Below are 57,671 nucleotides of genomic sequence, written 5' to 3'. Positions count from 1 at the left end.
AGCTCTGCCACTGCCGCTGGCTTTACGTCAATGTTCATGTTCTTCACCTCCCCATTCTTTTCCCCAATTAAACGAAAAAAAATCACCGAACCGGAAATACGGTTCGGTGACGCATTGTTTCTTATTCGCCAAGACCTTGCGTTTTGATTGTTTCGCCGACAGCTTCAATTGCTTGTGCTTCATCAGAACCAGCAGCTGTTACTTTAATAGACGCGCCCTTTGGAATACCAAGAGACATAACGCCCATGATTGATTTCAAGTTTACTGTTTTGCCATTGTACTCAAGATTTACATCTGAGCTGAATTTTGAAGCGGTTTGGACAAGTACTGTTGCCGGGCGAGCGTGGATACCTGTTTCATCTGTAATTGTAAATGTTTTTTCTGCCATGAAAGAAAAACTCCTTTATCGTTAAAATTAGACACTCTCCTCATTATAAAATAAAGCGCACACAAATTCCACAAAAGAGTTACGAGCCCCACTCAATCCAAAAAGACTGGTTCGGTCCGATATGAGATAAAAGCGCTAAATCCTCTTCTGCGACCCGGCCAATCACATTCACCTTTTCATCTGCCGGCAGGTCGCACAAGGTAATTTGCAGCTCGCCGGCATAGCGCAAATACCGCTCATTATCCACTGTAACCGACCCTTTAGGCCGGCTCACTGTGCGAAAAGGCTTGATAGAAGACTCGACAAGCTTTCGTGACTCAACTGACCGAATACAATCTCGTGCCGGATCCGGACGATTCGTCTGCACATGCTGATAAGGCGTGACATCTGTGAAAGCAGATGCTTTGAGCGGGATACAGCCTTTATTATAAAAGGCGAACTGCCAAAATGACCTGCTTGATAAGTCCGGATCTCCTATGAACACTTTTTGGACACAGAGATGTGACATTAATTCAAGCGCAGCAGGAAAAGGCGCTCCATGCCGGTGCTTTTCAAGCGTCGGCAATCCGCTGAACAACGGGCCTCGCTTGACACCGTCACCGGGTACAAACGCCATCACAGTCAGCCCCAGTGAATGAAGCCATTCGTTTTTCTCGCGAAAGAAGGCTTCACTAAGCCCCGTTTCTGGCCGCGGATAAAAATTATGCCAGGCCTCTACATTCGACACACGTATGCCACAGCGAAGAAGTTCTTCCCATTCCTCCTGTCGAACGGTGCTCGCATTCAGCGCCACCTTCATGCAGTGAGATAACCTGGCAATGTCCGCCGGCGCTACCCCGTCATCCATCCGCAGGCCGGACACGCCCCACCCCACCAGCTCTTCCGCCTGTTCAAAAGAAGACCCAATTTTCTCCAAGGAAGATGCGGCTACGTCCGCAACGAGCGATAATCCGAGACGCTTGCACAGATTTGCCAGTGACTGAAATCGTCCGCGCAGCCTGGATGCATCGTCTTCCGGAATATGAAGAGACGTGAACACAGATTGAAAGCCGTGCTTTTTTGCTTCTTTTAAATAGATGATCTGATCGTCTTTGATTTCTTTGTTTAAATAAACAGAAACACCGAGCATTTTTTCGCCTCCATGCCGAAAAACCGCAGAAACACAGTCCACGGTCAGGTTTTGTTAAATATGGTCAGCCATCTCTTCCGTAAAGCCGAATAAATAGGTCAATAAAAACCCCGCTGCATATGCAATCAGTACGCCGAGTAAATAGACGATATAGTTATTATCCACGATGAGCGGCGTTAAGGAAAGGCCCGATACCCCGATCCCGGAAGAAGCCGTTCGCACTGCCGCCTGATATGCACCGCCAAATGCGCCACCGATGCAGGCTGTAATTAACGGACGGCCAAGCGGCAGCGTAACCCCGTACAAAAGCGGCTCCCCGATGCCGAGAAAACCGACGGGAAGTGCCCCTTTAATGACGGTGCGCAGCCGTTCATTGTTTGTTTTGATAAAGATCGCCAGAGCGGCACCAACCTGCCCGGCGCCGGCCATCGCCAATATCGGCAGCAGCGGTGTGTACCCGAGCGAATGAATCAGCTCCATATGAAGCGGCGTCAGGCCGTGATGCAGGCCAACAAGAATAACCGGCAGAAAACAGCCTGCCAGCAACCCGCCGATCACAAAACCACCCGCATCTAGCATACCACTGACCAAACTAATGATCGTACCTGATAAGACTCTGGCAAACGGCTGAATGAAAAATAAAGTCATAAACCCGACAGAGAGAACAGTCAAGAGCGGTGTCAATAAAATATCGACTGACGCCGGAATCCCCTTTCGAATGGTCCGCTCAGTGACGACCATTAGCCAGGCTGCCAGCATAATCCCAAAAAATCCGCCCTGGCCCGGAACAAGCCTTTCACCATATATAGTTAAATCAGCCAGTGCCGGATTAATAATAAGGACACCGCCGATCGCTCCAAGAACAGGCGTCCCATTAAATTCTTTCGCGGTATTCCAGCCAACGAGCACACCGAGATACGTAAAAATGCTGCTGCCGATAAAAAGGAGCAGCTTAATCCAGAGCGTCTCGGGATCAACACCCGCATTTTTCGCAAAATTAGCGACACCGCCGATGATGCCGGATGCCACCACTCCCGGAATGAGCGGGATGTAAATATTCCCGATTTTTCGAAGCAGCCGCTTGATGGGTGTATCGTTTTTTAACCGGACGACGGCCTGTCGTTCTTCCGCGCTGACTGTGTTTTTTAAACCACCATCAGCCATGCTCCATAAGGCGGCAGCCACTTCATTCACCTGGCCGGGGCCAATGACGACATTCAGTGTTTCATCCTCATGAACACCCCTCACACCCGAAACCTTTTTGATTTCCCGAATGTCTGCTTTTTCCCAATCGAATAGATCAAGACGGAGCCGCGTCATGCAGTACGTCACACGACGAATATTTTCTGGTCCACCGGCATGTTCTAAGATGCTGACTGCCATTTGCTTTTCCTTGTTCATGCCGACCCACTCCACTTTAATATAATGCGCGTCTGACTACTCCGCCTGATGTCGCGAGTCTTTTTTCCGCTGACTGCAAATCGCATTGAAGCAGCGCCATAATAATGGCTTTTTTCACATCGCCATTTGCTTTTTTATAGTACTGTTCTGCTAATGATAGATCAATTTCTGCTGCTTCGGCAATGATTCTTTTCGAACGCTCGATTAATTTTTCATTCGTCGGCTGAACATCCACCATCAAATTTTTATACACTTTCCCAATGCCAATCATCGAAGCAGTGGAAATCATGTTTAAAATCATTTTTTGTGCCGTGCCTGCTTTTAAGCGTGTCGATCCTGTCAGCACTTCCGGTCCGACGTCGACTTCAATAGATAAATCCGCAAAGCGGCTCATTGCGGCCCGCTTGTTGCATGAAATGCTGGCTGTCATGGCGCCATGCTTCTTCGCATGCTTCAAGCCGCTGATCACATACGGGGTCCGTCCGCTCGCCGAAATGCCGACTACCATATCTCTCGGTCCAACCTTTAATCGGCTCAAGTCCAGCTTCGCCAGCAGCCCGTTGTCTTCCGCTCCTTCTACCGCCGACTGGATCGCCGCTTTCCCGCCGGCAATAACACCATTTACAAGGTCCGATGGTGTGCCGAAAGTCGGAATGCATTCAGCTGCATCCAGTACGCCAAGGCGCCCGCTCGTACCGGCTCCAATATAAATAAGCCGGCCTTTTTGCTGAAACGCACTGATGGCCGCGATGACGACTTTTCGGATCGCTGGCAGCTCCTGCTGAACCGCCGCTGCCACCTTTGCATCTTCCGCATTCATGACGGACAGAAGCTCATCAACCGACATATCATCTAGATGTGTTGTCGCATCATTTCTCGATTCTGTTGTCAGACTGCTTATGTTCAGCATATATCCCACTCTTTCCCCATTCATTCTTTAGCTTCAATTATACGCTGCTGAAATAAAAATACAATTTTTTTATTCATTTTATTGAAATTAAATTTCTTCCAAAAATAAAAAAACAACCCAATTACCGTTTTAATCGGGCTGCTGTTTCACTCGCTTTTTTATAAGGCTCTTCGACATTGGCGCCGACTTTATGGAACGTGCCAATGTAAAGCGCATCAATCATATTCATCTGCACCATTTTGGACGCAATGCTGCCAATCCGGTTTTCGTGCTCTACCATCGGCGTTCCGAGCGTAATGTCCGCTTCTTTGTAAAGCGGAGATTTGCCTAAATTCGTAATCGCGATGACCGTTGCCTCTCTTGATTTAGCGAAACGGGCAAGCTCCAGCACATCCTTCGTTTTTCCTGATGTACTGATGGCAATAAAAACGTCTCCTTTTTTCAAATGAGATGCAATCGACAGCATAAAATGAAAGTCCGGCGTCATCATCGCATGAAAGCCGAGCTTCGCGAATTTATAATGGCCATCCACCGCCGCTGCCGCCGAGCCGCCGACACCGTAAAACAAAATCGTTCCCGCTCCATGCAAGGCCTCGATCGCTTTATTCAGCTCTCTTTTATCAAGCGCGGATGCGGCTGCTTCCAGTGCGCCGCGGTTCACATGCGTCACTTTGTTAAATAGTTCATAAGGCGTATCCTTTGACTGCAGCAGGGAAAAGTCGTTGACGCCGATAGACGTATTGGACAGTTCTTTCACAAGCGTCAGCTTAAAGGATTTATAGCTTCCGATCCCGATCGTTTTGCAAAACCGGATGACGGTCGCTTCGCTGACATCTGCTTTTCTCGATAAATCACCCGTTGTCATATTCGGCACCAAATGCGCATTATCCAAAATAAAGGACGCGACTTTTTGTTCAGCCCCGCTCATGTCTGCGCGATCGCGCTCTATCTTTTTCAGAATCGATGTCTCCCTCATGCCATTTCCTCCTGAATCTGTCCTTACCATCTTAGCGGACCTCATCAAAGAGCGTCAATCGTCGATAGAACCATTATTTGAACGTTTCCATAGAAAAAGAACCGGAAAAAAATCCCGGTTCTTTATATTATACTTTGGCAGGCTCCATATGCAGCGGCGGCACAACCAGCCAGCCTTTTTCTTTTGACAGCTTGAGTGCGCTGTGGCCGAACTTTACTTTTGCCGCATGAAACTGAGCGAACATCGCCGCAATGTCTTCACGAATACACTGGCTCATCGCCTGGCTGAGCGCCGTTAATCCAAGACCAGCTTCTCTTGATAAGCTCGCTGAAATCTCAGGGTCCGTGAAGCGGGCGCCGGCGGGAATGTCTTCAATGTTCGCCTTTGGCCGTTCAGGAGGTGCCGGCGGGATCGCCACGCCATGCTCTTTTAACATTTCATCCAGCCCCAGCATTTCGGCCTGCTCCAGCATGATCGCTTCCTGAATGAGCTTCTTCAGATCTTCATCACCCGCATGATTCATTAATGTACTGTAAGCCGCCACCATGCTTTTAGCGGTCAGAGAAGCCGCCCATAGAACAGATACTTCGCCGTAATGAAGAGGCTCGTCTTTCGGATTGCCGTTTAAAATGCCCATCGTTTCCCTCCATTAAAAATAAATTTTGTGCTGTTGCTGCACGCAAGTAGTATTTTAAAATGAAGGGAATCCTATTCAAGAATGTTCATCCTTTTGTTCAGCACGAAGACGTTACAGCGTTACGCCCGTTTTAAAAATGGCCAGCTCCCGGAAATTGTTTTTTTCGTTGTTCACCCATTCCCCGCTCGCCACTCGGATGATGTACTGAATAAAGTCTTCGAGCACGATATCTTCTGAAATGTCTTCAATGAGCGTGCCGGCATTGTAATCAATCCAGTGCCGCTTTTTTTCATAAAGCGGCGTGTTGGTGGCGATTTTGACGGTTGGAACAAAAGAGCCGAACGGTGTGCCGCGTCCCGTTGTAAACAGGACCATCTGACAGCCGGCTGCAGCGAGCGCGGAGGAGGCAACCAGATCATTGCCGGGCGCGCTTAACAGATTCAAGCCTGGCTTTTTCAGCGTTCCCCCGTATGGCAGAACGTCGACAATCGTTGACGTTCCGGCTTTTTGAGTACAGCCGAGCGACTTATCTTCAAGCGTTGTGATCCCACCGTCTTTATTGCCAGGCGACGGGTTTTCGTAAACCGGCTGGTTGTGGTCCATGAAATATTGTTTGAACTCATTAATGAGCGCCACAATTTTTTGAAACACTTCTTCATTTTCCGCACGCTCCATTAAGATCGTTTCAGCACCGAACATTTCCGGCACTTCAGTCAGCACTGTTGTGCCACCCTGTGCAGTGAGAAAATCAGAAAAGCGTCCGAGAAGCGGATTGGCGGTGATCCCTGAAAAGCCGTCGGATCCTCCGCATTTCAAGCCGATATTCAGCTTCGAAAGCGGAGCCGCTTCCCGCTTATCTTCTTTTGCTGCTTCCCAGATCGCGTGCAAGCATTCGACACCTGCTTGTATTTCATCATCCGCCTCCTGAGACAGCAAAAACTTCACGCGCCCTGCATCGTAGTCACCGAGAGAATCACGCAATTCCTCTATATTGTTGTTCTCACAGCCAAGGCCCAGTACAAGCACACCGCCTGCATTCGGGTGATTTATGGCATCCGCCAGAATCTGCTTTGTCTGCTCGTGATCGTCACCGAGCTGAGAGCAGCCGTAATTATGCTTGAGCACAAGCACATTTTCAAAAGGAGATACATCGCCGCCCCGCTCGTTTTTAAACTGCTGAATAATCAAATCAGCGATGCCATTAACGCAGCCGACTGTTGGCACAATCCACAGTTCATTGCGGATGCCGACGTTTCCATTTGTCCGCTTGAAGCCGTTGAATGTCAGATTCTTTTGCTTGTAGGGACTTTTATTCAGCTTTTGATGAAAAGTGTAGGACTGAATATCGCGCAAATTGGTTTTCGCATTATGTGTATGAACGACGCTTCCCTGCTTGATCGGCGCGGTGGCATGTCCAATTGGAAACCCATATTTAACAACGTTGTTATTTTCATGTAAATCACGGAGCGCAATTTTATGCCCTCGGCTTACGTTTTCCTGCAGCTCCACACCTGACTGTACCTTTGTTCCCTTTTCCAAATCACGAAGCGCGACGGCTACGTTATCCTGCTCATGGATGATCAGCGTATCTTTCAACTTCTACACCCGCCTTTCTTATCATGTTCAGCACACCCTGTTGTTCAATCCCCTGTACAAATCCCACGACCGCTTCCGTCAAGCCCGGGATGTCATTTAAGTTTTGCTCCCAGAGCGGCTCGTAGGCAAGAACGTGTTCTGTCATCAGGCGAAGCGCTTCTTCTGTTCCGTCACATGACTCCCACTGCCCGCGGAAAAATGCCACAATCTGCTCATCATCTGTTGCGCTTTCCTTGTACACATGAATCCACGCTGCCAGTGCCAGGGCAATCCGCTCCGGCACTTCCCCGAACTGCTCCACATGCTTGACCAGCACCGGCACATTTCTCGTTTTAAACTTCGGCATGGCATTGAGCGCAATGCTTTTCACGTAATGATGAATGAATGGGTTCGCAAACCGGCTCAATACGTCATTCGCAAACGCCACCGTTTCCTCCTTTGGCAAATCCAGAGATGGAATAATCTCTTGAAACATCAGCTCTTCCACAAATGCTTTTGTTTCTTCGCTCGTAACGGTTTCTTTAACCGTTTCAATGCCGGCAAGCAGCGCCACCGGGGTTAACGCCGTATGAGCACCGTTTAACATGTACACCTTGCTCAGCCGGTAAGGAGCCAGATCCTCGACAACCTTCACATTCAGCCCGGCTTTGTGTGCCGGAAACACCTGCTCAAGCCATTCCGGTCCTTCAATCGCCCACAAGTGATAGTGCTCGCCGACTGTCATCAGCCGGTCGCTGAACCCGGCTTCGTTTTCTAATTCATTGACGTTATCTTTCGGAAATCCGGGCACGATCCGGTCAACGAGGCTGTTACAAAACGTATTCGCTTCCTCAACCCAGTGTTTAAAAACTGGACCGAGCTGCCATTCATCTGCGTATCGATGAACGATTTTCTTTAACGCCTCACCATTTTGATCAATCAATTCACATGGAATCATAATCAGCCCTTTGGATGGATCTCCTTCGAAATGCTTGAACCGCTTATATAACAACGCTGTTAATTTCCCAGGAAAACTATTTTGCGGCCGGCTGTCCAGCTCGTCTTTCGGATCAAAGGCGATGCCTGCTTCTGTTGTGTTGGACACGACAAATCGCAAATCCGCGCTTTCAGCGAGCGCCATATATTCATCCCACTCTTCATGAACATTCAGTGCACGGCTAATTGATTCAATAACCTCATGCTGCCGCACCGCGTTCCCGTCGAGCAGCCCCTGCAGGAACAGCGTGTACAGGCCGTCCTGTTCGTTGATGGTTTCTGCCGCCCCGCGTTTTGTTGATTGCACAACGACGACACTGCCGTTGAAATCTGTTTCCGCGTTCATGCGGTGAATCATCCAGTCCGTAAAAGCCCGGAGAAAATTCCCGGTGCCAAACTGAAGAACTTTTTCAGGCCGGCCTGTTTTTTTATGCACGGTTTTGTCCAGACGCTTCAACGAGACCGCCTCCTTCCTTTAGTCCAAAGTCAAAATAAGCGGCCGCATTTTCATAGCAAATGCCTTTCACAATTCCACCTAAAAGCGCCAGGTCGTTCGGCACCTCTCCCTGCTCTGCCCACGAGCCGACCAGGTCGCAAACGAGACGGCGGAAATACTCATGCCGCGTATAGGATAAGAAGCTGCGCGAATCCGTCAGCATGCCGATAAACTGGCTGAACAGGCCAAGGTTGGCAAGCGCCTTCATTTGATCGAGCATGCCGTCCTTCTGGTCATTAAACCACCACGCCGTGCCAAACTGGATTTTGCCCGGAATGCCGCCGCCCTGGAAGCTGCCCGTCACACTGGCAATCGTATAATTGTCTTTCGGATTTAATGAATACAGCACCGTTTTCGGCAGCTGCCCCGAGCGGTCCAGTGCACTTAACAGCCCGACAAGAGGCATGGCAAGCGGCTCATCATTCATGCTGTCATAGCCTGTATCCGGTCCAAGAGCGTCAAACATGCGCGTATTGTTGTTCCGGTGGGCATGCATGTGATACTGCATCACCCAGCCGCGCTTTGCGTACTCTTCGCCTAAAAACGTCAGCGTATACGTTTTATATTTCGCTTCTTCTTCTATTGATACTTTTTCACCGTTCAGTGCCTTCGCAAAAATACCAGCCGCTTCTTCTTTTGTCGTTTCGGCATACAGCACCCGGTCAAGGGCATGGTCTGATACACGTCCGCCTGTTTGATGGAAAAAGTCAATCCGCGCTTCAAGTGCCCGCAAGAAATCATCGTAGCTGCGGATGTCTATTTTCGCTGCTTCTCCGAGGGTACCCACCCATTCCGCAAACAGATCGCGGTTTAGCTCAAGCCCTTTATCCGGACGGAATCCCGGCACAACCTTCACGTTGAAATCCCCTTCATCTAGAAGCTTCTGGTGGTATTCCAGCGAATCCACCGGATCATCCGTTGTACAAACGACCTTCACGTTTGAATCGCGAATCAAGTCCCGTGCGTTCATTTTGCCGCTCGTCAACCGCTCGTTTACTTTTTCCCAAATAGCCGGAGCACTCTGTTCATTTAAAATATCGTGAATATCGAAGAACCGCTGCAGTTCCAGATGTGTCCAGTTGTAAAGCGGGTTGCCGATCGTCATCGGTACGGTTTTTGCCCACGCCATAAACTTTTCATAATCTGACGCATCGCCTGTTACATGTGATTCCGGCACTCCGTTTGCCCGCATAAGCCGCCACTTGTAGTGATCCCCGTAAAGCCATGCCTCTGTAATCGTTGCGAATTGCTTGTTTTCATATATTTCCTTCGGGCTCAAGTGGCAATGGTAATCAATAATCGGCATGTCCTTTGCATATTCTTCATACAATGTAACCGCTATCTTATTGGTCAATAAAAACTGGTCGTCCATGAATGATTTCAATGAATTCGCCTCCACCTCATAATAACAACGTTGTTATTATATTAATTTATTTTGTTATTTATTGCAACCATTCATTGATCCCCTTGTTTTTTTAAGATAAGATGAAGAAAAAGCAAATCAGGTGATCTTATGGCCATTACAATAAAAGATATCGCAAAAGCGGCCGGCGTCAGTTATTCAACCGTTTCAAAAGCGTTAAATGACAGCCCGCTCGTACAGCCGAAAACGAAAGAAAAAATTTTAACAGCTGCCCGCCAGATGGGCTATGAGCCAAACTTTGCCGCTAAGCAGCTCGTCACAAAGCAGTCCAAAACAATTGGCTTAATCTGGCCAACGCTGGAGCGGGCTGCCCACTCCACACTTGTCACCCAATTAAACAATGAAATTAAAAAGCGCGGTTTTTCGATGTTTTTATCTGTGAATCCAGTTGATTCTTCACTGGAGCTGTTTAAACGATTTCATGTGGATGGGGCCATTATTTTTGATGAAGAAAGCGTTGTTTCCACTCGTCTGACGGCCCCTTTCCCGGTCGTGTCCTACGGGGCAGGCCGGCAACACCCGTTTTCGCTCATTGATGTGAATTACCAGCAGGCAATGCTGCAGGCAGTAGACTACTTACAGCAGCTCGGGCACCGATCCATTTCGTTTATCGGAGACTTTTCGCCGATCGATTCCCGCCAGCAGGAAAAATACATGGGCTTCCAAAAAGCGATGAACCACTTTCAGCTGCCCGTTCATCCGCACTCTTTCATTAATTCAGCCGGCCTTGAATGGTTTGACGGCTACCAGGCAACAAAGCGGATGCTGCGTGCGGCTACCCGCCCTACCGCCATCATTGGCGCCAGCTACGATATTAGCGCTGGCGTCGTCCGGGCATTACGAGAAACGAACTTGATCATTCCAAAGGATATTTCGATTATTGGGTACGACAACATTCCCCAAATGGCGACCCTTGAAGTGCCTTTAACGAGTATCGGTGTCCCAGTGGAGCTTATTGCCGAACAAATCGTTTCACTTCTATTCGAGCAGCTTGACCACAAGTCTTCTGAGCCACTGACTCGAACGCTGGAGCCGGTTTTAACGGAGCGCAATTCGTGTGCGAGGGTGAATCCTGCATAAAAAAAAGCGAATTGAAAACATCAAAAATGGATCTTCACTTTTATCCCTGTTTTAACTAACTTCAGCACCCACTCCCTTTTACTATGGAAATGGGTGCTCTTTTAAAAAGAATTAAGACATATTCGCAGGCAGCCACATGGAGATGCCTGGAATGAACGCGATAATCAATGCGGCCACAACCATGACAACTAAAAACGGCCAGCTTTCCTTTACAAAGTCCTTCACCTTTGTACCTGTTATTGCACACGTAGTGAACATAAGTGTCCCCAGTGGCGGCGTTAATGTCCCAATGCTTAAACACTTCCTTATCTGCATCAAATCAGGCTAAGGAAACTCCTGAAGCGAAAAATTAATCGCTTACACACTTGTAATACAAGTATACAACATTTATAATAATAGTAGACTTTAATACAAGGAGGAATCAGGATGGCGAACGTAACGTTTATTAATAACCCTGTTACATTACTGGGAACCGAGCTGAAAGCAGGAGACAAAGCACCAGACTTCACTGTTTTATCCAACGATTTAAAAGAGGTTTCACTGGCTGATACAGCCGGAAAAGTACGTATCTTCAGTGCTGTTCCTTCGATTGACACTGGCGTATGTGATGCACAGACACGCCGGTTCAATGAAGAAGCTTCAAAGCTTGATCATGTAGAGGTTTTGACCATTTCAGCCGATCTGCCATTCGCTCAAAAAAGATGGTGTGCGGCTTCTGGGTTGGAGCATGCAAAAACGTTTTCTGACCACCGTGATTTTTCATTCGCAGAGAGCTACGGTGTCGGTATGAAAGAATTCAGACTTTTAGCTCGTGCCGTATTTATCGTCGATTCAAATGACATGATTACATATGTGGAGTATGTGCCCGAGGGAACCAACCACCCCAATTACGAATCAGCGATTGAGGCAGCCAAAAACAGTAAATAAACGAAAAAACAGCGGGCTGTTTTCCCGCTGTTTTTCTTTACTCCGGTGAGCGCTGTTCGATAAGCGAGACTTTGTTGACCCGCTGCTCATGCCGTCCGCCCCCATCAAAAGGCGTTTCCAGCCATATTTTCGCGATATCGCGTGCAAGGCCCGGACCGATGACGCGCTCTCCCATTGCCAGCACGTTGGAGTTATTATGCTCTCTTGTTGCTTTTGCACTGAATGTGTCGTGTACGAGCGCACACCGTACTCCTTTTACTTTATTTGCGGCAATGCTCATGCCGATACCTGTTCCGCAGATTAAAATGCCGCGGTCTGCTTCTCCGCCTGCTACTTTTTCAGCAACCGGCACGGCGTAGTCGGGATAATCAACAGATGATTCACATTCACAGCCTAGATCCACATAAGGGATCTTTAATTCATCCAATAAGCTGATAATTTCTTTGCGGATATGGATGCCGCCGTGGTCTGAGGCAATGGCTACTTTCATTTTTACCGCTCCTGTCTCTTTAGTTTGTTAAATTTTTTTGATTGCTTTGCCTTCAAAAAAAGAAAGATATATACTATTCATAAGTTAAAACCTGTTGAGAGAAGTGATTCCTATGAACTTTAACCCGGTTTCCAATAAAAAACTGTACATTCAAATTTACAATCAGATCCTTTCAGAAATCCAAGGAGGTTCATTGAAGATTGGTGATAAGCTTCCGTCTGAGCGCGAGCTTTGCAATCAGTTTGGCGTAAGCCGTGCACCGATTCGCCAGGCTCTATCTGCCCTGGAAATGAACGGCATTATTTACTCGCGCCAGGGCGAAGGAGCTTTTGTCAAAAACACGCAGGTTATGGGCAGTGAAACGCAATCTTCATTCATTCTTGAGTCTGTTTCTCCTGAAGATATCGTGGAGGCGCGTATGACGATTGAACCCATTATTGTCAAGCAAGCGGCGCTGCGTGCTACAGATGAAGATATTCAAGAACTTAGACAAACCATTAATCAAATGGAAGAAGAAACAGCGCAGGGCATTTATGTTCCCGAAACAGATGAACGGCTTCATAGAGGCATTGCAAAAGCCTCCCATAACGAATTGTTCATCACCTTCATGGGCACCATCATTGATGCCATGAAGCAGCAGGAGATGTGGAAGTTTATTCGGGACCGGACCGTTACGCGCCCTGACTACCGGGATGTCAATTTCCAGGAGCACAAAGCGCTTATTGATGCAATTGAAAAGCACGACGAAAAAGAAGCGGTTAAACAAATGAAGTACCATATGAAAAATTTGTTTAACCGCTACTGGAAAGTTTAATTCCTACCTGAACTCCTTCACTTTTTTCAGTGGAGGAGTATTTTTTCTATCGCACATCCTGCCACCAAAAAAATCAGCATGAGAATTTGTTTTTGATAGTTCTTCGCCTCAGCCAGTGGCTGCTTTCGCTGGATAGCCCCTTGTTTGCGGCGTGCGAGAATGCGCTGCTCCTTCGCCAGTTTTTGTTCAAGGGAACGGAAAAATGTCGGGTTTTTAAACACGGTGCCGTCAGACAAAATGGCAAAATCTTTGAGGCCGACATCTCCTCCCCCTAAGAAAACCACTTTGAGGAGGGGGTCTTCTCGCCAAAGATGATAAAAATGTTTTTTCATGTTTTCTCCCTGCCCATACAGCCCGTCCTTTATTTACGTCAGCAGCATACTTAACAGCTGTTCATTTGCTGCTTTGTCGGCTTTTTGCTGCTCCAGGTCATCCAGCGGAACATGAATCAGACGATTGTTTTTAATCCCTATTGCGGCGCCCGACTGTTCGCTTTTCAGAAATGACACTGCTTCCACACCCATCCGCGCTGCAAGAACCCGATCGAAGGCAGACGGCTCTCCGCCTCTTTGGACAAACCCGAGTACCGTCGTACGAATGCTGATCTGTAATTTTCCCTCGATATATTCTTGCAGCTTTTGCAGGTCATACATTCGTTCCGTCACGATAATGAGATGATTTGATTGCCCTGTTTGCTGCTTTTTTTGAAGCCTGCTGCTGATGTCTTCAAAAGAAAGTGTACATTCCGGTGTGGAAATAATATCTCCTTCTCCTGCAAGCGCGGCATGAACAGCCAAATCCCCGCAATACCGCCCCATCACCTCTACAATTGTTGTTTTGTCGTGAGAGCAGCCGCTATCCTTCACCTTCCGTACACAAGCAAGCACCGTGTTTAATGTCGTGTCGAAGCCAATCGAAAACTCCGTGTAATCTAAATCGTTGTCGATTGTTCCAGGGATCGCTGCTGTGCGCATGCCCAGCTGATGAAGCTTCTGCGCCCCTTTAAACGACCCTTCGCCGCCGATCACAATAACTGCTTCTATTTCATTGCTTTTTAACACGTGCATAGCCTGCTTCCTGCCTTCTTCTGTCATAAAGGCTGCCGACCTGGACGTTTTTAAAAAGGTCCCGCCTTTTGACGCAAGGCTCTCCACCTCTTGAACCGTCAGTTCTTGAAAATCCCCGTTGATCAATCCATCATAGCCAGACAGAACGCCAACTGTTCGAATGCCGAAATAATCAGCCGCTTTGACAACAGCACGGATCGCGGCGTTCATTCCTGGTGCGTCACCGCCGCTCGTTAAAACAGCCAATTTCTTCATTTCTTTCACCTCGCCATCTTTAAGTTGAAAGGTCCCAGAAGCAGCTGTGGTGCAGCACTTCTGGAACCTTGAGCAATCTCCTCTTTAATTTAGCAGCAGCAATGTCAGCTGCGGGAGCACGACTAAAACAAGCAGACTAAAAAGCATCACAAAGAAAAATGGTGTGACAGCCCGGACAAGCGTCGGCATGCCGATTCCTGAGATCCCGGAGCCAACGAATAAGTTAACACCGAGCGGAGGCGTGATAAAGCCGATTGACAGGGTAACAATCATGACAACACCGAAGTGAATCGGGTCCATTCCGACTTGAATGGCAACTGGAAATAATATCGGTGTAAAAATGATTACAGCAGCTGACGTATCAATAAAGCAGCCGATCACAAGCAGCAGGGCAATAATTAGAAGCATGATCATCGTTGGATTGCTCGACAGTGACAGGAAGGCTTCTGCAATCTGCTGTGGAATCTGTTCCATTGACAATATGGTACCGAATGCGTTTGCTGTGCCGATAATAATCAAAATCGCTACAGAGCTGACGGCTGCATCTGCTAAAATACCCCAGAATTCTTTCGGCTTAATTTCCCGATGCAGCACAAGGGCAACAAATGCAGCGTATACAACCGCAAAGACAGCTGCTTCTGTCGGTGTAAAAATTCCGCCGTAAATTCCGCCTAGAATAATCACGGGAATAAGCAAGGACCATTTCGCGCGATTAAGTGCACTGACCATTTTTTTAACCGTAAACGCTTCTTCTGTTCCTTTGTAGCCTTTTTTCTTTGAGTAAAAATAGGTCCAAACGATGATGCAAAGACCGATAAAAATACCAGGAATAATCCCGCCGATAAACAAGTCGCCTATAGACTGATTGGCCGAAATCCCAAACAGCACCATCGGAATACTTGGGGGAATAATGATGCCAAGTGATCCAGCCGTCACAATAATCGCTGTCGCGAACTTTTTGTCATAGCCCTGTGCCACCATCGCCGGGATCATAATCCCGCCAATTGCCGCAACGGTCGCCGGACCCGATCCGGATATGGCTGCAAAAAACATGCACGTCACAACCGCCGCAATCGCGAACCCTCCTGTCATTCGTCCGACAAATACGTTTGCGACATCGAATAACCGCTGTGAAATGCCGCCGCGCCCCATAATTTCCCCTGCCAGTATAAAGAAAGGAATGGCCATCAGCGCAAAATTATCGGTTGATGTAATAAATCCTTGCGCTAAAAAGGTAATGGAAATATTAGACGAATAAAGCGCGGTGACAAGCCCTGCCAAACCAAGTGAAATCGCGATTGGAACCGTAAGCGACATGAATAAAAAGAAACTGCCAAATAAAACGACTGGTGTCATATCACATCCTCCTTTACGCCACCTGAATTGACTGCTGCTTCATCGTTCTGGTTGTCCCTTTTTTTAAAAGCGTTGACCTGCTCTGTGATCTTTTGGATTAACCGAATGGATGTCAGCACCATTCCGACCACTGGAGCGGCATACACCCAAGCCAGCGGCAGCTGTAGTGCCGCCGATGTTCTGGTGACGCTTCCAACGATGTCAAATCCATACACCGCCATGACAACAGCGAAGATGAGGAAAAGTACATTCGCCATGATGCCGATGATCAGCTGCCCTTTGCGCTCAAACAGCATAGCAAATGCATCCACACCTAAATGACTGTTTCTTTTGATCCCGTAGCTGACGCCAATGTAAATCATCCAAATAAATGCGTATCTTGCCGCTTCCTCGGACCAAACGAGCGAGTCGCCGAGCACGTAACGCATGAACACCTGTGTAAAGACAATTCCGACTGTAAATAAACTTAAGATCACTAAAATATACTCTTCTAAATGGTCATCGAGCCATTTAATCGCTTTCATAACAGACCTCCATTACGAATTTCCTCTTCGTTTACTGCACTTCTTCCAAGATGCTGTTCACCATCTCTTCACCGAACTGCCGCTTAAATGATTCATAGACTTCTTCTGTCTCTGCTTGAAACGGCTCTAAATCCGGTTCAATGATTTGCATGCCATCCGCTTTCAATTCTGCTATCATACTTTCTTCATTTTCTCTTAGCAAATCCCGATGAAATTGTGCTGTTTCTAATGTGCTTTCTTTAATCAATTCTTGATCTGACTCCGAAAGCGTCTGCCAGAATTCTTCACTAATAGCTACTGGAAGCGGCATATACTGGTGCGCGGTTAAATTCAAATATTGCTGCACCTCCTGGAATTTACTGGAGTATGCGTTCGCTACCGGGTTTTCCTGCGCATCGACTGTCCCTTGTTGAAGCGCCATATAAAGTTCACCGAAGGCCATTGGTGTAGGGTTCGCCCCTAACGCTTGAAACGTACTGATAGACAATGGAAACTCCGGTGTCCGAATTTTAATTCCTTGCAAATCTTCCGGTTTTTCAATCGGTACATTAGATGTCACATGACGAAAGCCATTTTCAAAATAGCCGACAATACGCAAATTATCTTCTAAAAACGGTTCAGCTACCTTCTCGCCAATTTCTCCATCCAGCGTGCTCCATGCTTCTTCATAGGAATCAAATAAATAAGGAAGCTCGAATACGCTAATTCGCTGATCATACTGGCTGAACGCACTAGCCGCTACCATCTGCAAATCATTAAACGTAACACTTTCAATCATCTCCGCCTCTGACCCGAGCTGCTCAGCGGGATAGACCTGCACTTGAATGCTTCCATTCGATTTTTCTTCCACTAATTCTTTAAAATGCATCACCGCTAAATGCCGTTCATTTGTTTCCGCAGCGCCATGTCCGAAACGGATCAGCGTCACACCCTCCGTTTCAGCTAAATCATTCGTCGAGGCAAAAATCCATATTAAGCTTAGAGCCAGTGCTGAAATAGCTGTAATCATGATGTTTCGAATTAATTTCATTCACCTATCCTCCTATATCAGAGCGCATTATATACTAAAGAGACTTCAAATGTAAGCACTTTCATAATAAAACCGATGAACCCACTCTTTCTATCATTCATTTTGCTTCGTCTTTGCATCTTTCACACTTGCAATATATCGTGCTTACTTTTTCGTCTTCTACATACGCAACTGTTTTATTGCAGACAGAACAAACGATTGTACCCATTATGAAAACTCCTTTCATCACAGCACTTGTTCACTTGTCTAACAAGCATTAAGTTGATTTTAGTCAATGCGTGTGAAGCTGTCAATAGCGCGGTAGAGGAAGGTTTTAAGAACAAAAACCTTGCCTCCCATCGATTCATCTCGAATCCCGCATCTATCTATTAATCCATGTGCGATCCGCCGTTAATATCAATTTCTTCTCCAGTTATATAGGAGGCTTCCTTTGAAGCAAGAAAAGCAATCGTTGAAGCAATTTCACTTGTTTCACCAGGGCGGCCCATCGGAATGCTATCAATCACTTTTTTCGCATCTTCTTCAGGAAGCGACTTCCAAATATCTGTATTCACAAGGCCAGGTGCTACACTGTTGACTGTAATGCCGTCTGTTCCAATTTCACGCGCCAGATTTTTCGAAAAACCAAGCACTGCTGCTTTTGAAGCGGAGTAATGAGCACCGCCAAACACGCCGCCTCCGCGCTTTGCCGAAACAGAAGATAAGTTCACGATACGTCCGTATTGCTGATTTTTCATTGTAGCTAGAACCGCTTGTGTGCAAAGGAACAATCCGAACATATTGACATTAAAAACACGTGTGATGTCTTCAATCGTCATATCCTCCACTGTTACTTTTTGAGAAATACCTGCGTTATTCACCAATATATCAATACGTCCAAATTCATCCAGCGTTTTTTGAACCATGTTGTCTACGGACTCTTTGCTTGTTACATTCACCTCAACGCCGATTGCTTTGCCGCCCTGCTCCTGGATTGCTTCGACTGTATCCCAAATGCCGGCAGGATTCATATCTGCTACAACAATTGCTGCTCCTTGTTTTGCCAGTGTCATGGCGATCACTCGGCCAATTCCTTTTTCAGATCCACTGCCTGTCACGATTGCTACTTGATTTGTCAGTTCAAACATCTCTTTTATCTCCTGTCTTGTTTAAAATTAGCGAAGCAATTCTTTAGCTGATGCCACGATGTTTTCAACCGTAATACCGTTTAGCTCCATTAGCTTTTCGTATGACGCAGATTCGCCGAAGCGGTCCTGTACACCAATTCGTTTTATTTTTCCTTTTCCTTCTTCCGCAATGACCTCTGAAACCGCACTGCCCAGGCCGTTTAAAATATTATGGTCTTCTACTGTAACGATTTTTCCAATTTCCAAACACTCTACAACAGCTTCACGATCAAGCGGCTTGATCGTATGCATATCGAGAAGCTTAACTGAAATGCCTTCTTTTTCAAGCTCTTCGGCTGCTTGCAGGGCAAGGTAAACGGTGTCTCCATTCGCGATGATCGCGACATCCTTGCCTTCCTTGAGCTGCTTCGCTTTTCCAATTTCAAACTCTTCATTCTCGTCATAAATCATCGGCACTGCGTCGCGAGTGAAGCGAAGATACATTGGCCCATACGTATTGGCAGCTTGTTCGACGAGCTTGCGTGTGGAATGATAGTCAGCGCCCATAATAACGGTCATATTCGGTATCGTGCGATAAACGCCCATATCCTCAATTGCCTGATGGCTTCCGCCGTCATTTCCCGGCGTTAAGCCGCCATGCGAGCAGGCAATTTTCACGTTCAAGAATGGGTAGCAGGCTTCCTGGCGAATTTGTTCAGCCATTCGAAGCGATCCAAAGACTGCGTACGTACTAATGAATGGAATTTTACCCGTTGTCGCAAGACCTGCTGCAAGTCCGGCACCGTTTTGTTCCGCAATACCAACGTTTACGTGCTGGTTCGGAAGTTCCTTCATAAAAGCGGTTGTTTTGCACGACTTGCCGATATCGATATCGACAACGTAAATGTTTTTATTTTCTTTTCCCAATTTGACAATCTCATCACCAAAGCCTTCACGCGTCGCTTTTTTCGCAATCGGTGCATTTGTTGTGCTCATTATTTTAACCCTCCCGCTAATTCTTCCATTGCCTGTTCGTATTCCTGATCATTCGGCGCCACGCCATGCCAGTTCACGACATTCTCCATGTAGGAAACACCTTTTCCCTTGACCGTATTCGCTACAATGCATTTAGGCAGCTTGTTTTCTGACTCGCGGATTTCATCCAGCACTGCTGTAATTTCTTCCATTGAATGGCCATCAATGTTTTTTGTTTCAAAGCCAAATGCTTCGAATTTCTTTTCAATATCCTGCAGGGGCATAATTTCATCTGTTGTTCCATCAATTTGAAGTCGGTTGTAATCCACAAAAACGATCAAGTTGTCGAGCTCGTATTTCACCGCTGTTTGAGCTGCCTCCCAAATCTGGCCTTCCTGACACTCACCATCACCTACCATTGCAAACACGCGGTACTCTTTTTCATCCCGCTTGCCTGCAAGAGCCATCCCCACTGCACAGGATAAGCCTTGACCAAGCGAGCCGGTTGAAATATCGATGCCGGGACATTTTTTCATATCCGGGTGTCCTTGAAAGGGAGAACCATACTGACGAAGCGTGTTAACGGTTTCATAAGGAACAAACCCTTTTAATGCCAGTGCCGCATATTGAATCGGTGCGACATGTCCCTTTGACAGCACAAACCGGTCACGATCTTCCCACTTTGGATTTTCCGGATCAATGTCCATCTCTTTAAAGTAAAGAGCGGAGATAATATCAGCAGCGGATAACGAGCCCCCCGGATGTCCCGATTGCGCCTTGTAAACCATTGTGACGGCTGCTTGACGCAATTCAACGGCTTTATCCTTTAGTTCTTGAATACTTACTTCTTTCATATTAGCCACCTCGCCTTATTTAATATTGAACGCTTGCATTCTTGTATACTTGTATGACAACTATTTGTAATACAAGTATACATACGGGTGGGTTTATTGTCTACCGTTTTCATAATTTTTTTCTTTGTTGGCTGGCAAGCCACTGATGCACAAGAAGCGCACAAAAGATATTGGCCAACCAAAAAAAGAGCTGCAGCTGCAGCTCTTCATAGGTTAAAAACAGGATTTTTCACCTATTTTACAGTTTTGTATACAAATATTCTACCAGGCAAAGAATCGCCATCGACTGTCCGTACGGCATGCCTGTGACGGGAATCTGCTTGTAAAAATCGAGCGTGTCTCCCATGCCAGTGCCGGCTGAGACGTGCTGAAGCTCGCCTGTTTCATCAATGTTTTCAATGACTGCTTCCACTGCCCGAAGACCCATGTCCTTGTAGTCCTTGCTGACGTACCGCTTGCGGACGGCTTTTAAAGTGCCGAAGCCGAAGCCTGCTGTGCAGGAAGCTTCTACGTAAGACGTCGGGTCATCTAGAAGCGTATGCCACAGGCCGTTTTCGTTTTGAAGCGGCGTTAAGGCGTCCAGCTGCCGCTCAAGCGTGTCGATCAATACTTGACGGACCGGATCATTCGCTGGCAGATCGACTAAATCCAAAAATTCCGGAATGGCGATGGTAATCCAGGAATTGCCGCGTCCCCAGAGAGCGCCGGCGAAGTTATGATTGCCTTCAAACGTCCAGCCGTGGAACCAGAGGCCGGTCGTTTTGTCGTATAAATATTTAATATGCACGAGAAATTGCTTTTTCGCTTCCTGGATGTATTCCGGCTTATTCAATAAAAGCCCGATTTTTGTCAGTGGCAGGACACTCATCATCAATGTATCATCCCAAAGCTGCTGATTGTTCTGCCAGCCGAATGTGACGTGCTGAATGCCGCCGTCCTTTGTGCGCGGCATATCATGATACAGCCAGTCGCCCCATGCTTCCAAATACGGCACGTACGTCGGATCTTCTGTTTCTTCATATAAATAAGCCATCGTTAACAGCTGGACCATCGTGTTGACGTTTTTCTCGACCGGGTGCTCTTTAAACTGGTCGTCAAACCACTTCACGATGATATCGAGTACTTCCGGTTTTTTCGTCAGCTTGTAGTACTTCATCATGCCATATAAGCCGACGCCTGCTGTCCATTCCCAGTAGTTGAAGCTTTTATTGTCGATTTTCCGTCCGTCCTCAAGTGGAATGGCGTATTTCCCGTCCGGATCGTTTAAGTTCACTAAATTATGGATAAGCAGGTCAATCTGTTTTTCAATATCAAGACGATGCGTATGCGTTTTGATCATGGCTGAACCCTCCTCCAATCCATTCTTTCGTGTTGTCCATCATTTCATTAAACAGCTTTTCTGCCTGCTTCAGTCCGATTGGCTCGACAAGCGGATCGTTGATAAAGGCGTTAAGCGCAAGCTGTCTGTTTTCGTCCAGTGCCGCTCGTAAAATCGTTTCCTGATTGGCCACATGGCGGCTGACCAAGCCGTGCACGTCGGCGGGCAGGCTTCCGGCTAAAACCGGCTGCACACTGTTGAAGCGCAGAACCGCATTGGTTTCGACGACCGCACCCTTTGGCAAATTCGCAATTTGACCGTTGTTCGGCACGTTTACGTTTGTGACCAGCTCCTCCAGGCCGAGAAGTGCCGCAATAATGGCAACTCCTTCTTCACCGGACGGCGCAAGCTCAAAATGCTCTTCTCCGGCGGCTGCTTTTTGCGTGCGTTCCATTTTGCTCTGCTGATCATTAATGCGAAAATCAACCGGCGTCAGATGAAACTTCCACTCGGTCACTTTTTCCGGGCTTTCTAAGTACACCGGCGGCATAAATTCAGCTAAATGGCGGTCGCCTGCTGCAGCGATCAGTCCGTATCGATTAAACAAATCAAACTTCACGCGGTTCGCTGAAGAAAAGACACTCCGCTCCCAGCTGCCCGGTTCTTTTTCAAAGCCGGTTTCTGCATACTTCAAGGCAAACTGTTTGTATAAAGGCAGAAGATCTATGTTCTGGTAGCTCGCCCGATCGATCCACGTAAAGTGATTGATCCCGATCACATTCACGTGAATGTCCTGACGGCGCTCCACCTTTTCACCGGTCGCCTCTTCCACCATGTCTGCGAGCAGATGCTGCACGTCAAACACTTCATGGCAGCAGCCGAATGCTTTAATAGCCGGAAAGACCTCATACAATGTGCGTGTACAAAGCGTCATTGGATTCGTGTAATTAATGACCCACGCCTCCGGGGAATATTGCTTGATGCTCTCGGCAATTTTTTTGTAAATTGGAATCGTCCGCAGCGCACGGATCATGCCGCCTGGTCCGACGGTATCGCCGACTGACTGGTAAATGCCGTACTTCTCAGGTACGTGAACATCCGATGCCATTTCTTGAAACGAGCCCGGCAGGATCGAGATAATCACAAAATCAGCGTCAGTCAACGCTTCTTGAATGTCCCCTGTCGCTTCATATGTCCATTTCCCAACGGCTTCTTCCCGCTCAGAAAGAAGATTGCCGATTTTGGCGTTTTGCCGGGCAGCTTCTGGATGAATATCATACAGGGCTACGGTTCCGCTTATTCTTGCTTCCAGCGCCAGGTCGTTCATTAACCGTTTCGCCCAGCCCTGTGACCCGCCGCCGATATACGCAATTTTCACGTTTTCTATCCTTTTCTTCATGAATGGACCTCCTCTTTTGTTACTTGATGAATGCTGTATCCATGAGGTTCGACAGTGACGCTTCCTTTCGATGGAATGGTGACCGTCCCGCCTTTGCCGTCCATATTCACGACGATCCACACTTCCTTGCCGTCATCTCCCATTCGCGGAGCGACAATCGTGCCTGGCGACGCGTCTGTTTTCACTGTGACACCTGCTTCTTCTGCATAATGCCGGATCATTCGCTTCAGCAGCTTGTTGCCGTCATCTCCCATCGGCATTGACCCAAGCATCACGACTTTTCCTTTGCCAATGGCGGTTTCGCTTAAAAAGGCTTTACCGGTGGCGACGCCGCTTTTAATCGTCCCGACGGCAGCATCGGCATCAAAAACGGCGCTCCATAAACCGAGCGGTGCCGTTTCGCCGAACGCTTCTCCTGTCGTCGTTTGTTCATCCATCGGAAAGGTAAACAGTGTTTTAACCCCTGTCCATTTTTCTACTTCACCAAGCGCACAGCTTGTGTGAATCGTATGCTCACCAGTCCGCCCGCCTGTCATCGGACCGACAATCCAGATGCCGCCTGATTCCACAAACGCTTTTGCCTTCGATAAATAGTCTTCCGATACGTGCGGCAGCAGCGGAGTGAACAGCAGCTTGTAGCCATCCAGCTCTGCTCCCTCAAAAATGACATCCCGGTGCAGCCCTTCTGTTAACAATACATTGTATAAATCTGTCATCATGTCTTTGTAGCGGATGCCGTTATGAGGCTCTGTTTGATGGAACATGCGGGCTTTGTCTGAATACGTCATGGCCACGTGCGCTTGTACAGGTTTTGTCGCAAGCATAAGCGGTTCGATTTTTTTTCGTGCTTCTTCCACCTGCAGAACGTTTTCATATCCGATAGACGGCTCTCCCCAGGCACTAATCACTGCACTGTGAGGCTGCTCCGATCCCGTCCGCTGCTGGCGCCAGAGCCAATAGCAGAAGCCTTGTCCTCCGAGTGCATACGCTGCTACCGCTTCTGCCTGCAAGTAGCCGTTCGCGTGCGGATGTGCATAGCTTTCCAGTGAGGCGGCATATGATGTGCTCGTTTCCATCACCCAGTACGGCGTGTTTTTCTTGATGTTCCGCCAAATGTCGCAATTTAAAACGTAAGATTCCAGTTTTCCCTGCGGCGCGTACGTGTCAAATGACGCAAAATCAAGATGTTGAAACAGCCGTTCATTGTCTACTGAAAACATCAGTGTACTGTTATGCGTAATTGGCAGGTCGGAATGCCGGCGGATGATCGCTGCCTGCTCATCGGCGAACTCGGCGATTTTTTCTGTGGAAAAAAGCCGGTACATCGTCTGCAAAGAAGAATGATGGAGAAACGGCGTTGCTGCAGGCTGTGGAACTTGCTCAAATGACTGATAATATTCGCTCCAGATGTGCGTGCCCCATTCTTCATTTAAACGGTCAATGGTGCCGTAGCGATCTTCCAGCCATTCATGCCAGAGCCCCTTGCACGTACTGCACATACACTCGGCGATATGGCACTTGAATTCATTATCAAGCTGCCAGGCAATCAGCCCCGGGAGATGTCCGGCTTTTTTCGCCAGCTCTTCCGTGATCTGTGCCGCTTTTTCACGGAAATACGCATTATTTGTGCAGGCGTGCTGACGGGAGCCGTGGCTCATCACCTGGCCCTCCTGATCGACGTGCATTCGCTCGGGGTGGCCATGTGAGAACCAGATCGGCGGTGTCGGTGTCGGCGTACAAAGCACCGTTTCAATCCCGTTTTCATGCAGGCGCTTGATTATATCCACTAAAAAGGAGACGTCGATGCGTCCTTCCTCCGGCTCCAGCTTCGACCAGGCAAACTCGCCGATACGGACAACATTGATGCCGGTTTTTTTCATCCATTCCATATCTTCAGCAACCGTCTTTTCATCCCATAGCTCCGGGTAAAAGCAGGCACCGTGATACAGCTTGCCAGCCGGCTTCTTTATATACGCCTTCAGCGGCAAATTCAATTCTTTAATTCCTTCTACAACGAGTGAAGCAACGGCACGGGCACCCGTTTCACAAAAATGGGTATTATCCTGGACGCCGTCCGGATAGTTGCCGTTTTCGCCCGGCGCCAGCCACGTGAACAGCTCGGTGGAACGGTCTGGTCCATAAGATTCGTACAGCGTTTTCGTTTTTTCATGCAAATCAATGAGCGGTACGTCCTTTTCATCGGCGAGCTGTCTCATTGAATCCGGGTACTCACCGAGCGAGCTGTGAATCATGCCGTCCTCTCCAAACGTGCGGCGCTGAACGGACGTGACAAGCACCGGAATGGCTCCCCGCTCTCTCGCTCCATCAATGTACTGGGTCAAATAATGCGAAAACGTTGTCCACGGCTTTGTCCCGAACTCTTTCTGGTCGTTATGGCCAAACTGAATAAACAGGTAGTCTCCCGGCGCAATCGCTTCCCAAATGCCGTCCAGCAGTCCCTCTTCAATAAAGCTGTTGGAGCTGCGGCCGCCTTTTGCGGCATTCACAACCGTTATGTTTTCATTGAAAAACTCCGCCGCCACCTGTCCCCACCCTGCCATTGGGGCTTCATGAGGAGGGCAGCTGGCAACCGTCGAATCGCCCGCTAAGAAAATCTTCATCCTTGTGCTCCTTTCTTATTTCAATCCGCTCGTGCTGATGCCTTCCACAATGTACTTCTGGAACAAGAAGAAAATGAGGATGACCGGCAGAAGCGATACGACTGACATCGCGAACATCGCTCCCCAGTTGGATGCTGTTTCTGAATCAAGAAACAGCTTCAGCGCCAGTGACACCGGGTATTTATCCGGGCTGTTCAAGTAAAGCACCGGGTTGATCAAGTCCTCCCATTTCCAATAGAAGGAGAAAATAGCAGCCGTAGCCATCGCCGGAACGATCAGCGGCAAAATTACGCGGTAGAAAATACTGAACCGTCCGCAGCCATCAATACGCGCGGCTTCATCCAGCTCAATTGGGATGTTGCGGATAAACTGAACCATTAAGAAAATGAAAAACGCGTGGCCGAAAAATTGCGGCACAATGATCGGCAGAAACGAATTCAGCCAGCCGATTTTGGCGAAAATAATGTATTGCGGGATCATAACGACTTCGTGTGGAAGCATCATGGATACCATCATGCAGCCGAACCAGAACGCTTTTCCTTTAAACGAAATACGGGCAAAGCCGTACGCGATCAGCGCAGAAGAAATGACCGCTCCGATTGTGGAAAATCCGACAATGATGAGCGAGTTTTTAATAAAGGTTCCAAACGACTGGCCGGCAATGCCTTCCCAGCCCTGCGCGTAGTTGCTCCAAATAAACGGATCTGGAATAAGCGAGTGGGCCGTCACAAACACTTCAGAGCTTTCTTTAAACGAGCTCATGAGCAGCCAGATAATCGGATACAGCATTAACAGGGCGAATAAGCCCGTGACGAGATGGTACATCCACTTTTTCCATTTGAATTTCGGCTTGTTCATGTGAAGCTGCCGGGGCTCCGCCTGAGGTGATTCTTGAATAGCTTTCATTGGTTACCCCTCCTTTGATTCGTAATGCACCCAGTATTTTGATGTTTTAAATAAGATCAATGTCAACAGGCCGACGATCAACAGCATCACCCATGCCATCGCAGAGGCATAGCCCATCTGGAAGAAGTTAAATGCTTTTTGGAACAAGTAAAGCGAGTACAGCAGCGTTCCATCAAGTGGACCGCCTTCTCCTTTAGAGATGATGTAAGCCGGCGTAAACGTCATAAACGCGGAAATTGTCTGCATTACCATGTTAAAGAAAATGATCGGGCTTAACAGCGGCAGTGTAATTTTGAAAAACTTTTGAAACGGATTCGCGCCGTCCACACTTGCGGCTTCATAATATTCAGGTGAAATGTTTTTTAAGCCGGCAAGGAAGATCAGCATCGATGAGCCAAATTGCCAGACCGAAAGCAAAATCAATGTCCAAAGGGCCGAGGTCGGATCCTGGTACCAGAAGATTTGCTTGTCAATGCCCATGAAAAACAGCAGCTGGTTGATCGTTCCTTCATTCCCGAAAATATTGCGCCACATAATCGCAACCGCAACACTTCCGCCAATGATGGACGGCAGGTAAAACATCGTCCGGTAAATGCCGACCATGCGGGAAGCCCGGTTAAGCAGCATCGCGACAAGCAAGGCAAAAGCGAGACGTAACGGCACACCGGCCAGCACGTACGTAAACGTGACTTTAATCGTCGTCCAATACTTTTCGTCTCCTGTGAACATCTCAATGTAATTGCCGAGCCCAATCCACTGTGGAGTGGTGAATAAATCGTAGCTGGTGAATGATAAATAAAGTGAAGCAATCATCGGGATAATAGTGAAGGCAAGAAATCCAATAATGAATGGAGAGATAAAAGCATAGCCTGCGAGATTATCTCCTGCCGGGCGTAGTTTCATTTGGGGTCACATCCTTTTTTAGTTTAAGGCCTTTAACGCCATTTATTTGGCGCAATTATGACCAGTAAGGCGCAATTAATCAGGAATTGCGCCTTACTTTGTTTAATTGCGCCAAAGTCGGGGCTGTTCTGTTTTTGAATTAGCTGTTTTTGCTTAAAATATCCGTTGCCTGCTCACGGAACTTCTTTGCGCCTTCTTCAGCTGAGATTTTCTCAAACAGGATCTGGTCAGAAATATCCTTGAGTGCTTTCATTACTTCCGCGCTGCCCAGTGGATCTGGCGGATCAGCCGGACTGGCGTTTTGCGAAGCACGTTCCACGTATTCAAAAATCTTCACTTCATCTTCAGAAAGCTCTGGCTTTAATAGTTCAATAATGTCAGAAGAAACCGGCACGCCACGCTCGCCTTTGATCAACTTGTTAGCTTCTTCATTATTCGCCCAGAAATCGATGAACTTAGCTGCTTCTTCTTTGTTTTCAGAGCTTTTTGGCACAGAAAAGAACATACTCGGGCGAAGGAAAAGCGCTTGATTTTCTGCTTGCTCCGGCGGCAGGTTAATCGTAAGTGGCGCCTCAGTCAGCTGCGCAAAGCCAAGGTACTGGTTGGAATAATTCCATGTCATGGCCGCGTCACCTTTAACAATAAAATCATCTTCAAGTCCCTTTACTTGTGCAGTAACATCAGGCGTTGGGAAAGCTTCTGCTTTGATCAAGCGAAGCTGACGCTCAAAAAAGTCGACGAATAACTGATCATCTGTGTAGGCAAGGCCATTTCCTTCTTCGTTATAAAAGCGCTCGCCTTGCGTTCTCAAGTAGTAAGGGAAAAACACATCAGGAGGATTCATTGGATTTGTTCCATATTTGCCTGTCGCTTTTTGAACATCTGTGGCCATTTTTTCGAAATCATCCCATGTCCAGTTTTCATCATTCAGCTCAACGCCTGCTTCTGCCAGCATGTCGTCATTTGTGATGACTGACAGGACATTAGAGCCGAGGTTAAAACCGTACAACTGGTCGCCGATGCTTCCTCCTGCTAATGTCGCTTCATCAATATTGTCCACATTAATTGTGCCATCTTCTGTATAAGGAGCTAAATTCTCCAGTTGGCCTTTTTCGCCGTATTGTGACAAGTACGCTGTATCCATTTGAATAATGTCAGGAAGCTGATTGGCAGCCGCCATTGGCGCTAGCTTTTTCCAGTAGTCATCCCAGTTGGCGAATTCCGCTTCAATGTTCACATGCGGATTTTGTTCCTCGTACATTTCAATAACCTTCATTGTGTAGTCGTGGCGCGGCTGACCGCCCCACCAGGCCATCCGGAGCGTTACATCCTCCTGCGATCCGCCTTCTTTCACTTCACCGCTCGTCCCGCTGCTTGCTTCGTCTCCGCAGCCGGCCAGTCCCGCCGCCAGCATCAAGCTGCTCAGTGACAACATGATTTTCTTCATCCCAATCCCCCGCTTTCGCTCTTTTTTGAAAGTGCTTACAATCTTTATTTTATGGATTTTTCAGATTAATTGAATACAAAAATCTGACAACAATGTTCAGAAAACAGTGATGCCTCTTTTTTCGACCGGAAATCTTCTCTGGTGGACCGGATTCGCTTGTCCGATGATTGAATTCTCCTTTTTCCGGTCATCACGATGAGGAATCCGGTCCTATCCTTTCTTTTCCGGTTTTCCGGCCAACCACACAATAAAAAAACAGACCTGCAAAGGATGCGGATCTGTTCACGAGGATTTGCGGTATTCTGATGGCGTGCAGCCTGTATATTTTTTGAACACCTGGCTGAAGTATTGCGGGTTGTCGCCGAACCCTGTCCGCTCGGCTAAATCTGCGACACGGACATCGTCCAGTTCGCCAATTTGCTTGATCGCGGCTTCAATGCGGACCTTTGTTAAAAAGCCGGAAAACCGCTCCCCTGTTTCCTGCTTGAACAGCTTGCCGAGATAGTCGGCATTCATGTAAAGCATTTCTCCTGCAACCCATTTTAGCGACACGTGCTTGTCACTGAAGTGCTCATAAATAATATCGACGACTTCGTTGACGACCGGTGAATAGTCCTTGCACTGCGTCCGTTCTTCTGTTTGCGGCTCCTTGCGCTTCAGCTCATCCACGGCCTCTGTGACCGTTTCAATAATATCCGCTTCGTTGCACGGCTTCAGCAAATAATTCCGGACACCGTGCTGCATCGCACAGCGCGCATATTCAAACTCGCTAAAGCCTGACAGCACAATAAACTGAATGTCTGGATAATCCGCCCGCACCTTGCCCGCCAGCTCCAGTCCGTCCATTCCCGGCATTTTAATGTCACTGATGACAATATGCGGCTGGAATTCCGTAATCTTTTCATACGCTTCAATGCCGTTTCGTGCCGTTGCGATGAGCTCTGTGTCAAGTGATGCCCAATCAATCACATTGGAAATTCCTTCAAGAATAATGCGTTCATCATCTGCCAGCAACACTTTGTACATATTGTTTCTCCCCTTTTTCATAAGGTAAAAAAACGGTTACGGCTGTGCCGCTTCCTTGAACACTGTGAATGGACAATCCGTATTGCTCCCCGAAAAACAGCTTTGTCCGTTCATCAATATTTTTCAGCCCGATGCCGGTTCCGCGCGTCTGCACTTCCCCTCTCCGCAGCTTGTTTATAAACTGAGCATCCATGCCTGGTCCGTTATCTTCAACCGTGACAAAGACGGCGCCATTTTGGTGATAGGCCTTGATCGTAATCGTACACGGCTCAATGATTTTCTCCAGTGCGTAATGAATGGCATTTTCAATCAACGGCTGAATCGTCAGCTTCGGAATGCAGCAGTCGTACACTTCTTCTTCCACTTCAATATGAAAGTCCAGTCGCTCCTCAAAGCGATATTTTTGAATGGTCACGTAATGGCTGACCAGGTCAATTTCGTGCCGGATGGTCACAATGTCGTCTTTCACATTCACTGAATTCCGCAGCAAATACGCAAGCGACTCCACCATTTGAGAGATTTGTGTCTGTTTATTCGTTTTCGCCAGCCAGTTGACCGATTCAAGCGTGTTGTACAAAAAGTGCGGGTTAATCTGAGCCTGGAGCGCTTTGAATTCGGTTTCTTTGACGAGGAGCTGTTTTTCGTAATTTTCTTTAATGAGCTCGTTAATCCGCTGAACCATAAACGTAAAATCGCGGTGCAGCATGCCAATCTCATCCTGATGACGGGGCGGCGGCGGCAATGTTTCTGCGATCGCGAAGTCTCCCTTTTGTATGTGACGCATCGTTTTGACGAGCTCCTCGATCGGTGTCGTAATTTTTCTTGTGAAATGAATGACTGTCGCAATGACAGCCAGCAGCAGCACAATAAAAGCGGCAATAATGGAGTATTTCACCTTCGTAATGCTGGAGAACACGGCGTCAAATGGGATGAAGTGCCAGTACGTCCAGTTCGCAAATGACGTTTTCACGTATGTCACAAAGTAGCGGCGTCCGTTCAGCTCGCTGATCGAATAGCCTTGCTTTGTTTGCTCGGAAAAATCAAACGAACGAAACGGCGCCACGTCTTCTTCTGAAAAAAATACGTGCTCGCCCGTGGACATCATCATATTGCCCGTTGTGTCCTCCCATTCTTCTGGAAGTGCGGCGACCATTTTCGCCAAATCTACCCGGATCACAATCGTTCCCAGATTCTCCATACTTAAATTTTCGTAGGATCGTATTTGGCGGGCAGCTGTTAGAAAGCGGTTACTTCCATCTGCTGTGACCCATGTGTTGGCACCTTCCCGCGCTGCCGCCATCTCGACCAGCCTTGCTTTTTCTTCTTCGGCGGAGAGCGCAATCGAGTTCCCTGCCGCATAGGTCTTCCCGGTGACGTCAATTAAATAAATCGAGTGAATGTACTTTTCCGAGCTGACATAATCGCTCAGCCTGTCGCTGATAGCCGTTTGAATGCCATACTGCTCATACCGGTTCGTTTCCTTTTTCGCATGAACCGTTTCCCGCATAATGACGGAATCGGTAATAATATCAAAGGAAATATCCTGAATCCGCTGCAGCTCCTTTTCCACACTGTCTGATGACATGCTGAGCACCTGCGAGGACTTCCGGTAAATTTGCTGATCATACGTTGTGAACGCATATTGCAGACCGGCAATCGTAAACAGCAAAAACACACACATAATCGCCGATACAAATAAAATAAACTTGTACTTAATCTTCAGGTTTTCAAACGTGATTACGAGATAGTCCCACAATCGCTTCACGGCCACGCACCCTTCCGTAGCATTACGTTTGCTGCAGGGCCGCTTCCTCCTGCTTGCGGGCGACAGCATCAAACGCGTTCATCGCAAACCACATGAGCACAAATCCGAAAGCGCTTCCACTAAAGAATAAAACAAACGTAATATGCTGCATCATTATATACGCCATCCCAAGCAGGCTCGCCACCATAATCACCGTTTGAACCGGGCGCAAAAGCCCGATCACAAGCGCGTATTTGACAGTCTTTTTCATCGTAACGTTATAGTGAACATACACCGGAAACAGAAATAATGCAACTACTCCATAAAGCAGGAAAAAGCTCGTCAGCACGTACGGCATCATTGGCACGGGCGACCCGTATTGCTCAATAATCATAAAATTCGCCGCGAACATCACAGCCGGCACAACGATCAGCAGGCCCAGCTGATTCGACCGCCAAAATGCCTTCTTGTACGCTGTCCAAAAAGTTTGAAATACAGGTATATCGTGCTCTCCCATCGTCCAGCGTCGCGTCACGGAAAACAAAGCGGCTGTTGCCGGAAAAAAGCCGAGAATGAGGAGGCCTGCAACGGAAAAAGCAATCCATAAAATATTTAAAAACGCGAGGCGCGTCACCCATTCACAAAATCGGTACACGCCATTTGTCATCATCTGTACCATTCGATCAGCCCCTTTTTCTTCAGTGTATCGGAGTTCACAGAATAATCGAATAGTACTTTTCCGGGAGTTTTGTTTAAAAATCAGTGATTTTTGCTACGAGAAACGTTCGGCTTTTCTCAATGTGGGGATCACGCACGTCTTCCAGCAGGACTGGAACCTGACGGCCGGTAGATTTCAGCAGACGGAATACTTCCTCATAATCAATCAAGCCGCTTCCGACCGGCACTGGCTGCAGACGGCCGTCTTTTAGCGTCACATCCTTGGCATGAAGCACGTCAATTTTGTCTCCGAACAAATCAAACGCCTGCTGGTAAATCGCCTGCTGCTGGCTCCACGTTTCCGGTGTCAGCAAATTCACCGGATCAAAAATCACCCTGACATTGGGCGAGTCGACAAGATCGAGCATACGCTTCATCGTTTCCGGGGAGTAAATAGGATGATTCACACCCGCCTCGATGCCGATTTTCACATTCAGCTTTTCCGCCTCCGCCGCTAATTCTTTTACACTGTCAACGACCGCTAAAAACGGCTCTTCCTTGAAGTTGTCTTCCGTGTAGCCCATTTCCGCATGAACATTTCCCGTTTCTGTTCCCACAAGCAGACAGTCGAACGCCTGCGCTGCAGCGAGATGCTCCTTGAACCGGTCCAACTCCCTTCTCCGGATGTCTGGGTCCGGATGAATCATATGGATGTAGCAGCCAAGCACCGTAATTTTCACTCCATTCTCACGGAATGCTTCGCCAATTTCCCGGGAAATAGCCATCGTTAAGCTGCCTGGTCCTGTGTAAAAGTCAAAGGATTTCGCTACAGCGAGCTGCACAGCGTTAAAGCCTTTTTTCTTAATCGTCTGCGCCAGCTGATCCGCTGGCATTTGGTCAAGATCGTGCCCACGAAGTCCCAGTATCATGTGAATGCCTCCTCATTGGTTGTAGTGGACCGGAAAAATCAGCAATAGACCGGAATCCATGTGCCGAGGACCGGAATCTGCTTTTTCTGGTCCTCGCACTTATCAATCCGGTCCATCTGTTCCTTTTCCGGTCGTTCAGACAGCCTGTACAGCTTGAAGCCATTTTTCCGTTTCTTTTTTCAAGCCATCCCAGTCGTTTGCTGCAATCAAGTCTTTTTTCAACAGTGCGCTGCCAGTACCGACTGCTACAGCACCTGCCTTTAAATAATCAGTCGCCGTATCCGCTGTAATGCCGCCGGTTGCCATAATGGAAATGTGGCTGAGCGGCCCTTTGACATCCTTGATAAACGCCGGACCAAGCACTGATGCCGGAAACAGCTTGATCGCTTCAGCCCCAAGCTTCACGGCCCGCAGCATTTCCGCCGGCGTGAAGACGCCCGGAATAATCGGCACACCCTGCTCCGCTGCATAAGCGACCACATCTTCATCCAGTGCCGGTGTTACGATAAACTGTGCACCAGCTTCGATCGCACGCTGGCAGTCCTCCACATTCAAAACGGTCCCTGCGCCGACCAGCACCTGGGCGCCGTAAGCATCAATTGTTTCGGCAATGATTTCCGCCGCCTTCTCTGACTCCATTGTCACTTCAATCGATGTAACGCCGCCATCAATGAGCGCTTTTACGATCGATGCGCTTTTTTCGTAAGGCACCTTGCGCAAAATAGGCACAATCGGCGCTGCTGCTAATTGTTCGATTACCATTGTCATTCCTACCTTTCGATTGTTTCTCGCTGGCCTAAAAATCCTTCTACTTCCTCTAAATAAGGAAGGCCTTCATTATCGCCGCTTACCTGTACGACCATCGCACCGATCGCATTGGCGAACTGAAGCGAGCGTTCCACCGGCCAGTTTTGAAGAGTGCCATATAAAAAGCCGGAGTCAAATCCATCGCCCGCACCGACTGTATCCACTACTTTTGCAACCGGAAAGCCGGCTACGTGCTTCCACGAACCATTCTGCAGAACCGCAGATCCTTTGTCGCCATCCTTCATAATGACCTGCTCAAATGAATAGCCACCCAGCTTTTCACGAAGAAAGCCATCGTTTTCCGAATCAAAAAGGATCTCCAGCTCTTCACGGCCCGTTAACAAATAATCCACATAAGGCAAGTAGGTCAGCATCGTTTGACGCGCTTCTTCCTTGGACCAAAGACGAAGGCGGATGTTTGGATCAAACGACACCTTTACCCCGTTTTCTTTAGCTATCTGCATCGCCCGTAGAATGACCTCCCGATTTTGCGGCTGAATCGCCGGGAATACACCGGTGACGTGAAGGATTTTCGCTTGCTTTATATAATCCTCCGGCAGCGTATCCGGCGTTAATGTTTCCGTTGGAGAAGGAAGCCGGTAATAAAACGTCCGCCCCGCACCGGATTCCTGCACTTCTTTGAAATTAAGCGACGTCGCATAGCCTTCTTCGAGCTTCACTTCCGAAACATCCACGCCTTCTCCGCGCACGGTATTAACAATATGCCGGCCAAACTCGTCTTTTCCGAGCCTGCTGATCCAGCCGGAGCGAAGACCGAGGCGTGCACAGCCAAGCATAACGTTTAATTCAGCCCCGCCAATTTTACGCTGAAACTGCCCGACAAAACGAAGCGGGCCTTTTGAAGCCGGATCAAACGTGATCATGCCATCACCAATGGTAATAACGTCCATTCCCCTCGCCTCCTTATCTTCCCATCCAGCCGCCATCTACAACGAGGACGTGCCCATTCACGTAATCTGCTGCCTTTGATGAAAGAAACACAGCAGCGCCGGCAATGTCATCCGCCGCTCCCCATCTTCCCGCAGGAATACGGTCGAGAATGGACTTGCTGCGGTCCTGATCGTTGCGAAGCGCTTCGGTATTATTCGTTTCAATATAACCCGGCGCAATCGCATTCACCTGAACCCCTTTTGCCGCCCATTCATTCGCAAGCGCTTTCGTGAGACCTGCCACCGCATGCTTGCTGGCTGTGTAGGCCGGTACAAACACCCCACCTTGAAATGATAGCAGTGACGCAATGTTAACGATTTTGCCCGAGCCGCGCTCGACCATGCCGCGCCCGATTTCCTGCGACAGAATAAACACCGAATTGATGTTGACGTCCATCACCCGGTTCCACTCATTTTCATCAAAATCAACCGCCGGCTCCCGATAAATAACGCCGGCATTGTTTACTAAAATATCAATCTCATGGTTCTCGAGCAACGGCTTCAACTGCTCCCGAATGCTGCTCGTTTCGCTTAAATCAATGAGAACCGTTTCACACGTACCGTTTACTTCTCCAATTTTCGCTTTTGTGTCGGCCAAATTATCACGGTGCCCAAGCAATAAAACATGTGCGCCAGAAGCAGCGAGGCCAACGGAAATGGCCTGCCCGATGCCTGTTCTCGCACCTGTAACGAGGGCTGTTTTTCCTTCTAATGAAAAGAACGCCTGTTGAAATGCCATTTTGCCCGCCTCCTTAGCGCAAATCCTTCATATCGACAAACTGCATATCATCAAAATCAATGTTCTCGCCGCACATGCCCCAAATAAAGGTGTAGTTGTTCGTTCCAGCTCCTGCATGGATCGACCAGCTCGGTGACAACACCGCTTGTTCATTGGCCATTAAAATGTGGCGTGTTTCCTGCGGCTGCCCCATCATATGAAATACGCGTGTGTCTTCTTCCATGTCGAAGTAGAAATAAACCTCCATGCGGCGCTCGTGCGTGTGGCACGGCATTGTGTTCCAGCCGCTTCCCTGCTCCAGCATCGTCATGCCCATGCTCAGCTGGCATGATTCCAATACATCCGGATGAATAAACTGGTAAATCGTCCGTTTGTTCATCGATTCATCTGCACCGAGCGGACGCGCGATCGCATTATCGAGCCCTACTTTTACCGTTGGGTACGAGTGGTGCGCCGGACATGAATTAATGTAAAACTTGGCTGGCTTCTCAGGATTATTGGAGGAAAACACAATATCCTTTGTGCCTTTTCCGATGTACAGACCGTCACGGGCGTTAATGTCGTACTCTTTGCCATCAAGTGTCACCTTGCCATCACCGCCCACATTAATGACACCCATCTCGCGCCGTTCTAGAAAGTATTCGGCTGCGAGCTCTTGGCCTGCATCCATTGTCAGCGCTTTCTCGACCGGCATTGCACCACCGTAAATGATCCGGTCTACATGGCTGTACGTCAGCTCAATGCTGTCTCCTGCAAAAACCTTCTCCATCATAAACTGCTCGCGCAGCTTTTCGGTTGTATAGTTTTTTACGTCGTCTGGATGATGTGCATACACTGTTTTCATGTTAAAAATTCCTCCTTTATTTTTTGTTCCGTATTATGGAACGTTGTTTCATAATTTATACTTCTCATTATAAAGGCGTTTTCATCTTTTGCAAGCAATATTCTGAAAAAGACAAAAAAACGGCATCTATTCACAAAAAAACAACGATTCGATATGATGAAGACAATCGTTTGATAAAGGAGGACCATCGATGTCCAATGTTCAATCACTTGAACGCGCGCTGACGCTTTTAAATATTATGTCGGACTATCCGGACGGCATTCAAATCAGCCGGCTGGCAGAGCAAGCAAACTTGTCAAAAAGCACGATTCACCGTTTACTCAGCACACTCATCAGCATGAAATACGTAACGCAAGACAAAAAAACCGAAAAGTACATGCTCGGCTATCAGATTTTATTTTTATCACGGAATATGACGGCCGATAGCGGCATAATTTCGGCCGCACGGCCATTGCTTGAGAGATTATGTGAGGACATTAATGAAACCATTCACTTATGTGTCGAGGACAGCTCGGAGGTCGTATACATCGACAAAATTGAAAGCAACCAAACCATTCGAATGTATTCGCGAATTGGCAGCCGCAATCCGATGTACTGTACAGGCGTCGGGAAAATCCTGCTTTCCGGCATGACGCCGTCCGACTACGACCACGCCGTTTCGTCCATCGACTTCGTGAAGCGGACGGCCAAAACGATCGGCTCGCTGGAGGAATTGGAGGAGGAAATCGCCCTCGTCAAAAAACAAGGGTACGCTCTGGATAATATTGAAAACGAAGAAGGGATTCGCTGCATTGCAGCACCCATCCGTGACTTTCACGGAAATATTATCGCCAGCTTCAGCGTTTCCGGTCCGGTTCACCGCATCACGATGGAGCGTGTGAATGACGAGCTTGTGCGCAAGGTCCGCGAAACCGCGAAAGCCATTTCACACGAGCTTGGGTTTCGCGGGTGAAACTGTGGCAGCAGCCTGCTGTTTCCACTCGCATGTATAAATGGATCTATTTATCGCCGGTATTTTTCGTTTACCGCTGATAAAGAACGGCGATCGCCGATATCCTGAAATACCGGCGATCGGCGGGTGGATATCGGCGCTATTCTCAATTTGTCGGCGTTAGCCCTTTTATAAGGAGATTTGTTTTCCGCCGACTGCTTCGATAACCTCCCCGTCCACAGACAGCCAGACGCTGCGGGCAGAAGGGTTGTACACAAACCGGCTGTCGGCGGAAAATTTCAGTGACCGAAAAGCGTTCATATAATCGAGTATCTCAATGTTGGTGGCATACCAAATATCCTCGCGCCCGCCGATAAAGCGGCAAAACGATTCCATCATGTCCCAATTGTGGTCATGATCGAACTCGTAGCTGTGCCCCCATACGTACATCATGTACAAGTATTGAGTTTTATGCAGGTCCGCAAATGTTTGTGCTTTCTCCAGCAGCTGATGGTTGTGATGGCAGGTCGGATTCCATTCGTGCCAGTCATCCGGCATCGCAAATGTCCCCGTGCTCTTGACAGTTCTTGCATACTCGATCCCCAGAAATGGAAGCATCGACTTAATATATGAAGTAAAGGACCCGTTCGGATAAGAGATTCCTCTGACAGGATAGCCCGCGATTGCCTCCAGCTCTTTTCGGTCGTCAATGACTTCACTTGCCAGCTGTTCTTTAGGCGACCGCTCGATGGTCGGGTGCGTGCACGTATGTGCCGAGATTTCATGACCCTTGAACAAGGAAACAGCCTCTTCTCCACCGATGCGGTCGTCTACACCAAGCAGCCCTGAATTCAAATGGAACGTGCCCTTCAGCCCATATTGATTAAAGAGCTCCACGAGCCGGCGGTCTGCTGCCCTGCCGTCATCGTAGCTCAATGTCAGGACTTTATGTTTTCCTTCCGGGAACGTAACAATTACTTTCTTCATAGTAGATTTCCTTTCGTCATGCTGATATTTTTTGCTTATCCTCTGCTTTTGCAAAAGCGAGCAGTGCCGCCCACGTCAAAAGAAACGCAGGACCGCTTACGCTGAAAAACGGAATGAGTCCAGGAACGCTCACAAGCAGGAAAAAAAGCGTCATCATACCGGACATCATTAAAATTGTCGAGACGGGGTGAAGGATCATCAGCCAGAACGCATTTTTCACCGACTGCCGAATGGAAGCTTCATAGTGAACCAGAATTGGAAACACGTAAAAAAGTGTCAGGATAAAGCCAAACGACACCACTAAAACAGGGTAATATAAAAAGCTCAGCAGGCCTTCCGCTTCTCTTAAAAACCTCACGTCAAAATAAAGCAAATAGCCAATCACCAGCACTATTATCCCAAGGCGGCTGCTTCTGCCAAACTCCTTTTTAAACAGCAGCCAAAAGGTTTTCGTCAAAGAATACTCTTCGTTGCCCATGATCAGCTTCCGAATCACACCGAACAGTGCGGTTGTAGCGGGAAACAACCCGAAGACGACGGCACCTGCCAGCGTAAACAGCAGCCATAACAAGTTTAAATAAGCTAGCTTCATCAGCCATTCTGCGATTCTATACATGCCGCTCATGACCTGATTCATCTTGATCCCCTCCTTTACTGATCGATTCCCGCTGCTTGCGGAACTGGCTCGGTGGAATGCCCATCTGTTTTTTAAAGATCCGGTTAAAATAGCTGTGGCGATACCCGACGCGTTCAGCGATATCATTGATTTTCATGTCCGTGCTCGTGAGGAGCTCCTTTGCTTTTTCCATTCGCAGGCTCGTGACATAGTCAATAAAATTAATGCCGACTACTTGCTTGAATGCTTTGCTAAGCGAATACGGATTCGTTCCTACTTCGTCTGCACAGCTTTCAAGGGATAGATCCGTCATATACTCTTGACCGATTTTCATCATAACGGCTTCGACCATTCGCTTTGCTTCAACGTTCATGCGGCCTTTTATTTTGTCCAGATAAGGAGCAATCACCTCGGTCGTAAACCAGACGGCCATGCGGTGCACTTCTCTTTGCTGGGAAAGCTCCTCGATCATATTCTTTCCGTGAAACAGTTCGTGAGGATGGACGCCGGAATAAAGAATTTCATGCTGAATGCTGCTGTACAGTTGAATAGCTCCTTGCTGAACATAAATTTCTGCGTTGCTTTTTTCCTGAAGCTCCAGTAAAAACCGCTGAATAAGGGGCGTGATTTCATCCATTTCGCCCATCCGAACAGCTTGAATAATTTCTTTCTCCAGTGGAAACGGATAATGAACGTCCTTCGCTGATTCTTCCTTTGTCACGAGCTGAAGGTCGATTAATTGATTCCGGTTGTCGACATTCCGGAGACGGCTGCCAATTCTCGTTTCCTCAAACAGCTGCGGAATTTGCTTGATCGTGTCCACCGGCTTGCTGAGTGTTACGGTCACCTGCACATTCATGATGTCATTTACAGCACGGGTGACCTCTTCAGAAAAGCGGTGCATATCCTTCCGAATTGCTGCCTGCGCCGGATAAATGATCAGCATGCCTGCTGAAAAATCCGAAAACCGGATCACAGTATGTGAATCAAAAACAGCATCCGCCGTTTCCTCCATAATGTTCGCCGTCATAAACGCAAGCAGGCTTTCATCCTTGTTGGAGAAATGGCCTGCAGAGTCGTGGATGCCGGTTAAGCGAATGTCGATCGCGGCGAATGACTTCCCCTCAACATTCCACCCGTAGCCCTCCATCCGCTTTTTCAAATCGTGCTCGCTGTAATGGTAAAAGGAGCCCTGCATTAATTGCAGAAGAAAGCTCATCTTAATGTCTTCTACTTGCTCGGCCAGGCGGCTTTGAAGAAGCGTGCTTTGCTCGGATAACGCTTCCCACCGCTGCTCAATAAGGGAGAATGCATCGTTTCCTGCGACGCCGGGCTTTCCATCTTGTCCGTCCAGTAAATTCCGAATGAGCCGGTTGACCGGTGAGGAGATTTGCTTGGAGGCGACCCAGGATAACAACCAGGCAAGCAGCAGCGCACCTGTGCTAATGACAATAATCAGCCGGGAAACGAATAGTAACGGTGCGGTAATCGAAGACATCGGAGCCGCAGAAACGTAGGTCCATTCCTCATTAATACGGGAAAAGGCACCTGATGAAACGGAATACGTCTGACCTTCGTAGTCGAATAAAAAAGCATTCCTGCTTTCTTCGTTACGGTTCATTTCTTTCTTTAAAGCGCTTACAAATCCGTCGTTTTGAGTACTGTTTGATTGAAGAAGCAGCTCGTTGTCTGCATTCATAATAAACGTGGCGCCTTTATCGTAAGGCGTCAGTGTTTTCAGCAGCTCAATGAGCTTCTGGCGGTCCAGCGTCACGATGATGGACCCGAACGGCTGGCTGCTCGCAGCAGGAATGTTTTGAACAAGTGCCATCGTGCCGTTTTGATCCGGCAGCTGCGTCCATTGAATTGACTTTCCCTTACCGATGTTTTTTTCATAAAAGGCATTTCTTTCTTTGTTCAGTACGTTGTATTCGCTGCTGAATAAAATCGGCTTCTCTACATTCAAATACAGCTCTACGTCCTTCATCAGCGCATGGTTGCTTTGAAGCAGCAGAAGGGTTTTCGTTATATCATACGTTTCTTCAAACTCCTTCACAAAGTCGATGTCACGCAGCCCCTCGCCAAATCGAGGCTCAAACGCCCAGCGGGAAGTGGAATATTCGATATAATTAAATTGCTCGTCCATATTCTTGGCCCGCTGGTCAATCTGATTTTCATGAAGCGTCTGCAGCTCCTGCTCGACGTTTTGAATGACGAACCAATACATGCTTAGCCCTGTGATCAAGCCCGGAACGCTGGCAATAAGCAGAATGAGAATAAAACTTTTCCGCTGGAAGTTTCCACTTCCACGGCGTCTATTGATCATGGTCCACATAGCGTTAATATTCTTCATGCTGCCGCCTCCTGACTTATGATTGCTTAGCAAACATTATGTCATATCCGTTTATCGAAATGAAGGCGCTTTAAAAAGCACACATCCCTTCCCACTGTTTTTTAAACAATTATGGAAAATTTCACTGATTATTGATCATCCTTTGACAGAGCCAAGCAGCATTCCTTTCGCGAAATGCTTTTGAAGAAACGGATAAATGATTAAAATCGGCAGCGTGGCAATGACGACAACAGCTAATTTCAATGATTGATCCGGCGGCGCCACATAATCTGCGCCCATCGCACTCGTATCGCCGATTGTGGACTGGGACAGCAGAATAATCTGTTGAAGCAGCACTTGCACAGGCCATTTCGTGCTGTCGCTAATGTACAAAAGCGCACTGAAGAAATCGTTCCAGATCGCCACAGCATAAAATAGAGCAAATGTCGCAATGACTGGCTTTGAGAGGGGCAGCATAATACGCCAGAAAATCCCGAATTCCGTACAGCCGTCCACCTTCGCCGACTCCTCCAGCTCAATCGGAATGTTTTGAAAAAAGGTTTTCACGATAATTAAGTTAAACGGATTAATCGCAATCGGCAAGATCAATGCCCAATACGAGTCAAGCAGTCCGAGCGATTTGACGACAATATACGTCGGGATCATTCCGCCGCTGAACAGCATGGAGAACACGACCATATTCATAAAAAAGTTACGTCCAAGCAAGTGTTTTCTCGACAGCGGATACGCCATTGAAAACGTGAAAAACAAGCATACAATCGTCCCCACCACTGTGACGCCGATTGAAACGAGAATACTGCGCGTGAACCGGTCCGTTGAAAAGATATATTGATACGCTTCAAGCGTGAACGTTTCCGGAAAGATAAAAAAGCTCCGGCTCGTTAATTCGGCTTCTGTTGCAAACGATCCCGCAATCACATAAAGAAAAGGGAGGATCATTAGCAGACCGATTGCACCAAGAAAAATGAAATTGACGACGTCGAATACTCTTCCTCCCGGCGTATTATGCATTTTAGGCATTCCCACTTGCGCACACCTCCTGTTTCATTAAAAAATTCCATCCTGACCCATTTTCTTCGCCAGCTTATTTGCACCAAGCACAAGAATAATGCCGACAACGGACTTAAACAAGCCGACCGCCGTGCTGTAGCTGAAGGCACCCTGGGTAATCCCGACAAAGTACACATACGTATCAAACACGTCCGCTACATCGCGGTTAAGCGAGTTCGTCATCAAAAAGATTTGCTGAAATCCGGTGTCTAAAAAATTCCCGAGCCGCAAGATCAGCAAAACGATGATCGTGCTTCTGACAGCCGGCAATGTCACGTGCCAAAGCCGTCTGAACCGGCCGGCCCCGTCTACAATTGCCGCTTCATACTGCTCCTGGTCAACAGTCGCAAGTGCCGCCAGGAAAATCACCGTGCCCCAGCCGGTTTCTTTCCAAATGATCTGCCCCATAATTAACGGCCGGAACCAGTCGGGAGAAGACAAGAAGTTGATTTCTTTCCCATAAAAATGGCCCACAATTTCATTTGCTACACCGCCGCTCGTTGTGAAAAAGATGTAGGTGATGCTTGCGATGATCACCCAGGACATAAAATGCGGTACGTAAATAAGTGTTTGAACCGTCCGCTTGTACAAATTAATGCGCAGCTCATTTAACAAAAGCGCCAAAATAATCGGAGCTGGAAAGAAAAACACTAAATCGAGCACAGCCAGAATAAATGTATTCCGCAGCAGCCGGGTGAAATCGGGATTTTGAAAAAAGTCCCGAAAATGCTCAAAGCCGACCCACTCGCTTCCGAAAACGCCTTTAAACGGGGAATAATCTTGAAAGGCGATGACAATGCCCCACATCGGCGCATATTTGAAAACGAGAAAATAAAGCAAGCCGGGCAATAGCAAAAGATACAGCCATTTGTCCCGCTTCAAACGCTGCATAAACTGTTTTCTCGATGCTGCTCCCGATTTAACGGGCGGTGCATCAACAGCCAGCTCCGTTTGAGAGGAGCTTGATTTAAAAATCGCCATGGAATCCCTCCTTTTCTTCTATTCAATCAAGCAGGCTGCCAACGCACAGCCTGCCTTCTGCAAGTATTATGACTGCGCTTCCTTGTGAAGCTTGTTGATTTCCTCGATATACTCATTTCCGCCCGACGACTTCCATAGCTCAATCGCGTCTTTAAAGCCGGCTTCATCGATCTGGCCGACGATGAATTTAATGCGGGCATCATTGATAATGTTATCGAGCTGCTGTCCTTTTTGAGCGTACCCTTCAGACAGCAGGGCTTCTGCCGGGTTTGGCACAACGATTTCTTCGTTATCAAGCTTCACTTGCTCTTCTTTTTCAATCAGCGGTGTCAGCTCTTCCTGATAAAAGCGGTTTTCCGGGATACCCGTTTGGAACTGATTTAAATCCGTGAATTCATTGGCAACCGGATCATTCAGTTCAACGAGCGGCTTGTACACATCGCCCTCAAGCTCGTAGTGAACACCTTCTACACCGTTATACGCCAGCGCCTGTGCTTCCTGCTCGCTCAGCTTGTCGATAAAATCAAGCACTTCCTTCAGCTCTTCTTCTGTTTCAACACTGGATTTCGGAATAGCCAGCATACCGGAATAGCCGGAGGTCGGCAGATTAAACAGCCCTTCAGGCCCTTCTACAGCGCCGAATACGTCAATCGGCTCTTTTAAGTCTGGATTCGCTTGCAGCATCGCTTCCTCTGCACGGTGGGCACGGTCCAGCACGTCAACAATGACACCCGCCTGGCTGTTCAGCAGCGGATCGCCCCACTTTTGTGGGTCCATGACTGCGAAGTCTTCATTAATGAGGCCTTCATCAAAAAGTTTTTTAAAGAATTTTTGCGCTTCAAAGTATTCATCTGTCACAAAGTCCGGCTGCAGGTTCCCATTGGCATCTTCTCCCCATTTATTCGGCGCGCCGAACCATGTCTGCATGACATCAAACGGGCCTGTATATTTGGAAATCACCATGCCATACGTGTCATCCGCACCGTTTCCATCCGGATCGTTTTCTTTAAATGCTTTTAGCACATTGTAAAAGTCATCAATCGTTTTCGGCGTTTCCATTCCCACATTTGCAAGCCAGTCTTTCCGAATGGTCACACCATTTCTTCCAAGCGGGCGTGCCCGGTACACACCGTATATTTTTCCGTCAATCGAGCTGTTTTGCAGCGTAATCTCATTCGCCTGGCTCAAGTTCGGGTAATCCTTTAAGTAAGGTCCGAGCTCCCAAAACGCATCGTCTCGGACAGCGCTTACAAAACTGGGCAGCTTAGTTGGAATCATCATAATTTCCGGAAGATTGCCTGAAGCAAGTGTAATATTTAATTTATCTGCATAGGCACTGTCAAGCACCCAGTTCATTGTAATGTCCTTGCCCGTAAACTCTTCTAGTTCCTTCAAGGCTGGACTGTCTTCTGCCGGCGGCTCCGTCGTATAAGCCGTTGTCATAATCGTTAATGAATCGACTGATCCGCCATCTTCTCCTGAAGCGCCGCCTTCTTCATTTCCACATGCCGCTAAAGACGCCGCCAGCATCGCGGAAAGAACCGGGAAAGCCACTTTGTTTTTGGACCATTTTTTCGATTGAGTCATTTTTTATACCCCCTGTTTTTTTTGTGTTCAGACCATCATCCAGCCCATTTTTACGGTGTGGTGATGTGCTGGCTTTACTGTACGATGAGAAAAATTTTCCGGCAATTATCATTTTTTGTAGCGCTTACAAACCTTTCGCATCAACGATTACCGCTGTTTTTTCACTTTCTTGCCGCGTCCTTCCTTTTTTGCAGAAGCTCATCTTTCAGCTTGCTCGACGAGCGGCAGAGAAGAGAAATCCGGCACCTCCGCAACATACACCTGCCCGTAGCCACTCATGTCGCTGGTGAACAGTACATGCGACCTGTCCGGGCTAAACCGCGGGTGAACGTGAACGTGCTGCGTCTGAAAGCTTCCCCGGTGACGGCACAAGCGGCGCGGTCCATTCATGCGGTCCTGTTCCTTTTTCCAAATAAAAATGTAGTCTTGATCTGTGCCGCCCGGGTATGCACTGGACTGCTGCCCGTCGCCGATAATCAGCTCAGCATCATTGGAATGGATATGCATATTTTGATATGGAAACGCGTATTCCTCTGCTCCTGCATTATCAAATTGAATAGAGCCGATAAACTTTCCATCAGCCCGCTCGATCGATTCAGTAAAGCCGTGATACCCGATCCGGACTCCGTCTGCATGCCAGTATTCATGTCCGGCATATTGCTTGCCGTCCCCTGCCCGCACCTTCCACACTTCACCGGTTTCCCGGTTCAGTGCCCATATGCGGTGATCCACCTTTTCCCACGGACCTTCATGGCAGAACGTCAGGATGTGATTTTGCGTGGGCGATGTGTTTACATGGCCGATCCACCTTTGTTCCTCATGAAGAACCTTTGCTCTTTTTGTGTCGATATCCAGTGCCCAAATTTGGCTGTGCGGACGAGATTCTTCGATTTCTTCAAAGCCGCCGTAGCCCTGTCCGAGATTGGCTGCTATTCGGTCGCTCACATCTTCGCTTAATGCAAAGCAGATGGTCCGGCCGTCTGCTGTAACGGATAAGTTGCTGAAGCCGTATCCATCCGGCAGTGTGAACAGCGAGTGTTCTTCGTACGTATCGAGGTTCAGCGCGATGATGCTTTGATCCAGTGTAAAATACGCCTCATGCTGCTGCGGGTTGATATAAGTCCCTTGAATACCCTTAGCAGCAGACGGGCTCAAATCCGTCAGCTGTGTGAGCTCGCCTGATTCCATATGAAGGCTGTATAAATTCAATGCATTTTCACGCTCAGATCCAATTAAAAGCCTCCTTCCATCGTCATAAAAGCCGTCGTTTGTAAAATATAAATGAAAGTGATGGCTCAAGTAGCTGGTCAGCTGGGTGATCGAAACACCGGTGACGGCATCCTTGAATATCCGCTTTTCACTTGGCCACGTTTTGCCTTTTGTCATTGCCTGTCCCTGCTTTCTCGTTAAAGTTGAATCCCAACGAATCACTTCTTCGCGGCTTCTTTTCCTGCATAATACATCGCCGGTACAGGCGGCTTTTCCATGTTGTGTCCGAGAAAAAAGCCCGGATGCGGCGGCTGGTTGTAAGCCACGTTCTGCCAGGCGACCGACAGACGATAAACCGGATCATGCATTAATGTGTAAATGCGGTGGTCTGTCACATCCGTCGTTGTATAGATGCGAAGATGGCTGCTGTCATCGGAGCGCCAGATCACTTCCTCCCGCCAGTCGCCGAGCAAGTCCGCCTGTAGGCACGGATTCCCCTTCGTCCCATTGTTTGATCGGGTGCCGTCAGCCGTTAACAAGTTGACAAGCCGGCCCTGTTCATAATCCCATTTATCAATTTTCCCAACACCAATGCCTGTTTCCGGATCGTATTCATGATCCAGCAGTTCACGCAGCAGGTCGCCATCCCACCATACGGCAAAATTAAACGAAGCCGGGCTTTGTTCACTGATTTTTTCGCCGGTGCTGCTGTATAATCCCCCATCCCCATCGCGCCAATGTGTGGATGACCACAGCTCTGCACCTTCATAGCGAGGATCAATGTCGGCTGCCATGCCGCGCCCTACATCCTCGAACGATGGAATACTCCAAAGCAGCTCTCCCGTTTTGGCATCGTGAATTTCCGTTCCATGCTCAGACGGCGTTTCATGTACTTGAAACACTTCAAGCCCTTTCCGTGATGGGATCAAGCTGCTGACATGCATGGCATCCCCATGCCCAAGCCCTGTTGTGTAAAGACCCGTACCATCATGGTCAATGACGCAGGAGCCGTATATGATTTCGTCACAGCCGTCCCCATCCACGTCAGCCACGCTCACGCTATGGTTGCCCTGTCCGCTGTAACCTTCATTTCCTGGGGTTAAGCTGTCAAACACCCATTTCTTCACAAGCTCCTTGCCGTTCCAGTCGTAGGCAGCGAGCACGGCTCTCGTATAGTAGCCCCGGCACATGACGATACTCGGCGTTTCACCGTTTACATATGCCACACAAGCTAAAAAGCGGTCCACGCGGTTTCCTTCGTCATCTCCCCAGTCTAATCCGTTCCCGCGCGGCGGTTCATACTCAACCGTTTTAAGCGCCCTGCCTGTCATGCCATCGAACACCGTTAAGAACTCCGGCCCTTCTAAAATAAAGCCCGTTTCATTCCGGTAATCCGCCTCTGCCCGGCCAATTACCGTGCCGTCTCCATCCACCGTGCCGTCTGCCGTTTTACAAACGATCTCCGCTTTGCCGTCGCCATCAAAGTCATACACTAAAAACTGTGTATAGTGAGCGCCTGCCCGTATATTCCGGCCTAAATCAATTCGCCACAAATGTGTGCCATCCAGCTTGTACGCATCTAACAGTGTGTTTCCCGTAAAGCCTTCATGAGCATTATCCTTGGAATTGGTCGGGTCCCATTTTAAAATGATTTCAAACTCGCCGTCGCCGTCCACATCGCCTACACTGGCATCATTGGCACAATATTCATAGGTGACTTGATCAGGTGTTATCCCGCCAGCCGGTTTTTGCAGCGGAATAGATAAATAGGGATCATTCCACACACTCGCCGTTTCACCCGGTTCCTCTATGCCCTTCCGAACCGCCCTTATCTCATACTGGGAATCCTGCGTCCCTTCAGAGTCCAGGTAATTCGTGCTCGTTAAAATATTGGCTGCAATGCGCCGCCCGTCACGGTAAAGAGAAAACGATGTGTCCTCTTCTTCATCTCCGAACAGCCGCCAGCCGAGATACACGCCTTTGTTCACCTTCACCGCGATCAAGCCTCTATTCAGCTTTTCAGTCTGCCTTGCTTTTCCCATTACTCCGCCTCCTTTTTGTATACGCTTACAATAAAGCGGTTTTACTTTCCCATCAATAACACTCTTTTGACAGGCGTACAAAAGCCGGTCTTGCACATTCTTGAAAAGTAGCACTATTTTGATGAAAGCGAGCCGAATTTAATGTTCAACACAAACAGACCGGCAAATGATATGTACCGGTCTGTTCCTATTATCTATCTGTTCCTCTTGAAAGTTTCTTTGCGTTCACCAGGACATTCATCCCAGCCAGAAATGGCAACAGCGCCACAAGCCCGATGGCCCACGTCATATTCAAAGCATCGGCAAAAAAACCGGCAAACAGCGCACCAAATGCGTAGCCACTGTCTCGCCAAAAGCGGTATACCCCCATAGAGGAAGCTCTCCAGTCGACCCGTACGACGTCGCTAAGTGCCGCCTGCAGCACCGGATACACCATCGCGGTTCCCGTGCCGAGCAGCACAACACCTGCAATCCACAGCTCGTATTCATGAACGGCAATGATCAAAAATAAAGCCGCAGACTGTGTCCACATGCCGCCTACAATAAGCCATTTCCGCCCGATTTTATCACTTAACGTACCTGTGAACAATTGAAACAAGCCCCATGCCGCCGGGTAAAGAGCGATCAAAATTCCGATGCGCTCCATGCTTAACCCGGCTGCTGCAAAATAAAGCGGAAACAGCCCCCATGCCATGCCGTCCTTTAAATTTGTCGCTAGGCCAGCCATGCTCAAGCTCGACAGGTACTTGCTTTGATAGGTTGTTTCTTTAAAAACCGACCAAAGCGATCGTGAAGCTTTGACCGGATGACGCTCACCCGATTCTTTAACAAACAAAGAAAGAATCAGTCCCGTCACCGCGATGGCGATGCCGAGATAAAACGGCTCCGGCCGCACCGAATAGCTCGAAGCAAGATAGCCGGAAGCCGCTGCCGTGATGGCTAATCCGGAATAGCCGGCGAATTCGTTTAAACCGACCGCCGTTCCCCGTTCATTCGGACTGGCCAAATCAATTTTCATATTTACCGTCATGGACCAGGCAAGCCCTTGATTAATCCCGAGCAGGACGTTGGCGCCAACAATCATCCACCACGCATCTGCGGCAATAACAAGAATAGGAACGGCAAGACCAAACAGCCAGCCGGTCACAAGCAGCCGTTTACGGCCAAACCGGTCTGATAATCCGCCTGCCAGCAGGTTCACGATCGCTTTCGAGAAGCCAAAGCTGATAATAAACGAAAGAGCGGCACTGGCTGATGCAAGCCCGAAATCCTCCTCTGCCATAATCGGCAAAATCGTTCGCTCAAGACCCACCATCGAACCAACAAATACGTTTGTGATTACAAGCAAAAGAAACATCGGCATATGCTGCCGGATACTCGTTGATTTCATTTAAAATACCCCCACAGGTTTATAATAAATGAAATCCATTTGCTTTTCCAGTTTGACTGATAAAATAAAAGAAGTGGCTGATAAACACGCCGATTTGACCGGAAAAGGCTTTTTATCGGTCAGATGCTGACGGTTACCGGCCACTTCCGCCACTATCTGCACCAGAATTGTGTATTAACCTTATATAATTAATAAATGGATGTTTTCAATGGCTGTCCGGTTACTCCGGCTACAACGTTTTCCGCTGCCAGCATGGCCATTTTCTTGCGCGTTTCTTCCGTGGCAGACCCAATATGCGGCAGCGTGACAACGTTCGGCAGCGCAAGCAGCGGGTTGTCCGCCGAAACAGGCTCCTGCTCAAATACATCGAGTCCTGCACCTAAAATCTGTCCCGCTTGCAGCGCACGGATCAGCGCCTGCTCGTCCACGACCGCTCCGCGCGAGGCGTTAATGAAAATAGCCGTTTCCTTCATCCCGGCAAACTCTGCATCGCCGATCATGCCTTTTGTCTGCGGCGTGAGCGGCGTCATCACACAAACGAAATCCGACTGGCGCAGCAGCTCCTCCATCGTGCAGTAAACTGCGTCATATGTATGCTCGGCCTGCTCGTTGCGCGACCGGTTGTGATACAAGATGTTCATATCAAAGCCGAAGCGCGCCCGTTTGGCCAGCGTCGAACCGATGCCGCCCATCCCGATGATGCCGAGCGTTTTATGGTGCACATCGACGCCAAATTGATGATCACGAAACCCTTGTGCCGACCATTCGCCGCTTTTCACAAACTGATCCAGCTCCGGGACGCGGCGTGCCGCGGAAAGAATCAACGCCATGATTGTATCTGCAACAGTGTCATCAAGGACGCCCGGTGTGTTGCTTGCTTGAATGCCCCGCTCCTTTAAAAGAGGAATATCAAGGTTATCATAGCCGACTGACTTGTTTGAGACAATTTTCAAGTTCGGTGCCTGCTCCAATAGCTCTTCATCTACGCGCAGTCCCGATCCGATGATGCCATCAGCTGTTTTGAGCGCTTTCAAAAAGTCTGGCATTTTTTCCTTATAACCCGGGAAATAGTCGACATGGCAGGACTGATTGATATAGTCCAGCGCCTCCGGATACAGTGAATTGTACACAACAACGGTTGGTTTCATTCTGTTCATCCTCTCCTATTACTCGCTTCACAGCACCTGTTCAAAACGAGTAGAACGGCTGCTGCCTGCTTCCATCGTATCATGAAATGAAGAAACCGTTCCCTTCTATCTCTATTTTTTACATTTATGAAAAGTCTTTAGACACTCGAAATATACACTGGACGATTTGAGTAAACTTTGCTACGTTTAAGTAAAATGGGTTCGGTCGGGAAAGTGGTGAAAAACATTTTAATTTTATACCCTTCTTTAATTATCATCTTTATTTTGTCGGTTTTCATTGATTTTCTTTGGCTTGATTATTTGGTTGGTATCCTTGCATTTGCGAGCCTTTTAACAGCCGCGCGATATGCGAAAGGCCTTTATTTTTATTCTGGACTTCTGTTTTCTTTTATTGGCACAGGATTGTTTTTGGTCCAAAAGCTGCCCTGGCATACCTATTTTCTTCAGTTTGATTCTATGCTGGGCGTGATGTCTTTGTTTGTGGTGCTCCCGTTCTTAAACACGATTATTCGAGTCGGCCATTATGATACGAACTTAAATGCACTGCTTCGTCACGACATACATACACTCGATAAGCTATACCGGCGAAGCTTTCTTGTTTCACATATGCTCGGCTTGTTTTTGAATATCGCCACGATTCCTCTTGTGAAAAATTCACTTCAGCAATCGCTGAAAAAACTGCCAAAGGAAACAGCCCATTCCTTTTTAGCAGGAAGCGTCCTGCGGGGTTATGCTTTATGCCTGGCATGGAGTCCGCTAGAGGTGATGGTGATCGCTGCACTCGACATGACAGGCAAAGCGTATTATGAAGTGGTTGTGCCGATGATCATGATCGTTGTGCTGTTTGCCGCCATCGATTACACCATTTCATTTTTCAAATACCGGACGTACGGCCTGCACATTGCGGATTCCCTTCAATCTGCGTCGAATGTGCGGAGAAAAATGATAGAAATGGCTGGTATGCTGCTTATTTTCATTTTTTTAACGTCCGTTTTCCAGCACGTTTTTCAGAAGGGCTATTTGCTTTCGGTTGTACTGGCGATCCTGCCTATATCCTGTTTATGGGCACTATTCATTAAAAAGCCGAAGCGATACGTCCGCGTCGCGTTTCCGGCCTGGAAGGAACGCACATCAGCGTTGTCTAACTACTTTTTTATGTTTTTAAGTGCGGGCCTTTTTGTCAACATGCTGTCGGCTTCAGGTGCTCTTTCCATTGTGCAGGACGGATTTCAGCTTGTATCCGGCCAGCCGTTTCTTTTGTACTTGATGATCGGCTTGTTTTTCTTTGCGACGTCACTGACTGGCTTCCATCCCCTCGTCTCCATCACACTGCTGGGGGAGCTATTGCGGCCGATTTTGCCCGAAGTGTCGTCCGTTCCTTTGACAATCGTGTTGATCGTCTGCAGCCTGGCAACAGTTATGTACAGTCCTTTTAATTTGTCCGTGTCCATTTTATCTGAGCTTATAAGAGTCAATCCGTTTCACATTGTCCGGTGGAATGTACGGTACGCGCTGCTTTACATGCTGTCGAGCATTATCATTGCCTACTCCATTCATATTTTTTTAACATTCTAAAAAATATTTACTGCCTGATAGCAGTGTACTATACTAAAAAGATAATTCATTGAGAGAGTAGTGTTTACGTTGAGCGAGAAAAGGATAGCTGAAAACGAAAAAACCATTGTTCTGATTGGCTTTATGGGCGTTGGCAAAACGACGGTCGGCGAACTCCTGGCCCAGAAGCTGAACCGGACCTTTATCGATGTCGACCAGGAAATTGAAAAAGACTTCGGCATGAGTATTCCGGATATCTTCACCAAACATGGAGAACCCTTCTTCCGTGAGCTTGAACAGGCGAAGACGTGTGAGCTGGCCCAGGAGCCGTTGCGGGTGCTGTCACTTGGCGGTGGCGCTTTTTTAAACGAGTCGATTCAAAAAACGTGCCTTGCCCATGGCATCGTCATCCACCTGGATATCGACTGGGCGGAATGGACGGAACGAATGGAGCTGCTCATTGACGACCGGCCACTGCTGCAAAGCAAAGACCTGTCCGATGTGCAGGAACTATTTTACAAGCGGCAAAGTGCGTATGCGGTAAACCATGCCAGACTGTTGATCAACAAGCGGACCCCAGAAGAAGTAGCCGACGCTTTGATTGATTCGCTGAAACAAATATGGGCTTCTTCAGAATTACGCAAATAAAAAACTGCCTCGGGGGCAGTTTTTTATTTTGACACGGAGACAAGCGGTTTGGCTCTTCTAATGGACCGGTCTGCTGGATGATCGGAAAGGGTGGAAGCCAGCATTTTCTCCACAGCAGGGTGCCTGGAAGCGAGAAACGAATCCTTTGATGAAAAGGTGTCAACGAGCTCGCCCTTTTCCAGCACTCCAAGCGTGTCTGAAAGAAAGCAGGCGGCTTTAACGTCGTGGGTAATAAACAAGTACGACACACCTAAGTCTTTTTTTAAATCACTGAGCAGCTCCAGAATGACTGTTTTGGTGACCATATCGAGACTGCTCACGGATTCATCAAGAACGATTAATTTTGGCTTGATTGAAATGGCTCTGGCAATGCTGATGCGCTGCAGCTGCCCCCCACTGAATTCGTGAGGATATTTCTTCAAATCCGGCTCCGCTAGCCCCACTCGTTCAAGCAGATCAATCACAATGCGCCGCCGTTCTGTGTCTTTCGCTGGTTCGAAATTGTCGAGCGGCTCAGCGATAATGTCCTCTGCTGTCATCCGTGGATTGACGGCGGAATACGAATCTTGAAAAACCGTTTGAATGTTTCTTCCCATTTCGCGCCGTTCTTTTTTCCTGCCAAAAAATCCCGCTCACGTTCAAGCGGGATGAATGCAGACGCTATTGATTACTTGCCTTTTAAAAATGCGACACAAACACCTTCAGGAATCGTCACCTCTGAATGAGCGGGCGCTAAACGGCCTGTTTCCGGGGATCGCTTGAACAGAACGACATTGTGTGTTTTTTCATGGGCCACAATAATGAACTTTTCTGATGGGTCCAGATCAAAATCACGCGGCCAGTCACCCTTTGTTGAAACGATCTCAACCAGGCTCAGGTCGCGGCCGTCTTCTGCTGCTTCGAACACGGCAATGCTGTTGTGTCCGCGGTTGCCGGCATAAACGAAGCGGCCGTCCGATGAAATGCGAATGGCGCTTCCCTGGCTGTTTTCGGTGAAATCAGCTGGGATCGTTTTAATAGAAGACAGCTGTTCGAATGTCCCATCCTGATCATTAAAAGCGAGCACAAGTACTTCATTGCTTAATTCGGTCATTACATAAGCAACAGGCTTTGTTGGATGAAACACGAGATGACGCGGACCTGCACCCGGCTCTGTGTTGAACACCGCTTTTTTCAGTAAATCTTCTCCTGCCACTTCGTATGTAACGATTTCGTCTGTGCCAAGATCCACGGCGATCACGAAGCGCTCATCGTTTGTCGCCCCAAAAAAGTGCGTATGCGCTTTTTCCTGCCGATCCGGGTTGGGTCCTGTTCCTTCATGTGTCGCCACATCAAGCAAGTCGCCCAATTTCCCTGTTTCAGCATCGATGCTGTACATTTCGGCTGTACCGGTATGATACTGAGCTGAAAACGCGCGCGTTCCATTTTTATTCAGCGTCACGTGGCACGGTACACCCTCGCTGTCGAGCACGTCATTCAACTTTTTCAACTGTCCGTTTTCGATCGCAAATGCTGCGAGTCCGCCGCCTTTTCCGCCTTTTTCAACTGCATATAAAAACGTTTCATTTTCATTAATCGTCACATAAGTTGAGTTGTTTACTTCCGCTGCAACGGCCGCATTGAAAAGTTCGGCTTTGTCTGTATCCAGCTCGAACGTATGAATCCCTTTTCCGTCCTGCTTTGTATAGGTTCCTACAAATCCTTTATAGATCGTCATGAAAGTGCCTCCGTTTCATATATCGTTCACCTTTTCCATTATATACGACGAGATGAAGATACGCCATGAATCGGGAAGAATCCTTTATTTGATTTTACTAAAATTTCTGTTTTTTTAAGGTAAAGAGTCTGGTACATAACAATGATGGTGCCAGTGAATTCGAACAATCCAGTACTTGAAAGCCTTAATTCTTCTTTTTTTCTGGAAAAGCACAAGCAGGGGCTCCGGGATGCCGGCTTCGCTTTCCTACTGGGCGAACGCTGAACCAGCCCAAAAACCGTGGCTGTTTCACCCTGTCCGCTCGTCCAGTGGGAGTCTTCGCCGTCCTCCCTCCGCCCGTTGTCGTTCTAATGAACCAAGGAGGAGAAAAGTGCTTGAAAAGAGCTTGTTTTCAGCGGTTAACGAGCAGCTGTATGAGCAGAAGCCTCTCTCTTTTTTTCATGAAGTGGAAGGGCAGAATAGCTTGTTTTTTCCCGTTCATGACGCTCTTGTTTGAGTTTTACCAGCTGCTTTTCCTCCCCACTAAGGGCGGCTGGCGCAGGACGAAGACTCGGGAGGGATCAGCGGGGCAGGTGAGATCCACTTTTGGAGCGTAGCGACAAAAGTTAGCTCACCGCCCGCCCCTCCGAACGCGAAGTCCTGCAGAAGCCGCCCCGACTGTGTTCGCGCAAGCGCGGTCGCTAAAGGGCTCATCACCTTAAAGATCAAAAAAGAAAGCCGAACGCATGCGATATTTTCGCACGATCATTCGGCTTTCTCTATTCAAAACCTTTTGTCTCAAGCTCTTCATTAAACATCTGCAGCTTGCTTTGATAAATCCTCGTTGAACATGTCTTTGTCCAGCTCTCCTGTTACACGTGCGGTTGTGACACCTGCTGTAATGGAGCCATTGACATTCAAGGCGGTCCGGCCCATATCAATAAGCGGCTCCACCGAGATTAACACACCGGCAAGGGCAACGGGCAGGTTCATCGCTGACAACACTAGAATAGCTGCGAATGTCGCGCCGCCACCCACTCCGGCTACACCGAAGGAGCTGATGACAACAACCGCAATAAGCGTCAGAATAAAGCCGGGATCGAGCGGGTTGATGCCGGCAGACGGGGCAATCATGACCGCAAGCATCGCCGGATAAATGCCGGCGCAGCCGTTTTGTCCGATGGAAAGACCGAATGACCCTGCAAAGTTTGCGATGCCTTCCGGTACACCGAGACGCGTCGTTTGAGTGTTCAGTGTCAACGGCAGCGTGCCGGCACTTGAACGGGATGAAAATGCGAAGCTAAGCGTTTCGCCCACTTTTTTCACGTACGTTACCGGGCTCAGGCCTGATAAAGTAATCATGATCAAATGAATCACGAACATAACGGCAAGTGCTACATACGACGCGAGAACGAACTTGCCAAGATTGTAGATGGCGCCGAAGTCAGACAGCGCAACTGTACGGGCCATAATCGCCAAAATCCCATAAGGTGTAAGACGGAGAACAATTTTCACGACATTCATGATGAGTGAATAAACCGCATCAATGCCTTTTTTCAAAATGGCTGCATGCTCCGGCTCTTTGCGGACGACGGTTAGATAGGCAAAGCCTAAAAAGGCCGCAAAGATGACAACCGCAATGGTTGACGTAGGACGTGCCCCGGTAAAGTCAAGAAACGGATTTTGCGGCAGCAGGTCGACAATCTGCGATGGCAGCGGCTTTTCTGCCACTTCCGTCGACTGTTCTGCAATCGATGCCCCGCGTTCTGTTTCCGCTGAGCCCTGGACAATTTGCGTCGCATCCAGATTAAAGCCGATTGCTGATGCAATGCCGACAGACGCGGCCACGGCCGTTGTACCGAGCAGAATACCTAAAATAAGCGTCGCCATTTTAGCGAAGTTTTTGCCGATCGTAATTTTCGTAAACGCCCCTAAAATCGAAATAAATACAAGCGGCATCACGATCATTTGCAGTAAGCGCACATAGCCGGTGCCGATTAAATCAAACCAGGCCGTTGAACTTGCCAGCACCTCGGATTCTGTTCCGTATGCGACATGCAAAATAAGCCCGTACACAATCCCAAGGCCGAGACCTGTAAATACCCGCTTTGAAAACGAAACATGGCGGCGCTGCATAAAAAACAACACGCCCACCAAAATAAGCAGACCAATGACATTTAAAAGAATAAAACCTGCTTCCATCCTGCACCCTCCTTAAAAAATAATAAGTACACGTACTTTAACTCGTTAATTCCGATAAGTCAAGTCGGGAATATTATCAGAATTTTTAAATGAAACTGTTTATTTACACCGTTTAACGCGTTAAACTGTACGTTTGCTGAAGGTTTCTTTTTCTTCTATGATTAATTATGTTAACGCTTACAAAAAACATCATCAGGAGGTTTACATATGAACAAGTTACCTGTAGCTGAGCAAGCTCCTTCTTTATCGTTCGATTTATTTGAGAAAATGAAAGATCACGAACAAGTAGTGTTTTGCAATGATCCGGAAACGGGGCTTAAAGCCATCATCGCCATTCATGACACAACGCTCGGCCCGGCGCTCGGCGGAACACGCATGCGACAGTACGAGACGATGGAGGATGCGTTAGAGGATGCGCTCCGCTTATCTAAAGGCATGACTTACAAATGCGCGGCGGCCGATGTGGACTTTGGCGGCGGCAAGGCGGTTATTATTGGCGACCCGCTCAAGGATAAAACACCGGAGCTGTTCCGCGCTTACGGCCAGTTTATTGAAACGCTGAACGGACGCTTTTACAC

Annotated in this window: 55 protein-coding genes and 2 pseudogenes (2 of these 57 cut by a window edge); 8 read left to right on the top strand and 49 right to left on the bottom strand. The window is 48.1% G+C overall.

Features of this window, described 5'->3' with window-relative positions; genetic code table 11:
- The 10 genes from BW952_RS13400 to uxaC form a co-directional block, all read right to left on the bottom strand.
- On the bottom strand, positions 1–38 hold the start of the coding sequence (locus tag BW952_RS13400; protein ID WP_045852263.1) for an iron-sulfur cluster biosynthesis family protein. Its footprint begins 274 nt before the window's first position; 38 of the gene's 312 nt are visible here — the first part of the coding sequence; its start codon is at positions 36–38; its stop codon lies beyond the left edge, outside the window.
- An 83-nt stretch (positions 39–121) separates the two neighbouring features.
- Entirely contained in the window at positions 122–388 is a 267-nt protein-coding gene (locus BW952_RS13395; protein ID WP_045852264.1) for a phosphocarrier protein HPr, read from the bottom strand.
- A 79-nt stretch (positions 389–467) separates the two neighbouring features.
- The gene (locus BW952_RS13390; protein WP_045852265.1) at positions 468–1,517 is read right to left on the bottom strand and encodes a DUF871 domain-containing protein; all 1,050 of its coding nucleotides are present in this window, start codon (positions 1,515–1,517) and stop codon (positions 468–470) included.
- A gap of 54 nt (positions 1,518–1,571) precedes the next feature.
- Complete coding sequence (locus BW952_RS13385; RefSeq protein ID WP_045852266.1) at positions 1,572–2,918, bottom strand: PTS transporter subunit EIIC; 1,347 nt, start codon at positions 2,916–2,918, stop codon at positions 1,572–1,574.
- A gap of 16 nt (positions 2,919–2,934) precedes the next feature.
- Entirely contained in the window at positions 2,935–3,828 is an 894-nt protein-coding gene (gene murQ / locus BW952_RS13380; protein WP_045852267.1) for an N-acetylmuramic acid 6-phosphate etherase, read from the bottom strand.
- Between the two features lie 121 nt (positions 3,829–3,949).
- A complete protein-coding gene (locus BW952_RS13375) occupies positions 3,950–4,804 on the bottom strand; it encodes a MurR/RpiR family transcriptional regulator (protein ID WP_045852268.1) in 855 nt (284 codons plus the stop codon).
- Positions 4,805–4,931: 127 nt separating this feature from the next.
- The gene (locus BW952_RS13370) at positions 4,932–5,441 is read right to left on the bottom strand and encodes a DUF3231 family protein (RefSeq protein WP_045852269.1); all 510 of its coding nucleotides are present in this window, start codon (positions 5,439–5,441) and stop codon (positions 4,932–4,934) included.
- Positions 5,442–5,552: 111 nt separating this feature from the next.
- Positions 5,553–7,037 (bottom strand): UxaA family hydrolase, encoded by a 1,485-nt coding sequence (locus tag BW952_RS13365; protein ID WP_045852270.1) that lies wholly within the window; start codon positions 7,035–7,037, stop codon positions 5,553–5,555.
- Positions 7,012–8,469, bottom strand: coding sequence for a tagaturonate reductase (locus BW952_RS13360; RefSeq protein WP_045852271.1), 1,458 nt, complete (start codon positions 8,467–8,469; stop codon positions 7,012–7,014). The genes BW952_RS13365 and BW952_RS13360 overlap by 26 nt, the downstream gene beginning before the upstream one ends.
- Positions 8,441–9,880, bottom strand: a complete 1,440-nt coding sequence (uxaC, locus tag BW952_RS13355; RefSeq protein ID WP_045852305.1) for a glucuronate isomerase — start codon at positions 9,878–9,880, stop codon at positions 8,441–8,443. Before uxaC ends, BW952_RS13360 begins: the two co-directional genes overlap by 29 nt.
- A gap of 141 nt (positions 9,881–10,021) precedes the next feature.
- Between uxaC and BW952_RS13350 the strand changes: the two genes are divergently transcribed.
- A complete protein-coding gene (locus BW952_RS13350; protein ID WP_045852272.1) occupies positions 10,022–11,011 on the top strand; it encodes a LacI family DNA-binding transcriptional regulator in 990 nt (329 codons plus the stop codon).
- A 111-nt stretch (positions 11,012–11,122) separates the two neighbouring features.
- Here BW952_RS13350 and BW952_RS13345 read toward each other — a convergent pair whose 3' ends face one another.
- On the bottom strand, positions 11,123–11,326 hold the full coding sequence (locus BW952_RS13345) for a TRAP transporter large permease subunit (RefSeq protein WP_082084674.1): 204 nt from the start codon (positions 11,324–11,326) through the stop codon (positions 11,123–11,125).
- Positions 11,327–11,437: 111 nt separating this feature from the next.
- Between BW952_RS13345 and tpx the strand changes: the two genes are divergently transcribed.
- On the top strand, positions 11,438–11,938 hold the full coding sequence (gene tpx, locus BW952_RS13340) for a thiol peroxidase (RefSeq protein ID WP_045852273.1): 501 nt from the start codon (positions 11,438–11,440) through the stop codon (positions 11,936–11,938).
- A gap of 37 nt (positions 11,939–11,975) precedes the next feature.
- Here tpx and rpiB read toward each other — a convergent pair whose 3' ends face one another.
- Positions 11,976–12,428 (bottom strand): ribose 5-phosphate isomerase B, encoded by a 453-nt coding sequence (rpiB, locus tag BW952_RS13335; protein ID WP_045852274.1) that lies wholly within the window; start codon positions 12,426–12,428, stop codon positions 11,976–11,978.
- 112 nt (positions 12,429–12,540) lie between these two features.
- On the opposite strand from rpiB, the gene BW952_RS13330 reads away from it, so the two are divergent.
- Complete coding sequence (locus tag BW952_RS13330) at positions 12,541–13,242, top strand: FadR/GntR family transcriptional regulator (protein ID WP_175607583.1); 702 nt, start codon at positions 12,541–12,543, stop codon at positions 13,240–13,242.
- Between the two features lie 26 nt (positions 13,243–13,268).
- Here the strand turns inward: BW952_RS13330 and BW952_RS19885 are convergent, their stop codons facing one another.
- The 24 genes and pseudogenes from BW952_RS19885 to kduI form a co-directional block, all read right to left on the bottom strand.
- Positions 13,269–13,574 (bottom strand): hypothetical protein, encoded by a 306-nt coding sequence (locus tag BW952_RS19885; RefSeq protein WP_045852276.1) that lies wholly within the window; start codon positions 13,572–13,574, stop codon positions 13,269–13,271.
- Between the two features lie 33 nt (positions 13,575–13,607).
- On the bottom strand, positions 13,608–14,564 hold the full coding sequence (locus BW952_RS13320) for an ATP-dependent 6-phosphofructokinase (RefSeq protein ID WP_045852277.1): 957 nt from the start codon (positions 14,562–14,564) through the stop codon (positions 13,608–13,610).
- Between the two features lie 84 nt (positions 14,565–14,648).
- Entirely contained in the window at positions 14,649–15,920 is a 1,272-nt protein-coding gene (locus tag BW952_RS13315; protein ID WP_045852278.1) for a TRAP transporter large permease, read from the bottom strand.
- A complete protein-coding gene (locus BW952_RS13310) occupies positions 15,917–16,444 on the bottom strand; it encodes a TRAP transporter small permease (protein WP_045852279.1) in 528 nt (175 codons plus the stop codon). Before BW952_RS13310 ends, BW952_RS13315 begins: the two co-directional genes overlap by 4 nt.
- A gap of 31 nt (positions 16,445–16,475) precedes the next feature.
- Positions 16,476–17,474 carry a TRAP transporter substrate-binding protein gene (locus BW952_RS13305; RefSeq protein ID WP_045852280.1) on the bottom strand — a complete coding sequence of 333 codons (999 nt, stop codon included), beginning with the start codon at positions 17,472–17,474 and terminating at the stop codon, positions 16,476–16,478.
- Between the two features lie 97 nt (positions 17,475–17,571).
- Complete coding sequence (locus tag BW952_RS13300; RefSeq protein ID WP_076496320.1) at positions 17,572–17,682, bottom strand: GapA-binding peptide SR1P; 111 nt, start codon at positions 17,680–17,682, stop codon at positions 17,572–17,574.
- Positions 17,683–17,842: 160 nt separating this feature from the next.
- Entirely contained in the window at positions 17,843–18,601 is a 759-nt protein-coding gene (locus BW952_RS13295) for an SDR family NAD(P)-dependent oxidoreductase (protein WP_045852281.1), read from the bottom strand.
- A 27-nt stretch (positions 18,602–18,628) separates the two neighbouring features.
- Positions 18,629–19,576 (bottom strand): transketolase family protein, encoded by a 948-nt coding sequence (locus BW952_RS13290; RefSeq protein ID WP_045852282.1) that lies wholly within the window; start codon positions 19,574–19,576, stop codon positions 18,629–18,631.
- Positions 19,576–20,409, bottom strand: coding sequence for a transketolase (locus BW952_RS13285; protein WP_045852283.1), 834 nt, complete (start codon positions 20,407–20,409; stop codon positions 19,576–19,578). The genes BW952_RS13290 and BW952_RS13285 overlap by 1 nt, the downstream gene beginning before the upstream one ends.
- A gap of 238 nt (positions 20,410–20,647) precedes the next feature.
- Entirely contained in the window at positions 20,648–21,748 is a 1,101-nt protein-coding gene (gene bglB, locus BW952_RS13280) for a beta-galactosidase BglB (RefSeq protein ID WP_045852284.1), read from the bottom strand.
- Positions 21,720–23,126, bottom strand: a complete 1,407-nt coding sequence (locus BW952_RS13275; protein ID WP_045852285.1) for a family 4 glycosyl hydrolase — start codon at positions 23,124–23,126, stop codon at positions 21,720–21,722. The genes bglB and BW952_RS13275 overlap by 29 nt, the downstream gene beginning before the upstream one ends.
- Positions 23,123–25,096: a beta-galactosidase gene (locus tag BW952_RS13270; RefSeq protein WP_076496327.1), complete on the bottom strand. Its 1,974-nt coding sequence runs from the start codon at positions 25,094–25,096 to the stop codon at positions 23,123–23,125. The genes BW952_RS13275 and BW952_RS13270 overlap by 4 nt, the downstream gene beginning before the upstream one ends.
- Positions 25,076–25,747, bottom strand: a pseudogene (locus tag BW952_RS19695) (rhamnogalacturonan acetylesterase); the annotation flags it as partial. The gene BW952_RS13270 and the pseudogene BW952_RS19695, both read right to left, overlap by 21 nt.
- Before the next feature lie 15 nt (positions 25,748–25,762).
- Positions 25,763–26,605, bottom strand: coding sequence for a carbohydrate ABC transporter permease (locus tag BW952_RS13260; RefSeq protein WP_175607587.1), 843 nt, complete (start codon positions 26,603–26,605; stop codon positions 25,763–25,765).
- A 51-nt stretch (positions 26,606–26,656) separates the two neighbouring features.
- Positions 26,657–27,556 (bottom strand): carbohydrate ABC transporter permease, encoded by a 900-nt coding sequence (locus tag BW952_RS13255; RefSeq protein WP_045852287.1) that lies wholly within the window; start codon positions 27,554–27,556, stop codon positions 26,657–26,659.
- A gap of 139 nt (positions 27,557–27,695) precedes the next feature.
- Positions 27,696–29,003 (bottom strand): ABC transporter substrate-binding protein, encoded by a 1,308-nt coding sequence (locus BW952_RS13250; protein ID WP_045852288.1) that lies wholly within the window; start codon positions 29,001–29,003, stop codon positions 27,696–27,698.
- 282 nt (positions 29,004–29,285) lie between these two features.
- Complete coding sequence (locus tag BW952_RS13245; RefSeq protein WP_045852289.1) at positions 29,286–30,029, bottom strand: response regulator transcription factor; 744 nt, start codon at positions 30,027–30,029, stop codon at positions 29,286–29,288.
- Complete coding sequence (locus BW952_RS13240) at positions 30,004–31,794, bottom strand: cache domain-containing sensor histidine kinase (RefSeq protein ID WP_231581512.1); 1,791 nt, start codon at positions 31,792–31,794, stop codon at positions 30,004–30,006. Before BW952_RS13240 ends, BW952_RS13245 begins: the two co-directional genes overlap by 26 nt.
- A 22-nt stretch (positions 31,795–31,816) precedes the next feature.
- Positions 31,817–32,452, bottom strand: a complete 636-nt coding sequence (locus BW952_RS13235) for a YesL family protein (RefSeq protein ID WP_045852290.1) — start codon at positions 32,450–32,452, stop codon at positions 31,817–31,819.
- Positions 32,453–32,525: 73 nt separating this feature from the next.
- A complete protein-coding gene (locus BW952_RS13230; protein ID WP_045852291.1) occupies positions 32,526–33,359 on the bottom strand; it encodes a sugar phosphate isomerase/epimerase family protein in 834 nt (277 codons plus the stop codon).
- 135 nt (positions 33,360–33,494) lie between these two features.
- Positions 33,495–34,121 carry a bifunctional 4-hydroxy-2-oxoglutarate aldolase/2-dehydro-3-deoxy-phosphogluconate aldolase gene (locus tag BW952_RS13225; protein WP_045852292.1) on the bottom strand — a complete coding sequence of 209 codons (627 nt, stop codon included), beginning with the start codon at positions 34,119–34,121 and terminating at the stop codon, positions 33,495–33,497.
- A gap of 8 nt (positions 34,122–34,129) precedes the next feature.
- Entirely contained in the window at positions 34,130–35,077 is a 948-nt protein-coding gene (locus BW952_RS13220; RefSeq protein ID WP_045852293.1) for a sugar kinase, read from the bottom strand.
- 13 nt (positions 35,078–35,090) lie between these two features.
- Positions 35,091–35,855 carry a 2-dehydro-3-deoxy-D-gluconate 5-dehydrogenase KduD gene (kduD, locus tag BW952_RS13215; protein WP_045852294.1) on the bottom strand — a complete coding sequence of 255 codons (765 nt, stop codon included), beginning with the start codon at positions 35,853–35,855 and terminating at the stop codon, positions 35,091–35,093.
- Positions 35,856–35,868: 13 nt separating this feature from the next.
- Positions 35,869–36,699, bottom strand: a complete 831-nt coding sequence (gene kduI / locus BW952_RS13210; RefSeq protein ID WP_045852295.1) for a 5-dehydro-4-deoxy-D-glucuronate isomerase — start codon at positions 36,697–36,699, stop codon at positions 35,869–35,871.
- A gap of 190 nt (positions 36,700–36,889) precedes the next feature.
- Between kduI and BW952_RS13205 the strand changes: the two genes are divergently transcribed.
- Positions 36,890–37,651, top strand: a complete 762-nt coding sequence (locus BW952_RS13205; protein ID WP_045852296.1) for an IclR family transcriptional regulator — start codon at positions 36,890–36,892, stop codon at positions 37,649–37,651.
- A gap of 168 nt (positions 37,652–37,819) precedes the next feature.
- Here BW952_RS13205 and BW952_RS13200 read toward each other — a convergent pair whose 3' ends face one another.
- From BW952_RS13200 to BW952_RS13155, 10 genes are all read right to left on the bottom strand, one after another.
- Positions 37,820–38,617, bottom strand: a complete 798-nt coding sequence (locus BW952_RS13200) for a polysaccharide deacetylase family protein (RefSeq protein WP_045852297.1) — start codon at positions 38,615–38,617, stop codon at positions 37,820–37,822.
- A gap of 16 nt (positions 38,618–38,633) precedes the next feature.
- A complete protein-coding gene (locus tag BW952_RS13195) occupies positions 38,634–39,254 on the bottom strand; it encodes a YesL family protein (RefSeq protein ID WP_052698545.1) in 621 nt (206 codons plus the stop codon).
- Entirely contained in the window at positions 39,226–41,586 is a 2,361-nt protein-coding gene (locus BW952_RS13190; protein ID WP_045852298.1) for an AraC family transcriptional regulator, read from the bottom strand. The genes BW952_RS13195 and BW952_RS13190 overlap by 29 nt, the downstream gene beginning before the upstream one ends.
- 135 nt (positions 41,587–41,721) lie before the next feature.
- Positions 41,722–42,606 carry a carbohydrate ABC transporter permease gene (locus tag BW952_RS13185; RefSeq protein WP_045852309.1) on the bottom strand — a complete coding sequence of 295 codons (885 nt, stop codon included), beginning with the start codon at positions 42,604–42,606 and terminating at the stop codon, positions 41,722–41,724.
- 27 nt (positions 42,607–42,633) lie between these two features.
- The gene (locus BW952_RS13180; protein ID WP_045852310.1) at positions 42,634–43,527 is read right to left on the bottom strand and encodes an ABC transporter permease; all 894 of its coding nucleotides are present in this window, start codon (positions 43,525–43,527) and stop codon (positions 42,634–42,636) included.
- A gap of 156 nt (positions 43,528–43,683) precedes the next feature.
- Positions 43,684–45,204 (bottom strand): extracellular solute-binding protein, encoded by a 1,521-nt coding sequence (locus BW952_RS13175; protein WP_052698546.1) that lies wholly within the window; start codon positions 45,202–45,204, stop codon positions 43,684–43,686.
- 198 nt (positions 45,205–45,402) lie between these two features.
- The gene (locus tag BW952_RS13170; RefSeq protein WP_045852299.1) at positions 45,403–46,590 is read right to left on the bottom strand and encodes an oligogalacturonate lyase family protein; all 1,188 of its coding nucleotides are present in this window, start codon (positions 46,588–46,590) and stop codon (positions 45,403–45,405) included.
- A gap of 41 nt (positions 46,591–46,631) precedes the next feature.
- A complete protein-coding gene (locus tag BW952_RS13165) occupies positions 46,632–48,455 on the bottom strand; it encodes a rhamnogalacturonan lyase (RefSeq protein ID WP_045852300.1) in 1,824 nt (607 codons plus the stop codon).
- Positions 48,456–48,645: 190 nt separating this feature from the next.
- Positions 48,646–49,845, bottom strand: coding sequence for an MFS transporter (locus tag BW952_RS13160; protein WP_045852301.1), 1,200 nt, complete (start codon positions 49,843–49,845; stop codon positions 48,646–48,648).
- Positions 49,846–50,033: 188 nt separating this feature from the next.
- The gene (locus BW952_RS13155; RefSeq protein ID WP_045852302.1) at positions 50,034–50,993 is read right to left on the bottom strand and encodes a 2-hydroxyacid dehydrogenase; all 960 of its coding nucleotides are present in this window, start codon (positions 50,991–50,993) and stop codon (positions 50,034–50,036) included.
- Between the two features lie 216 nt (positions 50,994–51,209).
- Here BW952_RS13155 and BW952_RS13150 point away from each other — a divergent pair, with 216 nt between their 5' ends.
- Positions 51,210–52,568 (top strand): hypothetical protein, encoded by a 1,359-nt coding sequence (locus BW952_RS13150; RefSeq protein ID WP_139325447.1) that lies wholly within the window; start codon positions 51,210–51,212, stop codon positions 52,566–52,568.
- A 123-nt stretch (positions 52,569–52,691) separates the two neighbouring features.
- The gene (locus tag BW952_RS13145) at positions 52,692–53,195 is read left to right on the top strand and encodes a shikimate kinase (RefSeq protein WP_045852312.1); all 504 of its coding nucleotides are present in this window, start codon (positions 52,692–52,694) and stop codon (positions 53,193–53,195) included.
- 23 nt (positions 53,196–53,218) lie between these two features.
- On the opposite strand, the pseudogene BW952_RS13140 reads toward BW952_RS13145, so the two are convergent.
- Positions 53,219–53,800, bottom strand: a pseudogene (locus BW952_RS13140) (ATP-binding cassette domain-containing protein); the annotation flags it as partial.
- Positions 53,801–53,862: 62 nt separating this feature from the next.
- Positions 53,863–54,912 (bottom strand): lactonase family protein, encoded by a 1,050-nt coding sequence (locus BW952_RS13135; protein WP_045852304.1) that lies wholly within the window; start codon positions 54,910–54,912, stop codon positions 53,863–53,865.
- Positions 54,913–55,282: 370 nt separating this feature from the next.
- Between BW952_RS13135 and BW952_RS19830 the strand changes: the two genes are divergently transcribed.
- Complete coding sequence (locus BW952_RS19830; protein WP_276206297.1) at positions 55,283–55,408, top strand: hypothetical protein; 126 nt, start codon at positions 55,283–55,285, stop codon at positions 55,406–55,408.
- A gap of 293 nt (positions 55,409–55,701) precedes the next feature.
- Here BW952_RS19830 and BW952_RS13130 read toward each other — a convergent pair whose 3' ends face one another.
- Positions 55,702–57,093 (bottom strand): L-cystine transporter, encoded by a 1,392-nt coding sequence (locus BW952_RS13130; protein ID WP_045851168.1) that lies wholly within the window; start codon positions 57,091–57,093, stop codon positions 55,702–55,704.
- 207 nt (positions 57,094–57,300) lie between these two features.
- Here BW952_RS13130 and BW952_RS13125 point away from each other — a divergent pair, with 207 nt between their 5' ends.
- Positions 57,301–57,671 carry the 5' portion of a Leu/Phe/Val dehydrogenase gene (locus BW952_RS13125; RefSeq protein WP_045851169.1) on the top strand. 778 nt of this gene lie beyond the right edge of the window, so only the first 371 of its 1,149 coding nucleotides appear in the window; its start codon is at positions 57,301–57,303; its stop codon lies beyond the right edge, outside the window.

The organism is Domibacillus enclensis, from assembly GCF_900156125.1.
GTDB lineage: Bacteria > Bacillota > Bacilli > Bacillales > Domibacillaceae > Domibacillus > Domibacillus enclensis.
The sequence above is the reverse complement of the archived record's forward strand: the minus strand, read 5'-3'. Positions and strand labels throughout refer to the sequence as shown.

Bases quoted from the DNA above. Each gene is read 5' to 3' on its own strand.
- BW952_RS13395 (WP_045852264.1), bottom strand. From the start codon at position 388: ATGGCAGAAAAAACATTTACAATTACAGATGAAACAGGTATCCACGCT.
- BW952_RS13390 (WP_045852265.1), bottom strand. From the start codon at position 1,517: ATGCTCGGTGTTTCTGTTTATTTAAACAAAGAAATCAAAGACGATCAG.
- BW952_RS13385 (WP_045852266.1), bottom strand. From the start codon at position 2,918: ATGAACAAGGAAAAGCAAATGGCAGTCAGCATCTTAGAACATGCCGGT.
- murQ (WP_045852267.1), bottom strand. From the start codon at position 3,828: ATGCTGAACATAAGCAGTCTGACAACAGAATCGAGAAATGATGCGACA.
- BW952_RS13375 (WP_045852268.1), bottom strand. From the start codon at position 4,804: ATGAGGGAGACATCGATTCTGAAAAAGATAGAGCGCGATCGCGCAGAC.
- BW952_RS13370 (WP_045852269.1), bottom strand. From the start codon at position 5,441: ATGGGCATTTTAAACGGCAATCCGAAAGACGAGCCTCTTCATTACGGC.
- uxaC (WP_045852305.1), bottom strand. From the start codon at position 9,880: ATGGACGACCAGTTTTTATTGACCAATAAGATAGCGGTTACATTGTAT.
- BW952_RS13350 (WP_045852272.1), top strand. From the start codon at position 10,022: ATGGCCATTACAATAAAAGATATCGCAAAAGCGGCCGGCGTCAGTTAT.
- BW952_RS13345 (WP_082084674.1), bottom strand. From the start codon at position 11,326: ATGCAGATAAGGAAGTGTTTAAGCATTGGGACATTAACGCCGCCACTG.
- tpx (WP_045852273.1), top strand. From the start codon at position 11,438: ATGGCGAACGTAACGTTTATTAATAACCCTGTTACATTACTGGGAACC.
- rpiB (WP_045852274.1), bottom strand. From the start codon at position 12,428: ATGAAAGTAGCCATTGCCTCAGACCACGGCGGCATCCATATCCGCAAA.
- BW952_RS13330 (WP_175607583.1), top strand. From the start codon at position 12,541: ATGAACTTTAACCCGGTTTCCAATAAAAAACTGTACATTCAAATTTAC.
- BW952_RS19885 (WP_045852276.1), bottom strand. From the start codon at position 13,574: ATGAAAAAACATTTTTATCATCTTTGGCGAGAAGACCCCCTCCTCAAA.
- BW952_RS13320 (WP_045852277.1), bottom strand. From the start codon at position 14,564: ATGAAGAAATTGGCTGTTTTAACGAGCGGCGGTGACGCACCAGGAATG.
- BW952_RS13315 (WP_045852278.1), bottom strand. From the start codon at position 15,920: ATGACACCAGTCGTTTTATTTGGCAGTTTCTTTTTATTCATGTCGCTT.
- BW952_RS13310 (WP_045852279.1), bottom strand. From the start codon at position 16,444: ATGAAAGCGATTAAATGGCTCGATGACCATTTAGAAGAGTATATTTTA.
- BW952_RS13305 (WP_045852280.1), bottom strand. From the start codon at position 17,474: ATGAAATTAATTCGAAACATCATGATTACAGCTATTTCAGCACTGGCT.
- BW952_RS13300 (WP_076496320.1), bottom strand. From the start codon at position 17,682: ATGGGTACAATCGTTTGTTCTGTCTGCAATAAAACAGTTGCGTATGTA.
- BW952_RS13295 (WP_045852281.1), bottom strand. From the start codon at position 18,601: ATGTTTGAACTGACAAATCAAGTAGCAATCGTGACAGGCAGTGGATCT.
- BW952_RS13290 (WP_045852282.1), bottom strand. From the start codon at position 19,576: ATGAGCACAACAAATGCACCGATTGCGAAAAAAGCGACGCGTGAAGGC.
- BW952_RS13285 (WP_045852283.1), bottom strand. From the start codon at position 20,409: ATGAAAGAAGTAAGTATTCAAGAACTAAAGGATAAAGCCGTTGAATTG.
- bglB (WP_045852284.1), bottom strand. From the start codon at position 21,748: ATGATCAAAACGCATACGCATCGTCTTGATATTGAAAAACAGATTGAC.
- BW952_RS13275 (WP_045852285.1), bottom strand. From the start codon at position 23,126: ATGAAGAAAAGGATAGAAAACGTGAAAATTGCGTATATCGGCGGCGGG.
- BW952_RS13260 (WP_175607587.1), bottom strand. From the start codon at position 26,605: ATGAACAAGCCGAAATTCAAATGGAAAAAGTGGATGTACCATCTCGTC.
- BW952_RS13255 (WP_045852287.1), bottom strand. From the start codon at position 27,556: ATGAAACTACGCCCGGCAGGAGATAATCTCGCAGGCTATGCTTTTATC.
- BW952_RS13250 (WP_045852288.1), bottom strand. From the start codon at position 29,003: ATGAAGAAAATCATGTTGTCACTGAGCAGCTTGATGCTGGCGGCGGGA.
- BW952_RS13245 (WP_045852289.1), bottom strand. From the start codon at position 30,029: ATGTACAAAGTGTTGCTGGCAGATGATGAACGCATTATTCTTGAAGGA.
- BW952_RS13235 (WP_045852290.1), bottom strand. From the start codon at position 32,452: ATGGTACAGATGATGACAAATGGCGTGTACCGATTTTGTGAATGGGTG.
- BW952_RS13230 (WP_045852291.1), bottom strand. From the start codon at position 33,359: ATGATACTGGGACTTCGTGGGCACGATCTTGACCAAATGCCAGCGGAT.
- BW952_RS13225 (WP_045852292.1), bottom strand. From the start codon at position 34,121: ATGGTAATCGAACAATTAGCAGCAGCGCCGATTGTGCCTATTTTGCGC.
- BW952_RS13220 (WP_045852293.1), bottom strand. From the start codon at position 35,077: ATGGACGTTATTACCATTGGTGATGGCATGATCACGTTTGATCCGGCT.
- kduD (WP_045852294.1), bottom strand. From the start codon at position 35,855: ATGGCATTTCAACAGGCGTTCTTTTCATTAGAAGGAAAAACAGCCCTC.
- kduI (WP_045852295.1), bottom strand. From the start codon at position 36,699: ATGAAAACAGTGTATGCACATCATCCAGACGACGTAAAAAACTATACA.
- BW952_RS13205 (WP_045852296.1), top strand. From the start codon at position 36,890: ATGTCCAATGTTCAATCACTTGAACGCGCGCTGACGCTTTTAAATATT.
- BW952_RS13200 (WP_045852297.1), bottom strand. From the start codon at position 38,617: ATGAAGAAAGTAATTGTTACGTTCCCGGAAGGAAAACATAAAGTCCTG.
- BW952_RS13195 (WP_052698545.1), bottom strand. From the start codon at position 39,254: ATGAATCAGGTCATGAGCGGCATGTATAGAATCGCAGAATGGCTGATG.
- BW952_RS13190 (WP_045852298.1), bottom strand. From the start codon at position 41,586: ATGAAGAATATTAACGCTATGTGGACCATGATCAATAGACGCCGTGGA.
- BW952_RS13185 (WP_045852309.1), bottom strand. From the start codon at position 42,606: ATGCCTAAAATGCATAATACGCCGGGAGGAAGAGTATTCGACGTCGTC.
- BW952_RS13180 (WP_045852310.1), bottom strand. From the start codon at position 43,527: ATGCAGCGTTTGAAGCGGGACAAATGGCTGTATCTTTTGCTATTGCCC.
- BW952_RS13175 (WP_052698546.1), bottom strand. From the start codon at position 45,204: ATGACTCAATCGAAAAAATGGTCCAAAAACAAAGTGGCTTTCCCGGTT.
- BW952_RS13170 (WP_045852299.1), bottom strand. From the start codon at position 46,590: ATGACAAAAGGCAAAACGTGGCCAAGTGAAAAGCGGATATTCAAGGAT.
- BW952_RS13165 (WP_045852300.1), bottom strand. From the start codon at position 48,455: ATGGGAAAAGCAAGGCAGACTGAAAAGCTGAATAGAGGCTTGATCGCG.
- BW952_RS13160 (WP_045852301.1), bottom strand. From the start codon at position 49,845: ATGAAATCAACGAGTATCCGGCAGCATATGCCGATGTTTCTTTTGCTT.
- BW952_RS13155 (WP_045852302.1), bottom strand. From the start codon at position 50,993: ATGAAACCAACCGTTGTTGTGTACAATTCACTGTATCCGGAGGCGCTG.
- BW952_RS13145 (WP_045852312.1), top strand. From the start codon at position 52,692: ATGGGCGTTGGCAAAACGACGGTCGGCGAACTCCTGGCCCAGAAGCTG.
- BW952_RS13135 (WP_045852304.1), bottom strand. From the start codon at position 54,912: ATGACGATCTATAAAGGATTTGTAGGAACCTATACAAAGCAGGACGGA.
- BW952_RS13130 (WP_045851168.1), bottom strand. From the start codon at position 57,093: ATGGAAGCAGGTTTTATTCTTTTAAATGTCATTGGTCTGCTTATTTTG.